This is a genomic window from Candidatus Edwardsbacteria bacterium RifOxyA12_full_54_48 (assembly GCA_001777915.1).
Lineage (GTDB): Bacteria > Edwardsbacteria > AC1 > AC1 > EtOH8 > UBA2226.
The window spans coordinates 227632-285302 of sequence record MFFN01000004.1; the positions used below are offsets into that span (position 1 = coordinate 227632).

Annotated in this window: 46 protein-coding genes (1 of these 46 running past the window's edge); 30 read left to right on the forward strand and 16 right to left on the reverse strand. The window is 55.0% G+C overall.

The window, feature by feature from the left end:
• Positions 1 to 397 precede the first annotated feature (397 nt).
• From A2273_02655 to A2273_02665, 3 genes are all read left to right on the forward strand, one after another.
• On the forward strand, positions 398 to 1447 hold the full coding sequence (locus tag A2273_02655; GenBank protein OGF07389.1) for a type IV pili twitching motility protein PilT: 1050 nt from the start codon (positions 398 to 400) through the stop codon (positions 1445 to 1447).
• A 1-nt stretch (position 1448) separates the two neighbouring features.
• On the forward strand, positions 1449 to 2534 hold the full coding sequence (locus tag A2273_02660) for a type IV pili twitching motility protein PilT (protein OGF07390.1): 1086 nt from the start codon (positions 1449 to 1451) through the stop codon (positions 2532 to 2534).
• Between the two features lie 74 nt (positions 2535 to 2608).
• Positions 2609 to 3793: a hypothetical protein gene (locus A2273_02665; GenBank protein OGF07391.1), complete on the forward strand. Its 1185-nt coding sequence runs from the start codon at positions 2609 to 2611 to the stop codon at positions 3791 to 3793.
• A 32-nt stretch (positions 3794 to 3825) separates the two neighbouring features.
• Here the strand turns inward: A2273_02665 and A2273_02670 are convergent, their stop codons facing one another.
• Positions 3826 to 4557: a hypothetical protein gene (locus tag A2273_02670; GenBank protein OGF07392.1), complete on the reverse strand. Its 732-nt coding sequence runs from the start codon at positions 4555 to 4557 to the stop codon at positions 3826 to 3828.
• Positions 4558 to 4704: 147 nt separating this feature from the next.
• Between A2273_02670 and A2273_02675 the strand changes: the two genes are divergently transcribed.
• From A2273_02675 to A2273_02690, 4 genes are all read left to right on the forward strand, one after another.
• Positions 4705 to 6879, forward strand: a complete 2175-nt coding sequence (locus A2273_02675) for an RNA-binding transcriptional accessory protein (protein OGF07393.1) — start codon at positions 4705 to 4707, stop codon at positions 6877 to 6879.
• Positions 6880 to 6941: 62 nt separating this feature from the next.
• The gene (locus A2273_02680; GenBank protein ID OGF07394.1) at positions 6942 to 7361 is read left to right on the forward strand and encodes a secondary thiamine-phosphate synthase enzyme; all 420 of its coding nucleotides are present in this window, start codon (positions 6942 to 6944) and stop codon (positions 7359 to 7361) included.
• Complete coding sequence (locus tag A2273_02685) at positions 7362 to 7808, forward strand: hypothetical protein (protein OGF07395.1); 447 nt, start codon at positions 7362 to 7364, stop codon at positions 7806 to 7808.
• On the forward strand, positions 7801 to 8337 hold the full coding sequence (locus tag A2273_02690; GenBank protein ID OGF07396.1) for a hypothetical protein: 537 nt from the start codon (positions 7801 to 7803) through the stop codon (positions 8335 to 8337). The genes A2273_02685 and A2273_02690 overlap by 8 nt, the downstream gene beginning before the upstream one ends.
• Before the next feature lie 117 nt (positions 8338 to 8454).
• Here A2273_02690 and A2273_02695 read toward each other — a convergent pair whose 3' ends face one another.
• Positions 8455 to 9174, reverse strand: coding sequence for a hypothetical protein (locus A2273_02695; protein OGF07397.1), 720 nt, complete (start codon positions 9172 to 9174; stop codon positions 8455 to 8457).
• A 155-nt stretch (positions 9175 to 9329) separates the two neighbouring features.
• On the opposite strand from A2273_02695, the gene A2273_02700 reads away from it, so the two are divergent.
• Both A2273_02700 and A2273_02705 read left to right on the forward strand, forming a co-directional pair.
• Positions 9330 to 12791, forward strand: coding sequence for a hypothetical protein (locus tag A2273_02700; GenBank protein ID OGF07398.1), 3462 nt, complete (start codon positions 9330 to 9332; stop codon positions 12789 to 12791).
• Positions 12781 to 14427, forward strand: coding sequence for a formate--tetrahydrofolate ligase (locus A2273_02705; protein ID OGF07399.1), 1647 nt, complete (start codon positions 12781 to 12783; stop codon positions 14425 to 14427). The genes A2273_02700 and A2273_02705 overlap by 11 nt, the downstream gene beginning before the upstream one ends.
• 57 nt (positions 14428 to 14484) lie before the next feature.
• Here the strand turns inward: A2273_02705 and A2273_02710 are convergent, their stop codons facing one another.
• Positions 14485 to 15861, reverse strand: a complete 1377-nt coding sequence (locus tag A2273_02710) for a hypothetical protein (protein ID OGF07400.1) — start codon at positions 15859 to 15861, stop codon at positions 14485 to 14487.
• A 71-nt stretch (positions 15862 to 15932) separates the two neighbouring features.
• Entirely contained in the window at positions 15933 to 16709 is a 777-nt protein-coding gene (locus A2273_02715; protein OGF07401.1) for an inositol monophosphatase, read from the reverse strand.
• A 313-nt stretch (positions 16710 to 17022) separates the two neighbouring features.
• Here A2273_02715 and A2273_02720 point away from each other — a divergent pair, with 313 nt between their 5' ends.
• The 10 genes from A2273_02720 (at position 17023) to A2273_02765 (ending at position 26067) form a co-directional block, all read left to right on the forward strand.
• Positions 17023 to 17802, forward strand: coding sequence for a hypothetical protein (locus A2273_02720; protein ID OGF07402.1), 780 nt, complete (start codon positions 17023 to 17025; stop codon positions 17800 to 17802).
• A complete protein-coding gene (locus A2273_02725; protein OGF07403.1) occupies positions 17792 to 18169 on the forward strand; it encodes a hypothetical protein in 378 nt (125 codons plus the stop codon). The genes A2273_02720 and A2273_02725 overlap by 11 nt, the downstream gene beginning before the upstream one ends.
• On the forward strand, positions 18166 to 19575 hold the full coding sequence (locus A2273_02730) for a hypothetical protein (protein ID OGF07404.1): 1410 nt from the start codon (positions 18166 to 18168) through the stop codon (positions 19573 to 19575). Before A2273_02725 ends, A2273_02730 begins: the two co-directional genes overlap by 4 nt.
• A 550-nt stretch (positions 19576 to 20125) precedes the next feature.
• A complete protein-coding gene (locus A2273_02735; protein OGF08002.1) occupies positions 20126 to 20686 on the forward strand; it encodes a hypothetical protein in 561 nt (186 codons plus the stop codon).
• A gap of 80 nt (positions 20687 to 20766) precedes the next feature.
• Positions 20767 to 21339, forward strand: a complete 573-nt coding sequence (locus tag A2273_02740) for a hypothetical protein (GenBank protein ID OGF07405.1) — start codon at positions 20767 to 20769, stop codon at positions 21337 to 21339.
• A 22-nt stretch (positions 21340 to 21361) separates the two neighbouring features.
• Positions 21362 to 22615, forward strand: a complete 1254-nt coding sequence (locus tag A2273_02745) for a hypothetical protein (GenBank protein ID OGF07406.1) — start codon at positions 21362 to 21364, stop codon at positions 22613 to 22615.
• A gap of 143 nt (positions 22616 to 22758) precedes the next feature.
• Positions 22759 to 22950 carry a PspC domain-containing protein gene (locus A2273_02750; GenBank protein OGF07407.1) on the forward strand — a complete coding sequence of 64 codons (192 nt, stop codon included), beginning with the start codon at positions 22759 to 22761 and terminating at the stop codon, positions 22948 to 22950.
• 12 nt (positions 22951 to 22962) lie between these two features.
• The gene (locus tag A2273_02755; protein OGF07408.1) at positions 22963 to 23364 is read left to right on the forward strand and encodes a hypothetical protein; all 402 of its coding nucleotides are present in this window, start codon (positions 22963 to 22965) and stop codon (positions 23362 to 23364) included.
• A 13-nt stretch (positions 23365 to 23377) separates the two neighbouring features.
• Positions 23378 to 24712 (forward strand): hypothetical protein, encoded by a 1335-nt coding sequence (locus tag A2273_02760; GenBank protein ID OGF07409.1) that lies wholly within the window; start codon positions 23378 to 23380, stop codon positions 24710 to 24712.
• Complete coding sequence (locus A2273_02765) at positions 24709 to 26067, forward strand: hypothetical protein (GenBank protein ID OGF07410.1); 1359 nt, start codon at positions 24709 to 24711, stop codon at positions 26065 to 26067. The genes A2273_02760 and A2273_02765 overlap by 4 nt, the downstream gene beginning before the upstream one ends.
• A gap of 690 nt (positions 26068 to 26757) precedes the next feature.
• On the opposite strand, the gene A2273_02770 is transcribed toward A2273_02765, so the two are convergent.
• The 10 genes from A2273_02770 to A2273_02815 all read right to left on the reverse strand — a co-directional run bounded on the left by A2273_02770 (position 26758) and on the right by A2273_02815 (position 40456).
• Complete coding sequence (locus A2273_02770; GenBank protein OGF07411.1) at positions 26758 to 27225, reverse strand: hypothetical protein; 468 nt, start codon at positions 27223 to 27225, stop codon at positions 26758 to 26760.
• A 6-nt stretch (positions 27226 to 27231) separates the two neighbouring features.
• Entirely contained in the window at positions 27232 to 28584 is a 1353-nt protein-coding gene (locus tag A2273_02775) for a hypothetical protein (GenBank protein ID OGF07412.1), read from the reverse strand.
• A 140-nt stretch (positions 28585 to 28724) separates the two neighbouring features.
• On the reverse strand, positions 28725 to 29690 hold the full coding sequence (locus A2273_02780; protein OGF07413.1) for a quinolinate synthase: 966 nt from the start codon (positions 29688 to 29690) through the stop codon (positions 28725 to 28727).
• Positions 29690 to 30757 (reverse strand): tetraacyldisaccharide 4'-kinase, encoded by a 1068-nt coding sequence (locus A2273_02785; protein ID OGF07414.1) that lies wholly within the window; start codon positions 30755 to 30757, stop codon positions 29690 to 29692. The genes A2273_02780 and A2273_02785 overlap by 1 nt, the downstream gene beginning before the upstream one ends.
• Positions 30758 to 30866: 109 nt before the next feature.
• Positions 30867 to 31097 carry a hypothetical protein gene (locus tag A2273_02790; protein OGF08003.1) on the reverse strand — a complete coding sequence of 77 codons (231 nt, stop codon included), beginning with the start codon at positions 31095 to 31097 and terminating at the stop codon, positions 30867 to 30869.
• 2 nt (positions 31098 to 31099) lie between these two features.
• Positions 31100 to 31927, reverse strand: coding sequence for a HAMP domain-containing protein (locus A2273_02795; protein ID OGF07415.1), 828 nt, complete (start codon positions 31925 to 31927; stop codon positions 31100 to 31102).
• 52 nt (positions 31928 to 31979) lie between these two features.
• Entirely contained in the window at positions 31980 to 33248 is a 1269-nt protein-coding gene (locus tag A2273_02800; GenBank protein OGF07416.1) for a hypothetical protein, read from the reverse strand.
• Entirely contained in the window at positions 33248 to 34156 is a 909-nt protein-coding gene (locus A2273_02805) for a hypothetical protein (protein ID OGF08004.1), read from the reverse strand. The genes A2273_02800 and A2273_02805 overlap by 1 nt, the downstream gene beginning before the upstream one ends.
• A 251-nt stretch (positions 34157 to 34407) precedes the next feature.
• A complete protein-coding gene (locus tag A2273_02810) occupies positions 34408 to 38160 on the reverse strand; it encodes a hypothetical protein (GenBank protein OGF07417.1) in 3753 nt (1250 codons plus the stop codon).
• Between the two features lie 418 nt (positions 38161 to 38578).
• A complete protein-coding gene (locus A2273_02815) occupies positions 38579 to 40456 on the reverse strand; it encodes a hypothetical protein (protein ID OGF07418.1) in 1878 nt (625 codons plus the stop codon).
• A 264-nt stretch (positions 40457 to 40720) separates the two neighbouring features.
• On the opposite strand from A2273_02815, the gene A2273_02820 reads away from it, so the two are divergent.
• From A2273_02820 to A2273_02870, 11 genes are all read left to right on the forward strand, one after another.
• Positions 40721 to 41722, forward strand: coding sequence for a hypothetical protein (locus tag A2273_02820; protein OGF07419.1), 1002 nt, complete (start codon positions 40721 to 40723; stop codon positions 41720 to 41722).
• Between the two features lie 7 nt (positions 41723 to 41729).
• On the forward strand, positions 41730 to 43976 hold the full coding sequence (locus A2273_02825; protein OGF07420.1) for a hypothetical protein: 2247 nt from the start codon (positions 41730 to 41732) through the stop codon (positions 43974 to 43976).
• A gap of 29 nt (positions 43977 to 44005) precedes the next feature.
• Entirely contained in the window at positions 44006 to 44431 is a 426-nt protein-coding gene (locus A2273_02830) for an rRNA maturation RNase YbeY (protein ID OGF07421.1), read from the forward strand.
• A 268-nt stretch (positions 44432 to 44699) separates the two neighbouring features.
• On the forward strand, positions 44700 to 46046 hold the full coding sequence (locus A2273_02835) for a hypothetical protein (GenBank protein ID OGF07422.1): 1347 nt from the start codon (positions 44700 to 44702) through the stop codon (positions 46044 to 46046).
• Between the two features lie 164 nt (positions 46047 to 46210).
• On the forward strand, positions 46211 to 47296 hold the full coding sequence (locus A2273_02840; GenBank protein OGF07423.1) for a hypothetical protein: 1086 nt from the start codon (positions 46211 to 46213) through the stop codon (positions 47294 to 47296).
• 16 nt (positions 47297 to 47312) lie between these two features.
• Complete coding sequence (locus tag A2273_02845; protein OGF07424.1) at positions 47313 to 47957, forward strand: hypothetical protein; 645 nt, start codon at positions 47313 to 47315, stop codon at positions 47955 to 47957.
• A 121-nt stretch (positions 47958 to 48078) separates the two neighbouring features.
• On the forward strand, positions 48079 to 50367 hold the full coding sequence (locus A2273_02850) for a glycosyl transferase family 1 (GenBank protein OGF07425.1): 2289 nt from the start codon (positions 48079 to 48081) through the stop codon (positions 50365 to 50367).
• A complete protein-coding gene (locus A2273_02855; protein OGF07426.1) occupies positions 50364 to 51848 on the forward strand; it encodes a glycosidase in 1485 nt (494 codons plus the stop codon). Before A2273_02850 ends, A2273_02855 begins: the two co-directional genes overlap by 4 nt.
• Positions 51849 to 51887: 39 nt before the next feature.
• On the forward strand, positions 51888 to 52736 hold the full coding sequence (locus A2273_02860) for a hypothetical protein (GenBank protein OGF07427.1): 849 nt from the start codon (positions 51888 to 51890) through the stop codon (positions 52734 to 52736).
• A gap of 27 nt (positions 52737 to 52763) precedes the next feature.
• Positions 52764 to 53144 (forward strand): glyoxalase, encoded by a 381-nt coding sequence (locus A2273_02865; protein OGF07428.1) that lies wholly within the window; start codon positions 52764 to 52766, stop codon positions 53142 to 53144.
• A 117-nt stretch (positions 53145 to 53261) separates the two neighbouring features.
• Positions 53262 to 54017, forward strand: coding sequence for a DNA repair protein RecO (locus A2273_02870; GenBank protein ID OGF07429.1), 756 nt, complete (start codon positions 53262 to 53264; stop codon positions 54015 to 54017).
• A 194-nt stretch (positions 54018 to 54211) separates the two neighbouring features.
• Here the strand turns inward: A2273_02870 and A2273_02875 are convergent, their stop codons facing one another.
• On the reverse strand, positions 54212 to 55738 hold the full coding sequence (locus A2273_02875) for a peptidase M3A and M3B thimet/oligopeptidase F (protein OGF07430.1): 1527 nt from the start codon (positions 55736 to 55738) through the stop codon (positions 54212 to 54214).
• Positions 55739 to 55799: 61 nt separating this feature from the next.
• Positions 55800 to 57671, reverse strand: partial view of a hypothetical protein gene (locus A2273_02880; GenBank protein ID OGF07431.1) — the 3' portion only. It continues 1170 nt past the right edge of the window; 1872 of the gene's 3042 nt are visible here — the last part of the coding sequence; its start codon lies beyond the right edge, outside the window; the stop codon is at positions 55800 to 55802.

The window sequence follows — 57671 nt, forward strand, 5'->3', positions numbered from 1 at the left end:
GGGCTGTTGTTCATCGCATCAGGGCACCATGGTGTCCACGGTGGAAAACACTGAACTTCTGGGGGTTCTGCGCCGGCAGTTTTAATGACAGTCCCGCGACGGCGCATCCGCCGCCGAATGATTCAAATGGCCGGGCTGCTGGCGGAGATTCCCTCCACCGGCACCATGTAAGCCCTATAATATGACAGAAGCCCGCCGCCAGCTTTACCGGAACCCATGACTTCAGGGGGGCACCACACCAAAAGAAAAAAGCCGGGCGGTAGCCCGCCGTCCCCTCGATAAAGCCGTTCATCGAGTCGGAAAAATCATATCGAGATGAACGGCCACTCGGGTATCGGCGGGATAATCAAGTAACGATATTTTATTTATGGAAGCACCGAATCCACAATTACCGCAGATGGATCAGCTCATGGAGGAGCTGGTATTACGGGAGGCCTCCGACCTGCATATCCGGGTCGGGGAGCCGCCTATTTATCGCATCGGCGGAAGGCTGGTGCGCAGTGAATTCCCGGTGCTGGGCGAGAACGACACCCGGACCCTGCTGTTCAGCATCATGAATGTCGAGCAGCAGAAAAGATTCGACCAGGAGCTGGAACTGGATTTCGCCTTCGGCCTGCCCGGGGTGGCCCGCTTCCGGGTGAACTCCTTCCGCCAGCGGGGCTACGCCGGCGCGGTGATGCGGGTGATCCCGCTGAAGATAAAGACCATCGAGGAGTGGGGCCTGCCGGTCATCATGAAGGACCTGGCCCTGATGCCCCGCGGCCTGGTGCTGGTTACCGGCCCCACCGGATCGGGCAAATCCACCAGTCTGGCCGCCATGGTGGAGCACATCAACCAGCGGCGCCAGGCCCATATCATCACCCTGGAGGACCCCATCGAGTTCCTGTACAAGGACAGCCAGTCGGTGATCGAACAGCGGGAGGTGGGGTCCGACACCCCCAGCTTCGCCTCCGGCCTGAGCCACGTGATGCGCCAGAATCCCGACGTGATCCTGGTGGGCGAGATGCGCAACTACGAGACCATGTCGCTGTCCATCGCCGCGGCCGAGACCGGCCACCTGGTGCTGGCCACTCTCCACACCACCGACGCCGCCCAGACGGTGGACCGCATCATCAACACCTATCCCCCGGAGTCCCAGGCCCAGGCCCGGGTCCAGCTGGCCACCGTGCTTCAGGCGGTGATATCCCAGGCCCTGCTTCCGGCGGTGGGCAAGAGCAAGCTGGCCGGGGCTTTCGAGATCATGCTCTGCACCCCGGCGGTCCGCAGCGTCATCCGCGACGGCAAGACCCCCCAGATATATTCCCTGATCCAGACCGGCGCCAAGTTCGGCATGCAGAGCCTGGACCAGGCCCTCAAGGATCTGGTGCGCAGCGGCACCGTCACGCTGGACGACGCCCTGGCCAAGTCGTCCAACCCCCAGGAACTGGAACAGTCGATAGGCAGGTGATATGCAGCTTCCCGAACTTTTATATATGATATACCAGAAGGGCGCCTCCGACCTGATTTTGAAGGTGGGGAACAAGCCCATGATGCGGCTGCAGGGAAGCCTGGTGCCGCTGGAGCTCCCCCCCCTCAATCCCGAGGACACCAAGCGTTTTGCGGTGGAGATCATGACCAAGGAGCAGCTGGAGCGTTTCCGCCGGGACAAGGAGCTGGACCTCTCCTGCTCCATCGCCAGCCTCTGCCGTTTCAGGGCCTCGGCCTTCATTCAGCGCGGGGAGTTCGGCCTGGTGTTCCGGCTGATCCCCAACAATATCCCCACCATGGATGAACTGGGCCTGCCCATCATCTCCAAGAACCTGGCCATGCGCCCCCGGGGCCTGGTGCTGGTGACCGGGCCGGCCGGCTGCGGGAAATCCACCACCATCGCCTCGATGATCAATACCCGCAACGCCAACCAGGAATGCCATATCATCACCGTCGAGGATCCCATAGAATTCGTCTATCAGGATGTCAAGGCCGAGATCAACCAACGGGAGGTGGGCAAGGACACCCTGTCATTCACCAACGCCCTTAAGAGCGTGCTGCGCCAGGATCCCGACGTGATCGTGGTGGGGGAGATGCGGGATCTGGAGACCATCTCCCTGGCCATCACCGCGGCCGAGACCGGACACCTGGTGCTCTCCACCCTGCACACCACCGACGCCATGCAGACCATCGACCGGATAGTGGACGTCTTCCCGCCCCACCAGCAGACCCAGGTCCGGATGCAGCTTTCGGGCAACCTGCTGGGCATCATCTCCCAGGTGCTGCTGAAGCGGGCCGACGGCAACGGGCGGGTGATGGCCTACGAGATCATGATGGTCAACAGCGCCATCCGGAACCTGATCCGGGAGGCCAAGACCTCCCAGATACCATCGGCCATCCAGATGGGCATGAAGCAGGGGATGACCACCCTCAACCATTCCCTGGCCGACCTGGTGCGGCGCAAGATCGTCACTCCGGAAGAGGCCTTCAGCCACACCGATAACCAGGAAGACCTGAAAGCCATCCTGGCCCGGCCGGGGCCGGCGGCGCCGGCCCCCGCAAAGTAACAATAAGAACGCATCCATATTTTCGCAAGGCTGGTGAAGTTATCAGCCTTGCGTTTTGGCTTAAAGGGTAGGAAATGAAAGCTTCCCGCTACAACCACATCGTCTGGCGCCGCAACCTGCCGCAGCTGCTGTACAATTCCTGGCACCACCGGTTTTTGGAATTGGACAACTCCCAGTCGGCGGTCTACGGAGGGCTGTCTCTGCCCCTGACCTATAACCTGATCAACCAGAAGGATCCGTCGGTAGCCAAACTGATGGCCGGGCTGGCCAAAATGGAATTCCTGATAGATGATAACCGCGACGAGCTGAAACAGATCGAGCTGCTGAGCCAGCTGCACCGTTTCGACCGCAGCCGGCTGGAGCTGTGGATATGCCCCACCACCCGCTGCGACCAGAACTGCCCCGGCTGTCCCCATCAGGACAGCCGTTCCGACCTGTCGGCCTTAGGCCTGGAGAAGATATTCCGGCTGATCTCCGGGCGGACGCCGGGCCTGAAGCAGCTGGGCATCAACTGGTGGGGCGGCCAGCCGGCCCTGGCCTGGAAGATGGTGCTGGAGTTCGATAAAAAACTGGACTTGCTGGCGCGGCAATTTGGCTTCGAATATTCCTACCGCACCATCGGCAGCGGCGGCGGCCCGGCCAATCGATTGACCGCCCTTTCCCGGGAGAACGAATTATATCTGAATATCGAATCGGTCGATCTTGACAACCTGCCTGCAGCCCCGACTGTTCTGCTGGGGGACATCGCCGGCATCTCAAAAAGAAAGGATCAACTTCCCCGGGGATCACGGATCAGATTCATAAAAAATATCCCCGGGGGGGAACTCTGCCGGAATGTCAACCAATTGTGCCACAGCGCGCCAAATCTGGAGGACGAGGAGGTGGGGGAGATCAACCGCCTGCTGGAAGCCGGCTTCACGGTTGAGAACCTGCCCCGCCCAAAACTGGTGTCCTGCCAGGCAACCGACCCCCAAAGCTTCATAATCGACGCCGCCGGGAACAGCTATAAATGCTGGGAGGATCTAGGCGTTCCGGAGAAAATGCTGGCGGAGAATACCGATGATCCGCTGGCCCCCCAGAATTTCCGCTGGCTGGACTGGGACCCTTACCACGAGGCCCACTGCCGGCTGTGTAATATACTGCCCTGGTGCCTGGGCGGCTGCCGGGCCAGGCCGCCGGATGCCGACTGCAGCCAGTGGCACTATGCCCTTAGAGAGATGCTGTCCCTGGCCGCGGCGGCCAATCAGAAGGGGGCCTGAAAATTTTCAGGCCCCCTTCTTTCATCCCCCGGTCATTTCCCCTTGTCCATCAAAGCCAGGTAGGTCTTCACCCGGATGTTATTGGGATCGATCTCCAGGCACTTATCCCACTGCTGGCGGGCCAGCTCCTTCTGGTCGTCCTTCAGATAGGCCACCCCCAGCAGGATCATGGCCTCGATGTAATTGGGGTTGGAGGACAGGATGATCTCTATCTCGTCTATGGTCTTGTGAAAATTGTTCAGGCTCAGATAGCTCTTGGCCAGCCGGAGCCGGATGTCGGGGTAATGGGGATTGATGCTCAGGGCCTTGCCGAATTCCTCCACCGCCTCGTAATGATAACCGATATCGCTGTAGGTGATCCCCAGCTTGGTGTGGGTCTCGGCCAGCCGGTTGCGGATGCTGAGGGTCAGCCCGTCCTTGATATCCTCGGCCTCCGAGGCCTTGTTGAAGTATTTGACCGCCTCCTCATAGCGCCCCAGTTCGTTCAGGCTGATGGCCAGGTTCAGGTAGGCCTCCACATAGCGGGGATTGAGCTCGATGGCGGCATGAAAGGACTTGACCGCCTCCTCGAACTGTCCGTTGAAATGGTAGGACATTCCCAGCTGGTTGTGGAGGTCCGGAAACTTGGGCGAAAGTTTTATCGCCCGCTTCAATTCCTGGCTGGCCTCTCCATAGCGGCCCTTGGAGAAGAGTTCCAGGCCTGACTTGTAGTGTTGTTCGGTTTCGAATTCCATTTTCACCTCTTCGGGATGGTTTATCGTCAAAGGCTCCGGATGCAGATAATGTCATAAATGTAACCCAAAAACCTGAAATTATCAAGAAGTATTTTCAATCGCTGATGTTTTCCTTGGTGAAATCGGCGCCAAAATGGATTATAATCATAAGATGGCAAATATAATACGAAAGGCGCTATGCTTAACGAACTTCAGATAACCCGGGTTATTACCAGCGAACTGGGGCTTCAGGTTTTCCAGGTAAGCAACACCCTGGAACTATTTAACCAGGGGGCCACCGTCCCCTTCATCGCCCGCTACCGCAAGGAAAGGACCGGGCTGCTGGACGAGGTCCAGATCCGCAATATCCGAGACCGCTTCGATTACATCAAGGAACTGGAGGAGCGCCGGGACGCCATCCTCAAAAGCATCGAAGAGCAGGGCAAGCTCAGCGAAGGGCTAAAAGCCAAGATCGAGGCCTGCCTGGTAAAACAGGAGCTGGAGGATCTTTACCTGCCCTACAAGCCCAAACGGAAGACCAAGGGCATGGCGGCCAAGGAAAAAGGACTGGAGCCGCTGGCCGTGGAGCTGTGGCTGCAGGGAGAAAGCATCGTCCCGGAAAAACTGGCCCAAAAGTATATCAATCCCGAATTGGGCATCAGCAATATAAAGGAAGCTCTGGAGGGAGCCAAATATATCATCTCCGAGCTGATAGCCGACGATGCCGAGGTCCGCAAATTCATCCGGGAGATCACCCTGGCCAGGGGCATCCTGACCTCGCGGGTAAAAGAGGACTTCCGAGAGCAGAAGACCAAATTCAACCAATACTATGATTTCAAGGAGCCGCTTAAAAGCATCCCCTCCCACCGCTTTCTGGCCATCATCCGCGGCGAGAACGAGGAGGTGCTGACGGCAGGCCTGGAGGCCCCGGCCGTTGAGATAGATGAATATCTGCTGAAAAAGTTCCTGCGGAATGGCTCCTATGCCCAGGCGGTCTTTTTGACCGAGGTCATCGGCTTCGCCTACCGGGTCTATTTGAGCAGTTCGATTGAAGTGGAACTGCGTTCGGAGATCAAGGAGAAATCGGACATCGAGGCCATAAAAGTGTTCGCCGAGAACCTGCGGAATCTTCTGCTGGCCCCGCCGGCCGGCTCCAGGGCCATAATGGGAATAGACCCCGGACTGCGCACCGGATGTAAGATAGCGGTGTTGGATGATACCGGGAAATTTTTAGAATACGCCACCGTCTTTCCCCATGGCTCCGCCCGCCAAAGACAGGAAGCGGGAGCAACGCTGGCCGCCCTGGCCCAAAAGTATAAGATGGAACTGGCGGCCATCGGCAACGGCACCGCCTCCCGCGAGACCGATGCCTTCGTTCGGGAGATGATCCAAGGGAACCAGGAGGTCAAGCTCCAGCCGGTGGTGGTCAGCGAGTCCGGAGCCTCGGTATATTCGGCCTCGGATCTCGCCCGGGAGGAATTTCCCGACCTGGATGTCTCGGTGCGGGGAGCCATCTCCATCGCCAGAAGATTGCAGGACCCGCTGGCCGAGCTGGTGAAGATCGATCCCAAATCCATCGGGGTGGGGCAGTACCAGCACGACGTCAACCAGCCCAAGCTCAGGCAGGCCCTGCACGAAACGGTGGAGTCCTGCGTCAACTTCGTTGGCGTGGACCTGAACACCGCCTCATATTCCCTGCTGGCATACGTCTCCGGCCTGAGCCAGGCCATGGCCAAGAACATCGTCAAATACCGGGATGATAACGGCGCCTTCAAGAACCGCAAAACGCTGCTGAAGGTGCCCCGGCTGGGGCCAAAAGCTTTCGAGCAGGCGGCCGGCTTTCTGCGCATCAGAGGCGGCGCCGATCCTCTGGACAACTCGGCGGTTCATCCCGAAAGCTATTCCATAGTCAAACAGATGGCCCAGGATATCAAGGTCAAAGTGGACCAGTTGGTGGGCAATGCCTTATTTGCGGAAAAAATTGATTTGAAGAAATACATGACCGATACGGTCGGCCTGCCCACTTTGACCGACATCCTGTCGGAGCTCAAGAAACCGGGCCGCGACCCCCGCCAAAAGTTCGAACTGGCCAACTTTATGGATGGCGTCACCGCGATCAGCCACCTGAAGCCCGGTATGATGCTGGAGGGCGTGGTCACCAATGTGGCCAATTTCGGAGCCTTTATTGATATCGGCGTGCACCAGGACGGCCTGGTGCACATCTCCCAGCTGGCCAACAAATATGTCCGGGACCCCAAGGAGGTGGTCAAGGTGGGCCAGAAGGTCAAGGTCAAGGTGCTGGAGGTGGAACTGGAGCGCAAGCGCATCGCCCTTTCCATGAAAGAGGGAAACCAGGATAACCCTGCCCACTAAATACACCAAAATAACAGATTTATGTTTTCGTGTGTTTCGTGGGTATAAAAAGGAGTTTGTTTATGCTATCATACCGGAAAGAGCTTTGGTTCAACGTCCCCTCCCGCCGGGGGTTTGTCAACATCACCGGGCAGGTGGAGGAATGCCTAAAGGAAAGCGGGATCAAGGAGGGCCTGTGCCTGGTCAATGCCATGCACATCACCGCCAGTGTTTTTATAAATGATGACGAGGGCGGCCTGCACCAGGACTATGAGAGTTGGCTGGAGACCCTGGCCCCCCATGAGCCGACCTCCCGGTATCTGCATAATCGGACCGGCGAGGACAACGGCGACGCCCATCTCAAAAGGCAGGTCATGGGCCGGGAGGTAACGGTGGCCGTCACCAAGGGCCAGCTGGATTTCGGCCCCTGGGAGCAGATATTTTACGGCGAGTTTGATGGAAGAAGAAGCAAAAGAGTGCTGGTAAAAATAATTGGAGAATAAATGAAATTCTATGTTGCTGCATATGTCCGTGAAAAAAGACGTGTGAAAGATATCTGCCGGTCATTGGAGTTATTGGGGCATAAAATAACCGTTGATTGGACAAAGGACGAAGCACCCAAACTGAAAGACCGTTCCATATTTTCCAAAGACGTCAGGCGCGTCGCCGTACGTGACATGAAGGGCGTGCTGGATTGTGATATATTTATCATTTTGTCCGATCCGGTCCATGGACGAGCTAAATACGTGGAATTAGGTGCCGCTATCGCCTCCTTTGAAAAAAACAGGCGTCCTTTGATATATGCTTTGGGCAAGACATCCGACCAGACGGTTTTTTATTATCATCCAGTCGTAAAAAGAGTGAAAACCCTTGATGATATAATTTGTAACATCAGACAAAGCAAAGAAAAAACAAGGTCAACAAAACAAAGCGAGGTAAGTCATGAGTAGATTCGAATTGGCCATATCCCTCTGTCTTTTCATTGCGGCAGCAGGATTATATGCCCAAAAGCGGGAATTACCGCGCCTGCAGGCCGTCCCCAAGGTTGATCTCAACCGCTACCTGGGCACCTGGTACGAGATCGCCACCATCCCCCAGCGTTTTCAGAAGGGCTGCACCGCCGTCTCGGCCACCTACACCCTGCGCCCGGACGGCAAGATCAGCGTGCTCAACGAATGCTGCAAGGATTCCCTCAACGGGAGATACAAGGCCGCCAAGGGCAAGGCCTGGGTGACAGACACGCTGACCAATGCCAAACTCAAGGTCCAATTCTTCTGGCCCTTCTCCGGAGCCTACTGGATAATCGAACTGGACAGCAACTACCAATATGCGGTGGTGGGCCATCCCAACCGGAATTACCTGTGGATACTGTCCCGCAGCCGGAAAATGGCCGATGTCCTGTACAACGACCTGATGGAGAGGATAAAGAACCACGGCTACCAACTGGCAGGGATCGTCAAAACACCCCAGCCGGAGTGAGAGAACATTAAAAAAAGAGCAGACATGATCGCCTGCTCTTTTTTTATTTTACCAGGGACCTCCGGTCACCCTGAGAATTGCCGCCGGCTTGTCAAATCGAATGGGTGGCAGGCTCTCCTATTCCCTATGCACCCGGCCCACTCCGCTCACATTCTTTGTCACCACCTTGGGGCTTCCCTGATAACCGACATCACCGCTGCCGGCAATGTTGACGGTCAATTCCTGGCTGGCATTCACCCGGCAGTCGCCGGCCCCGCTGATCCTTACGGAAGCCTTCCGGCTGGCCAGATCACTGGCGGAGATATCTCCCGCACCGTCTATTGAGATATCAAAATTTTCGGCAGTCCCTTTAAGCTTTATATCCCCGGCTCCATTGATTGTTGCGGCAACATCCCCGGCCTCCAGCTCCAGTTCGACATCCCCCGCCCCGTTAACCATCAAACTGAAATTCCCGGTTTTGATCCGGTTCTGGCCAGCCACATCGGCCGCTCCGTTGATGCACAGCTCCTTCAGCTCCGGCAGGGTGAGGTGGATCTTGCGGGCTTTGCTTTTGAATAGGCCTATTCGTATCCGGGGCTTTCTGTCGGACACCACCAGCAGGCCGTCCTTAACTTCAGTCAGGATGTTTTCCAGCACCTCCGGCTCGGCCTCTATCCGCAGGCTGTATTCCTTGTCCTGGGTTATGTACAGGTCATAAGCGCCGTTAACCTGTATCTTATCAAAGCCGGAGACATCCCTGCTCTGGCTGATAGTCTGGCCGGCATGGGCCATGGCCGAAATCAATGCCAGACAGACGACGATCAGCCCGGCGGCCGGCTTGAAATTTAACCCCTTCATTTTACGCTCCTTATAAATATTTATGGGTTGATATCCGTTAGATATTACGAGATACACCTTTTTAAGTTTCATTTTGTTGAGCAACCTCTTATTTGACTTTGAACAAAATCAAATAATAAATTGAAAAAAACCGGACAAAGTGCTATCATAATCGCATGATTGCAAAGGATCTCCCCATATTCGAATTTCACATCTCCCGCCGTTGCCGCAAAAGATACGGCTTCGAGGAGGCCATCTACGGCCTGCACGGCAATGTGATACTGGATGATTTCCCGGCGATACAGCGCCTGGCCGACCGGATGAACCTGGTCCGGGATGCCGCCAATAACCCCCACCTGGCGGTCAAGGCCGCCGAGATAAACATCATCGCCCTGATCGAGGAGATCCTTCATCTGGTGACCGCCGGTTACCGGCGGCAGTTCAATCCCAAAATATTCGAATCGGCCTTGAAAAATCTTTCTGCCGTCCTGGATCCGGCCCAAACGGAAAAATGCCTTGAAAATTTCACCGCCTCCTTTCCTCCCCTTAAGGTCATGGACAACCAGCTGACCTCCGCCGAATATCTTAGGGGCAGCAGCGATGGTTATCCCCACCGGGCGGTGGCCCTGGAGGAACTGCTGTTCCTGTTCCTGGCCAACGACAATCCCGCCTACCGCCATTATTCCGAGCTGTTCGATGACGCCCCCCTGCGCCAAAGCACCAGATACCTGGACGGCATATCCGGGCTGAGGGATTATTTCAAGACCCAGCCCAAATTCGGGCCGCATGATCTGGATCTGTTCGAACTGCTGAAAGCTCCGGCCCAGGCCAGTCCTTACTCGCTGGCCGGACAACTGGAATACATCAAGAAGTATTGGGGTAAAATCCTCCCGGCCGAAATATTCGAAAAAATTTCCGCCCGGATCATCCGGGCCCTGGATGTATTGAAGGAAGCCGAAAGGTTCCGGGGATTCGCCCCCGGGATGGAGCCGTTGCCGGATTATAAAAGGATGTTCGCCGGGCCGGACGGTTCGCCCGATTACGAGCCGGAGAAATACTCGCCCGACCTGGACTGGATGCCCAACCTGGTAATGATGGCCAAGAACACCTACGTCTGGCTGGATCAGCTGTCCAAAAAATATCGGTCTGATATCCGGCACCTGGACCAGGTGCCGGACCAGGAACTGCAACTGCTGTCCGAAAGCGGCTTCACCGGGCTGTGGCTGATAGGGGTCTGGGAGCGCAGCCCGGCCTCCCAGAGGATCAAACAGATCTGCGGAAACCCCGAGGCGGTCTCCTCGGCCTATTCCCTGTATGATTACCGGATATCGGAAGACCTGGGCGGCGACGGCGCCTATTATAATTTAAAGGACCGGGCCATGAGGCACGGCATCCGGATGGCGGTGGACATGGTGCCCAACCATACCGGTATTTTCTCCAAATGGATGGTGGAGCATCCCGAATGGTTCGTCCAGCTGGAAACATCGCCCTATCCCGCCTACTCCTTCAACGGGCCGGACCTCTCCGGCCATCCCGATATCGGCATCTATATCGAGGACGGCTATTACAGCAAGCGGGATGCCGCGGTGGTGTTCAAGAGGGTCGACCGACGGAGCGGCCGGGTGCGCTATATCTATCACGGCAACGACGGCACCCACATGCCCTGGAACGACACCGCCCAGCTGAATTTCCTGCTGCCCGACCTGCGGGAGGCGGTGATCGGCGAGATATTGAGGGTGGCCCGCTATTCCTCGGTGATACGTTTTGACGCCGCCATGACCCTGGCCAAGAAACACTATCAGAGATTGTGGTTCCCCCAGCCCGGCAGCGGCGGTGACATCCCCTCCCGCTCCTGGCAGGGGATGAGCAAGGAGGAATTCGACCGGGCCTTTCCGGCCGAGTTCTGGCGGGAGGTGGTGGAAAGGGTGGCCAAAGAAGCCCCCGATACCCTGCTGCTGGCCGAGGCTTTCTGGCTGATGGAGGGGTATTTCGTGCGCACCCTGGGCATGCACCGGGTCTATAACAGCGCCTTCATGAACATGCTCAAGCGGGAGGAGAACGCCAACTACGGTACGGTGATACGGAATCTGCTGGAGTTCGATCCCCAGATCCTCAAGCGCTTCGTCAATTTCATGAACAATCCCGACGAGGAGCCGGCCGCGGCCCAGTTCGGCAAGGGCGACAAGTATTTCGGGGTCTGCGCCATGATGTCCACCCTGCCGGGCCTGCCCATGTTCGGCCACGGCCAGATCGAGGGCTATGCCGAGAAATACGGCATGGAATACCGCCGGGCCTACTGGGACGAGAGCCCGGACCGGGACCTGATGGACCGCCACCGCCGCCAGATATTCCCCCTGCTGAAAAAGCGCTACCTCTTCAGCCAGGTGGACAATTTCGTGCTTTACGATGTGGCCTCCTCCGGCGGGCATGCCCAGCACGATGTCTTCGCTTATTCCAACTCATCCGGCGGAGAGCAGGCCCTGGTCATCTATAACAACCGCTACCAGAGGTCGGAGGGCTGGGTGAACTGGTCGGTTCCCTATAAAAGATCCGATGCCCCTGACCTGGCCCGGACCAAGCTGGCCGAAAAGTTCGGCCTGGCCGGCGATGGCTGGATGGTCTTCCGCGACTTGCTGTCGGGGCTGGAATATATCCGCCCGGCCAGGCAGGTCTGGGACAGCGGGCTTTATGTGCAATTGAACGGATTCGAGTGCCACGTCTTCACAAATTTTTATCACCAGAACGACCCGGACGGGGAATACGCCAGACTGGCCGCCAGCCTCAAAGGCCAGGGGATGCCCAGCATCGAACGAGCCCTGTGGGAGCAGCGGATGGAGGGGTTGTTGGAATCGTTTGAGGCATTGCTTCTTCCCCTGCGGAGCCCGGCCGGACTGGCCCAGGCCCTGGAAAACGGCCCGGCCAAGCTGGACCTGGTCCGGCGGACCGGGGAGTCACTGCAAAAGCTGATCCCGGAAGCATCAAGAATTTTCGGCTTACCCGCGGCATCGCTGCCGGCCCGGGAAAATCTCATCCCGGATATTTTTGAACGTTTCCGCTGTTCAACCTTGGCTTCGAAAACAGGGGGCCGTCGGCTTTCCGCTTTGCTCGCAGCAACCGGCAAGGGCGGATTTGATATGCTGGATTGGTCCGTCTTTTACGCCTTCCTGGTCTTCCAGCATATCAATCGAATGATACCGCAGCCCCAGGCCCGGGAACTGCTGTGGAATCGCCTGGAGAATGCCCTGGAAAACGGCTGTCTGCCCGGCGGAAAGGCCTACAATATCCGCCTGCTGGTGGAGGTCCTATCGGATGGGGACTGGAGCTGGCCGATAATCTTGGAAGAAAAAGCTGCACTGAGGAGATTTTTAGAAAGGCCCAAAGTTTTTCAGTACCTGGGATGCAATTGGCATCAGAACGTTTTCTGGTTCAATAAGGAGAATTTCCTTTACTTGGTTTTCTGTCTGGCCATGGCCGGCCTGATTTTCGCGCCTGACGGCACCAAGAACATTGGCTCCCGGCGGACTTTGGTTTTGACATACCGCACGGCGTTAAAAATTATCAAGCTGGCCCGATCATCGGGATACGATTATCACCGCCTGATAGAATTATTGGAAGGAGGAACGGAAGATGCCCCCTGATCTTCTGCCCATCAAACAGGTGGCTGCCGGGTTCGGCATTGCCGAGACGGAGCTTTACCTTTACGGCCCCTTCAAGGCCAAGCTAGAGCCTTCGCTGGCCCGGCGCCTGCCGCAATGCTCGACCTGCGGCCGGCAGGTTCTGGTCACCGCCACCACCCCCACCCCGGCCGGCGAGGGCAAGACCACCACCGCCATCGGCCTGTCGATGGCGCTGAACAAGACCGGCCACAAATCCATCGTCACCCTGCGGGAGCCTTCGTTGGGTCCGGTGTTCGGCATGAAGGGCGGAGCCACCGGCGGCGGGGCCTCTCGGGTGCTGCCCAGCGACGAGATAGACCTCCATTTTACCGGAGACATCCACGCCGTCACCACCGCCAACAACCTGCTGGCGGCCATGATCGACAACCACATCCAGCACGGCAACCAGCTGGGTATTGATACCCGGCGCATCGCCTGGCGCCGGGTGATAGACATGAACGACCGGGCCTTGCGGGAGATCGTCATCGGCCTGGGAGGCCGCCAGAACGGCTTTGCCCGGGAGGACGCCTTCAACATCTCGGTGGCCTCGGAGGTGATGGCGGTGCTGTGCCTGGCGGAGGATTTTGCCGACCTGAAAGCCAGGCTGGCCCGGATGGTGGTGGGCTACACCTCCCGCAGCAAACCCGTCACCGCCGCCGACCTGCGGGCGGTGGGCTCCATGGCCCTGCTGTTGAAGGACGCCATCAAGCCCAATCTGGTGCAGACCTCGGAGGGCACCCCGGCCATCATTCATGGCGGTCCCTTTGCCAATATCGCCCACGGCACCAATTCCCTCCAGGCCATCAGGCTGGCCCAGTCCCTGGCGGAGATAACCGTTACCGAGGCCGGTTTCGCCTCGGAACTGGGCGGCGAAAAATTCATGGATTTCGTCTGCCAGGTGGGAAAATTCAATGTGGATGCGGTGGTGCTGGTGACCACCCTGAGGGCCCTGAAATATCACGGCGGTGCGGCCAAGGAGAACCTGGCCGAGAAGAACCTAGAGGCCCTGATCAAGGGGTTTGACAACCTGGACAAACATATCCAGAACATGCAGTCCTTCGGGATCCCTCTGGTGGTAGCCCTGAATTACTTCCCGGACAATGATCCCGAGGAGCTGGAGCTTACCCTGAAGCACGTCCGGTCCAAAAACGCCAAGGCGGTCATCAGCGATCCCTACAACAAGGGCAGCCAGGGATGCCTGGAGCTGGCCCGCGAGGTGGATGCCGCCTCCCGGACCGGGGCCGTGGTAAAACCGATCTACCAGACCGAATGGGCCATCGGCCGCAAGATTGAGACCATCGCCACCAGGATGTACGGCGCCGCCCGGATCAATTATACCCGGCAGGCCCGCAAGGATATCGATCTTTTGAACAAACTGGGATATGGCAGCCTGCACGTGATAATCGCCAAGACCCCCTCCTCTCTGTCCGACGATCCCAGGGCCATCGGCCGGCCGTTGAATTTCGACGTGGACGTGGACCGGGTCTTTCTGTCGGCCGGCGCCGGTTTCGTGGTGGCGGTCTGCGGCGAGATCATGCTGATGCCCGGCCTGCCGGCCGAACCGGCCGCCCAGAGCATCGATATAGACCAGGATGGGAATATAACCGGATTATTTTAACCAATGCGGCTAAACAAAGAGGGCCACCCTTTGGGTGGCCCTCTTTATCTTTTGCTATCAGATCCCGAAATGCGGCCCGACGGCGAAGATCCATCCGGAGTGGTCGGCCGGGGGAGTGCTGAACACCTCTTTTTCGGTATGGGTCTTCCACTCGCCCATCCGGCTGTAGAGGTAACCGGCCTGGGCCTGCAGCCAGACGATGCCGAAAAGTCTTAGCTTGCCCCTGACCAGAGGCATTCCCATAAAGCCTTCCGATTTCAATGCCAGCTCCCTTTCCGAGTCCAGCAGAACGGTCTGCTCCCAACCTAGGTCGGAGCTGGCGCTTCGGGCCAGGTTGATCTCGGCATCGACCCCGCCCAGCAGGGCCCCCAGGCTGATGTCGGCCCTCCGGCCCCTCAGCAGCACATACTCCAGGGTCACCCCGCCCAGGCTGTATTTATAATCGTAGTATCTCTGGGTATCGCTTAGGGAAGACCTGGCTTTCAGATCCTGTCCCCAGCCGGCATAGCCGATCCGGAAGCGGTTGAACTGCATATATCCCTGGCCGCCCCAGCAGTAGCTCTCCTGGCGAAGCTCGGGAAATCCCGCCGGCGACACATACGGCTGCAAACGTCCCGCCGAGCGGTCCGGCCAGAAGGCAAGCGGCCCGCCGCCCATCTCAAAATGAAAATCCTTTTGGTATCCGAGCCGTTGGTGTCTCCAGTTCAAAATATCATCGTCCGGCCAATCATTTATCAGTATCTGCTTCGCATTGATGCTTATATTCCCGATGCCGGTGGAAAGTTGGAACACGCCCTCACCCGATCCTATCGAAATATCTGCCCGGCGGCCATATCCCCGATCGTCCCTGCCGGATATTTTGCCCAGCCCGGTCTGGGCGTCAATCCGAACGCCAGCACTGTCAGGCAGTTCCAAATTGATATTACCCACTCCGGTGGTCAGCCGGCATTGGCCGGGCATTGATGCTTTTTGCTGCCACCGACCCTGGATGTTTCCGGCCCCGGTCTCGGCATCCAGCTTGCCGCTTAAGTTTCTGGCGTAGATGTCACCAGCCCCGATATCTATCAGCACCCCTCCGGAGATATCGTAGGCCGCCACATCGCCCGCCCCGCTGGAGATATCGGCCGCGGCCCAGCTCGGCAGGCCGATGGTCAGGTCCAGCCTTTTGCGGTTCCAGTTCTGATGCTTATCGGTAAAGATCCTGACGGTATTGCCGGATCTCTCCACCTCCGGCAGGATGTCGCCCTGGGCATTGATGGTGATCGCCCCGCCATGGTTGCCGGTGATCTGGATATTTCCCGCCTTGATGTCGATCTTCAGCACATCCCCGGGGGCGAATTCCATCTCCCGTTGCAGTTCCAGGGCCCGGGCCGGGAAATATACCATCAGTGCCGATAAAATGCCGCCCGCCAGGAATTTGAGATTATAAAACATGGTTCCTCCTTGATTCCTTTTGCAAAACTACGAAGCATAGGACAATTTGTTTCGCTAATGTAGAATTATTTTTATCTGTTCTCCAAGACCTTGAGCATCTGCTTATGTATCTTCCCGTTGGAGGCCAGGCACTCCGGGTAATAGAGGCTGTAGCGGCCCCCGGTAAAGTCGGTGATCCTCCCTCCGGCCTCGGTGATCATCAGAGAGGCGGCCGCCGCGTCCCAGGGCTTGAGTTTTATCTCCCAGAACCCGTCGAACCGCCCGCAGGCCAGGTAGGCCAGGTCGATGGCCGCCGAGCCGGGCCGCCGCACCGCCTGGGCCCGCTTGATGAACTTTTGGAAATTTGCCAGGTTATTCTCCGGGCTGGTGTGGACATCGTAGGGAAATCCGGTGGCTAAAAGACTTTTTACCAGCTCCTTTTCCGCCGAGACTTTTATCCGCTTACCGTTCAAAAATGCTCCCCGCCCCTTGGCCGCGGTGAACATTTCGTTCAGATTGGGATTATAGACGGCCCCCGCTTTCACCTGACCCTTTTCTTCGAAAGCGATGGATACGCACCATACCGGAAATCCGTGGGCGTAATTGGTGGTGCCGTCCAGCGGGTCAATTATCCAACGCCGTTTGGAAGAGGTTCTCTGGTCCCGGCTTTCCTCGGTCATGATGTCATCGCCGGGAAAAGCTTTTCTAATAATGGAGATGATCAGGGCCTCGGAGGCCCGGTCGGCCCCGGTGACCAGGTCGATGGGGCTTTTGTACTTCACCGATAGTTTTCCCCGGGACATCTTCATCAGCAGGGCTCCGGCCTGCATCGCCGCCGCCACGGCGGTTTGTAATTCTTTTTCATACATGGGTATTATTACTCCAACAACTATATGCAGCAATAAGTCATTCCTGCGAAGGCAGGAATCCAGGCCCGGATGCCATTCGGAATTTATCTCTCAATTGATGTGGGAATGGCATGACAATATGGTCTAGTGATCTATTTAGCGCCTAACTAATAGTATAATCCAAAGGCTTTAGGATTTCAAATAAAATCATACGACCTCACCCCACCCCTCTCCAAAGGCATTTGGAGAGGGGGTTTACAAAAATATTGATTGACTTTGAAAACCCCATCGCTTATTCTTATGAAAATTCATTTTAAAACGAATGCTTGACACAATGATCTCCTGGCATACCTATCTAATGGTCCTGCCGCTGGTGTTCTTCGCCGGGCTGGTCGATTCCATCGCCGGAGGCGGCGGCCTGATCTCGCTTCCGGCTTATATGGCCGCCGGCCTGCCGCCCCATTTCGTTCTGGGCAACAACAAGTTCTCCTCAAGTTTCGGCACGTTGGTGGCCACCCTGCGCTATTACCACGGAGGATTGATAGATCTGAAGGTGGCCCTCTTAAGCGCCGGCTTCGCCCTGGCCGGCTCATTTCTGGGCACCCGGGCGGTTTTGCTGATCGACCCCGGTTTCTTGCGGTATGTGCTGATCGTGCTGGTCCCGGTGGTCACCATCTTCACTTGGCTGAACAAGGATCTGGGCGTCCATAATAATTCGCATCAGACCGAGGCAAAGACCAAATTCATTCTGGCGGCCCTGGCCTCTACCGTGATCGGCTTTTATGACGGTTTCTTCGGGCCGGGCACCGGGGCCTTTTTGATTCTCTTTTATACTTTGATGCTCAAGTACGATTTCGTCACCGCCAATGCCAACACCAAGGTGGTCAACCTGGCCTCCAATGTGGCCGCGGTGATAACCTTCATGGCCCACGGCAAGGTGCTCTACGCCCTGGGCATCCCGGCGGCGGCCTGCGGCATCGCCGGTAACCTGCTGGGCGCCAGAATGGTGATGACCAAAGGGGCCCGGATCATCCGGCCGATATTCATCTTGGTTCTGCTGTTGCTGTTGGCCAAGATCGTTTATGACATGATCGCGGGGCAATATCATGGATAGCGCAGAGTTCAACAAACTGGTGGAGCAGGCGGTGGACGACCTGCCGCAGGACTTCCAGGACAAGCTGGAGAATATTGCCATCACGGTGGAGAACTATCCCTCCCCGGCGGTGCTGAGATCGCTGGAGGAACGGACCGGGAAACATTCCCTGCTGGGGGTGTATATCGGCATTCCCTACAACAAGCGCCCGGCCTATCATATTTCGGGCAAACTGCCGGACCGGATAGAACTGTACCAGAAGAACATCGAGTCCATCTGCCGCACACCGCAGGAGATAGTGGAGCAGATCAAGGAGACCATCATCCACGAGGTGGGGCACTATTTCGGCCTGAGCGAAGATGACCTGGAAAGATTACAGGACCTATGAATAAAATTATTTATGTAATGATAATTTGGGCATCTCTTACGGCCAGCACCCATGCTGGCGATTACAAATGTTCCGTTGTTGGTAATGCCAGTGGCTATGGCTTGGTAATCGCCAAGGGCCGTAATGATGGTATAAACAGATTATATGCAACGGGGGGGGTCCCAGCAGAATTTACCTGGAATGGAAGTGGTTGGAACAGAGTATTGTTTTCAAGCACTATTGCAAGTGCATACTCTATTGCTGCGGGCGACGGGAGGAATGATGGGGTTATTAGGATTTACACTGGCGGTGGTAGCAGCAGGTTACGTGAATGGAGCTTTAACGGTAGTACTTGGGATAGCATATTGATAGATGACCGTACTGGTTCTGATATAAGAAGCGTTTGTTTAGGGGATATAAAAAACGATGATTCCATAAGAGTAGTTGCCGGTGGTAATGACAGCACGACCATAGCTTATACCTACCAAAATGGGAGTGGAACTTGGAAAAAGGACACCGTGGGTATTAAAAGGGGTATAGTTCAGGACATTGTTATTGGAAACGGCCGCAACGATGATACAAACAGGGTATACTCTAGCGGAGATATTTTTTGGGTTGAATATACCTATAGAAGCAAATGGGACACAACCTACCACTCACAAATGATTCCTACAACGGGATCTTTATTGTCGCCAGTAAAAAATGATGGCTTAATTCAATTATATATATCTGAGGACGGAGGGATAAGAGATCTCCTGTGGTCAGGCGCACAATGGTTAAATGTTGATTCTGCTGCTTATGGTAGATATCCGTTTTCGGGTGATGGCCGCAATGACGGCAAACAAAGGTTATATGGTTTGAGTAGCAGTATGGTGGTAAATGATTCGATTTACAGCGATATCCGCGTTTTGGAATGGAGTTATGTTGACAGTATTTGGGTGAAAAATGTATTGGATACCATTGCCTTAAATTACGGTGTCAATTTTGACATGGCAGCCGGAGTAGTGGGCGATGCCCGGAATGATGGCAAAAATCGGGTATATGCTTTAAGCGAACTTGGTGTGATATATGAATGGGAGTGGGATGATTCGTTGAACGGTGTAGCGGCGGAGCCAGTTACAAGTGATAGAGTTTTCAGTTTACAGTTAAACCAAAATTATCCTAATCCCTTTAATCAGTCTACAGTTATCAGTTATCAGGCAACAGTGGACGGGCCGGTAAAACTTGCGGTTTACAACATCGCCGGGCAATTGGTAAAAACATTAATAAATGATCCCTCTCCTAATGCTTTAGGGGAGGGTGGGGTGGGGTCAATAACCTGGGACGGCCGGGACTACCAGGGCAAACCGGTCACAAATGGGCTTTATTTCTACTGCCTGGAGGCCGGGGGAACCCGCCGGACAAAGAAAATGATCCTGCTGAAATGACAGATATTGTTTGTTGCCGCCGCACTGCCCTCGCAGTGCGGTTTTTTGTTAACAAAAAATATTTTTACTTTTTATGTAACATATCCCCCCGATCCTGCGTAGTCTCCCATGAACCAAGAAAAATACTAAATTTCCAAATAAAAGGAGACGGCCATGAAAGGGATAGTTGATATCAAGAGCGTAGATTGGGGCGGGTTGATCCCCATCGGCACACTGATTGCCCTGTTTGTAATATCCATAATTTAATGATACCCAACCCCATAAACTACCTCCAGAAAAGAAGCCGGAAAATTTCCGGCTTTTTAGCTATAGGGTCACCCTTCAGCCTGCTTTATGAGCGAACTTGTCACACTGAGAAAAGCTTTTCACCCGCCAAGTTGAAGTGTGACAGAATTTAAGATTTGGATTCCCGATCAAGCCGGGAATGACATAAAAGATATAACTATCAATAATAATGGACTTTCGTCTTACCATGCCCTCAAAAGCCGCCGCGATCCCGGGAGTCATTTTGGATTTGACACCGGTCAAATCCAAATGCTATACTCACCCCATGGCTTCCAAAAACCAAGACCAGATACTGATAGACCGCTGTCTGGCCGGCGACAGCCGGGCCTTCAACGATCTGATCAACCGCTATAAACGGCAGGTGTTCTCCCTCATCTTCCGCCTGGTCCACAACCAGAACGATGCCGAGGACATCGCCCAGGAGACCTTTATCAAGGCCTACAAAAGCTTCGCCGGCTACGATTCTTCATATCCCTTTCTTACCTGGCTGTTCAAGATCGCCCACAATTCGGCCATTGATTTCCTCAGGGCCCAAAAGCCGGAATCGCTCTCCATCCACGACGAGGAAAACCCGGTAGATATCGAAGACACCCAGATATCCCTAGAGGAAAGGATCGAAGCCGCCTCCCAACAGGAACTGATAGACCGGGTACTGGACACCCTGCCGCCCCTCTACCGCGAGGTCCTGGTCTTAAGGCATCAGCAGGAGCTTTCCTACGAGGAGATCGCCGAGTCACTGGATATACCGGTGGGCACGGTCAAGATCAGGCTTTTCCGGGCCAGGGATATCATGAAGCAAAAGCTGGTCAAGCTTGGATATGGTTAATATCTTGTCCTGCAATATGTAATCATAATGAAACATTTGCCACCGAACCCACGTATTATTACCAGAACGGAGAAAAGATCATGGAATGCCAAGAGATAAAAAATAAGCTGCAGGAGTTGGTAGATAACTCCCTTGAAATTCAGGAGGTTACAGCAATAAAGAACCACCTGAGATCCTGTTGTTCCTGCACTGCCGACTATCGTCTGCTCAATCTGGTGGCCCAGTCGGTCAAAGCCCTGCCACTGCCCCAGCTCAGCCCTGAGTTCAACGCTAACATCTTTAATGCTTTGGGGTTGGAATATAAGATACCGCGCCTCAGCCCGGTGCTCAAATGGGCCACCGGGGCTGTGGTATCGCTAAGCTCCCTGTGGCTGGTGATATTCGGCCTGGGGTTGACCTTCGGCCTGAACAAGCTGGATCCTTTCAAAATATTTTCCCTGGCCAAGGACTTAATCAAGGCCCCGCCCAACCTGCAGGTGATCCTGGTCAAGGCCGGGCTGCGGCTGGCCGATATGATCGACCTGCTGGGCCAGGTGGCCGCCACCCTGCTCAAGGGATCCAACCTGCTGGTCCAGCTGGCCATCGCCAGCATCGCGGCCTTTGCCATCATCGCCGTCACCTCCAAAAGAATTTATATAAATTCAAAAATATAGCACACAATAAAGGAGCACGATCATGTACAAAATTAACAGGCATTCTGCCAAATCCGGCTGGCTAATCCTGCTGCCGATGATCGCCCTGCTGCTGGCGGCGACCCCCGGACTGGCCGAGGAGACGGTGGTGGGCACCAAGCTGCTGGACAAGAAGACCACCATCAAGATCCAGGGTATCGGCGATTCCGATTCCCAGGGTACATACAAATTAAAGATCGGCGACAAAGAGGTCGAGATAGACTCCAAGGATGCCAAGGTGGGCGACATCTATGTCGGCCCGGCCGACACCATCAACGACGACGTGGTCACCAAGGGCGGCTCCATCACGGTGGACGGCATGGTCAACGGCGACTGCGTGACCTTCGGCGGCGGGGTGACGGTCAACGGCACGGTGATGCACGACGTGGCCACCTTCGGCGGGGCCACGGTGGTGGCCGGAACGGTCAAGGGGGACGTGGCCACCTTTGGCGGCACCGTCTCCATCGACGGCACGGTGGGCGGCGAGGTGGCGGCCTTCGGCGGGATGGTCAATCTGGGGCCCGAGTCCTCGGTGGGCGGGGATATCTCCACCGTGGGCGGCACGGTGGACAAGGCCGAAGGGGCCCGGGTGGCCGGTGAGATCAAGAACGTGGATCTAGGGATGCTCAACCAGTTCATTCCCAGCATGGTCGGCTCGGCCCACTTTGCCCACAAAAAACCGGCTGCCGGACGGGCCATAAAATTCTTTATCGTCTTTTTCATGCTGGCCGGACTGGGCATCCTGATAACCCTGCTGGGCGTGTTCTTTGCCAAACCCATCGAACGCATCGTCCACATCATCGAGGTCGATTTCTGGAAGTCGGCCGGCATCGGATTCCTGGTGCAGATCTCCCTGGCCCCGGCCCTGGTGTTCATGGCGGTCTCCATCCTGGGCATCCCCCTGATACCGCTGGCCGTCCTGCTGGTGGTGGCCGGGATCCTGATGAGCATCGCCAGCTTCGGGGTGATCATCAACCAGAAATTCCTGCATGCCGTCAACAAGCCTCCCATGAACACCCTGCCGGCGGTGGTGCTGGGATTCGTGCTGCTGCACTCCCTGTTCCTGCTGGGCAGCCTGATCAACATCGCCGGCAGCCCGCTGACCGCCCTGGGCGTGATATTCATCATCATCAACTTCATAGTCCTGTGGTGCGGGGTCACCGTGGGCCTGGGCGCGGTATGGACCACCCGGCTGGGCACCAGGGACCAGGCTCCGCCCAGACCGCCCACAGCGCCGAAGATAGCTGCGGCCGAGTAGCAATAAATAATTGGACATAGAACGGCCTTGGGGGTCAACGACCCCCAAGGCCATTTTATAAATTCCCGATAAAACCATAAACACCCTTGAAGTTTCATCCTTTGGGGTTTATAATTGTATGATCAATGGTTAGGAGGAGAATCATGGCTAAAAGAATTTACCGGTCCACCAGGGACCGGATGCTAGGCGGCGTCTGCGGCGGCATCGGGGAATATTTTGACGTCGATCCCACCATCGTCCGGCTGGTGGCGGTGGTGTTCGCCCTGTCCGGGGCCGGGATCCTGGCCTATATCATTGCCTGGATCATCATCCCCGACCAGCCGGTGGTAATGTAGGGGGGCCTTTATATGCCCAAACGATTATACCGTTCCGGAAGGGACCGGGTGATAGCCGGGATCTGCGGAGGCTTGGCCGATTATTTTGACATCGACCCCCTGCTGATCCGCATTATCTTTATGATCCTGGCCCTGGCCGGCGGGCTGGGGATCATTATTTATCTGGCGGCCTGGCTGATAGTCCCCGGCCAGAGCCTTTCGGCCGGCCAACGCGAAACTCCGCCAACTCCCGAGGAAAGGAATCCGAATATGCGGCGAAATCCATCCGGGGCGGTGTTCGGGATATTGGTCATCATCCTGGGCATCGGCCTTTTGTTGAATAATTACGGCCTGTTTTATTTTAAATTAAGCCTGATCTGGCCGCTGATCCTGATCGCCATCGGCGTCAGGCTGCTGATCAGGGATAAAAGATAAAGGAATGCAACTAATGAGAAAATTAATTCTGGCGGCATCCTGCCTGGCCCTGGTGGTCTCCGGGGCCGGGGCCGTTGACACCCTGGCGGTCCATCAGGACAGCCTGGCCAACGGCCTGAAAATACTGACCGTGGAGAAGCCCGGCCTGCCACTGGTCAGCTTCCAGGTGTGGTACCGGGTGGGCTCCCGCAACGAGCGTCCCGGCATCACCGGGATCTCCCACCTGCTGGAGCACATGATGTTCAAGGGGACCGACAAGATCGGTCCCGAGGAGTTCTCCAGGATCGTCCAGAAATACGGCGGTCACAGCAATGCTTTCACCAGCCAGGACTACACCGCCTATTACGAGAATATCTCCACCGAGTTCCTTTCGGTGGCCATGGAACTGGAGTCGGACCGGATGGCCAACCTGAAGCTGGATCCCAGGGAGTTCGAACCGGAGCGCAATGTGGTCAAGGAGGAGCGCCGACTCAGGGAAAACTCGCCCTATGGGCGGCTGTTCGAGGAAATGAATGCCGCCGCCTATACCGCCCATCCCTACGGCTGGCCGGTGCTGGGCTGGATGACCGACATTGAAGCCATCACCCCTCAGGACCTTCGCGACTATTATCGGATCTATTATGCCCCCAACAACGCCGCCTGTGTGATAGTGGGCGCCGTCAACCGCAAAGAAGCGGTAGCCCTGGTGGATAAATATTTCGGCGGCATCCCCCGCAACAAAACATCGCCGCCCAGGGTCACCACCATAGAACCTCCCCAGATGGGTGAACGCCGGGTCAAGGTGCTGAAGGACACCCGGATGCCGCTGGTGGCCATGGGATATCACACGCCGGAAATAGGCCAGCCCGACACCTACGCTCTGGAGCTGCTTTCCAATATCCTCAGCAACGGCGAAAGCTCCCGGCTCTACCGCAGCCTGGTCTACGATAAACAGCTGGCCCTGTTCGCCGGCGGATATAACGATACCCAGACCGACCCCACCCTGTTCATCTTCTATTCCGCGCCGCTGAAGGGCCACAATACCGAAGAACTGGAGCAGGCCATAACCGAAGAGCTGGAGAAGATCAAGCGGGATGGCGTCTCCCCGCGGGAACTGCAAAAAAGCAAAAACCAGCTGGAAGCGGATTTTATCTTCCAGCAGCAACGGAACAACGGCCTGGCCGTCCAGATCGGCTCGGCCCAGACCCGGCTCTCCTGGCGCTACCTGAACAGCTACCTTAAGAATATCCGGGCGGTAAGCAACCAGGACATCATCTCCGCGGCCAATAAATATTTCATCGACCAGAACCGGACCGTGGCCACCCTGATCCCGACCGGCGGCCCCCAGAACAAAGGAGAGGCCCAATGAGAAAGATGTTTTTTGCCGTCGCATTGTTTTTGGCCGCAGCCGGAATGGTTTCAGCCCAGAATATCTGGACCCCTCCCCAGCCCAAAAGGATCGTTCTCAAAAACGGATTGACGATACTGCTGTTGGAGAACCACCAGTTGCCGGTAATATCGGCGGAGGTTATGGTCAAGGCCGGCAGCGTTACTGATCCTGCCGGATATGCCGGCCTGGCTAATTTCACAATCGAGATGCTGGCCAAGGGCACTGACTCCCGCAGTGCGCTGGATATCGCCGATAATTTCGATTTTGTGGGCGCCCAGTTCGCAGTCAAATGCGACTATGACGCGGCATTCATCTCCTTGACCACCCTGGCGAAGGATTTTAACCGGACCGTGCCGGTTTTATTCGAGCTGCTGACCAAACCGGCTTTTGACTCCCTGGAGACCGGGCGGCTGAAGGCCGAATTGCTCTCGGCCATCGAGGCCAAGGGGGACCGTCCCAACACCCAGTCAGCCGAAGCCTTTAACCTGATGCTGTTCAAAGATCACCCCTACGCCCATCCCGGGATGGGCGACGCCGAAAGCGTCTCCCGCATCTCCCGGCAGGACCTGGCCGGATACCATCAGAAATACTACGCTCCCAATAACTGCATTATCTCGCTGGTGGGGGATTTTAAAAGCTCCCAGATCAAAAGAATACTGGAGCAAAATCTGGGAAACTGGGCCGCCCGGAACATGCCCCAATCGATCCTTCCGGAGATACCGCCCATCGGGCAGCCCCGGGCTTTGCTGATAAACCGCCAGATCAACCAAGCCTACATCAATCTGGGATTTCTGGGGCCCAAAAGGAGCGATCCCGATTATCAGGCCATCCGGGTGATGAATTACATCCTGGGCGGAGGCGGCTTCGTATCCCGGCTGGTCAAAAATATCCGGATGGCCCAGGGCCTGGCCTATGATGTGGATTCGTATTACGATCCCCGCAGCGATTTCGGACCCTATATACTTTCCGTGCAGACCAAATGCGCCTCGGCTGACACCGCCATCAAGAGCTTGATAGCTGAGATGCGGCTGATCCAGAGCCAGCCGGTCAGCGAAGAGGAGCTGAAAGAAGCCCAGGACTACATCCGGGGCAGCTATCCCTTCCGCTTCGAAACCAGCGGCCAGACCGCCCGGCAGTTCCTGTACCTGGAACTTTACGATCTGGGGGCGGATTATTTCCGGCAGGATATGCAGAAGACGCTTCAGGTGACCCAGGCCGACGTAATGGCCGCCGCCAAAAAATACCTGAAACCGGACAATTTCCTGCTGGCGATGGTCACCGACACCAGCCAGACAAAATTGAACATCCCCGGCTTGAAGATAGAAAAACAATAGGTTGCCCGATAATAAAGAAGCCCCTCCTTGCGGAGGGGCTTTTGGTAGTGATTTTTATGCTATCGTTCAAAGGAGCATTTGTCTGAGTATAACCATCTTTTTGGTTCTGCTAAACAAGCTGGCCTTCAGCTGGTAAAAATAAATATCTTTGGATACTATGCGCCCCATATCATCGCGGTCGTTCCAAGTTATTGACCCTTTTCCCGCTTTCTCTTTGAAGAGAAAGCTCCAAAGAGAACTGTCGCTGCACCGCTGCCCGGAAGTTTATGATATTCAGCTGCCTGAATGTCTTGACCACGAAACAAGGCACCCGCATGCAAAACATTCTTAACGGCAGCTTATGCCAGTCAGCAGCGCTGATGCGACCCGGACCTCTCCCTGCCTGCCGGCCTCCCTCCCCTCGAGGGGAGGGAAGGGGTGGGGTTGGTGCCCCGCCTTTAAGTGGAGCGGCTAAGGCTTCAGCCCCGATAAAGCAGTCATTGCGTCATTTGCATCCTGCTTGTTCTGGTTCAATGAATGCCGGGGCATAGGCCTTACCACCCGCGGAACTGGGCGGCAAAGACTTCTTTGGTTACTTTCTTAGTCATAAGAAAGTAACGGTTAAAACCTGTTTTATATAAAACTTAGTAAAGATTTTACCAGTAAATAAAAAGCCCCTCCGAAACGGAGGGGCTTTTTGGTTTTAAAAAATCACTCTTCCCGGGGCTCCGAGGAGAGCTCGTCCAGGCTCAGCTCCCGGCTGTTGGATGGTTTGAAGACATTCCCCATCAGCGGGTCGGATCCCTGATCGCCGCTCAGGTCGTCCAGTTTGAACACCCGCCCTCCGGTGCCGATCTTGGAGGCCACTTCGGAATTGACATCTCCGCCCATGGCCTCGGATGACAGCTCATCCAGGTTGAATTCCCGGGCGCCCACCCCTATCTTGGCCGCCGGGTCGGCATATTCCGGTTTGGGCTTGGGGGCCGGTTTTTCGACCACCGCCTCTTCCTTGACCGGAACCGGGGCCTGCCCTCCGGCCGATACTTTCCCGTAATGGGCGATGTCGATGGCCGCATCCGTCTTGGGAATGGCGGTCTTGCTGGGCAGGATGGGATCTATCCGGGAGGGCTGCCTCTGTTCGGCCAGGATCTTCTCTATTTTATGCAGGGCTTCATCCATCTAAAACTACCTCCGGGCCCGGTAGGAAGCCAGTTTTCTCCGGGCCTCCTCATGGGTGGGCTGCAGGTTGAGCACCTTCTCCCAGGCCTTGATGGCCAGTTCGAATTTCTCCAGCTCCTCGTAGGCCACCCCCAGGTTGAAATAGGCCAGGGAGTAGTCCTCACGCTTGGCGATGGCCTGGTTGAACAGCTCCACCGCCTGCTGATAGTCCTTCTTGATGCGGTACAGGCAGCCCAGGTTGTTGTAGGCCTCCGGGGCCTCGGGGGACAGGTCTATGGCCTTCTTGAAGGCCTCCACCGCCTCCTCCTTTTTTCCCAGGTCGCTCAGGGTCAGCCCCAGATTATTATAGGCCTCGGCAAAATCCGGCCGGATGTCCAGGACCCTGTGAAATTCCGCCTCGGCCGCCGCCAGCTCCCGGCGGTGAAAAAGCATCACCCCCCGGTCGTTATGCTCGTTGGCCTTCTGGCGCCTCCGCTCGTTGCTGATGTCCCGCTGTTCGTTGCGCTGGCCCTCCAAAAGCTCCTGCATGGTCTGTTGCAGTTTGATCAACTGCTTCTCCATCTCCTCCAGCCGGGACTGCCGGGCGGCATCGGCCTCGCTCAGGGATTTCAGGTATTCGCCCGACCGGTCCATCATCTTGGCCAGACCCTCGTTCAGGCTGTCGGCGTTCAGCCCCTGGCCCAGGGCCTCCACCATCCTCTCCTGCTTCTGGGATATCTCGGCCAGCAGTTCTGTTTCCCGGCTGCCCTGGGCGGCCCGGTTCTGCTGGTCCTCCAGTATCAGCTCCAGGATGTCGCCGAATTTGTTCTGGTTCAGCACCAGGGCCTCCTTGATATCAGAGGTGCTCTGCAGCATCGGAGCCAGATTATCCTTAAGCCCGCCCTGGGCGGCCCGATTCTGCTGGTCCTCCAGTATCAATTCCAGGATGTCGGTGAACTTGGCCTGGTTCTGATCCAACGATGATCTCAAGTCGGCCAAGCTGTTCTGCACCGGACCCAGGTCCACCCCCCCGACCGAGGACATTTTCTCCTTCAAACCGTGAAGCAGTTCGTTGGTGGCCTCGGCTTTTTTAAGCACATGCAGCTGGGAGGCGGCGGTGTTCTCCCGGGCCTCCTTGGTCTCGGCCAGGATGGATTTGAGGACCGCCAGTTGCTCCTCGCTGCCCGCCGACTGGATCTTGCTGTCAATGGTAGGCAGGGAGCATTTGCCGGCCGAGCTGTCGAAGATCTCGCACTGCGCCTCCAGGCAGTCCTTGAGTTCCGCCTGGGGGGTTTCCTTCTCCTCGGTTATCTTTCCCTCGGAGTCGTATTTTATTTCCCTGATGGTTGTGTGGACCGACAGAAAGGGGCATTTATTCATTGTAAACTCCTAATATTCAATCAGTGAAAGATATCACAAACCAATGGTTTCGTCAAGCGGGATTTTTGGAAGAGGACCTCACCCTTCCACTTCGATTGAAAAACAGTTTGTCTTCTCAGTGCAGGCTCTCTCCTAATGCTTTAGGAGAGAGGCAGGGGAGAGGTCTGTTTTGTTATTTCCAGCATCCGCTCCAGCGCCAGCCTGGCCTTTTCGGCCACTTCGGCCGGGACCGTTATCTCATATTTCTGATTCTCCAGGGCCCAGGCCGCCTTGGCCAGGGTGATCATCTTCATGTTCCGGCACACCGCATTGGCCGCCAGGGGATATATGCCCTTTTGGGGATTGGCGGCAGCTAATTGATCGATCAACCCTTGTTCGGTTCCGACCACCCACTCTTCGATCTCCGGATGCTCCTTCACCGCCTGCACCATCCCAGAGGTGGAGGCCGCCATATCGGCCTGCTCGATCACCTCCGGCGGACACTCCGGGTGGACCATGACGGTGGCCCCGGGATGCTCCTCCCTGGCATTGATGACATCCTGCACAGTGAAGCGATTATGCACGTAGCAATGCCCCGGCCACAGGATCAGCTTCCGTCCGGTCTTTTTGGCGGCGTAAGCCCCCAGATTTTTATCCGGCACGAACAGGATCTCCCGGTCCGCCGGCAGCGAATTGATTATTTCCACCGCATTGGACGAGGTGCAGCAGATGTCGCTCTCGGCCTTGACCGCCGCCGTGCTGTTGACGTAGGTGACCACTATCGGGTTGTTGTGTTTTTCCCTGGCCTGGCGCAGGGCCTCCGGCGTGACCATATCGGCCATGGGGCAGCCGGCGACCCGGTCCGGCAGCAGGACGGTTTTTTCGGGGTTGAGCAGCTTGGCGCTCTCGGCCATGAAGTGCACCCCGCAGAAGACGATGGTTTTGGCCTTGACCTTGACCGCCGCCTGGGCCAGGGCCAGGGAGTCGCCGATGAAATCAGCCAGCCTCTGGACCGGCAGCACTTGGTAGTTGTGTACCAGAAAGACCGCGTCCCGCTCCTCTTTAAGTCGGGATATTATCTTATACAGCTCGTCGTCGGATGATCTCTGATATTCTTCCAGGGTCATCACCTTATAGCCTCTTTAATTGTTTCGATCAATTTTTCTTTTCCGGATTCGGGATGGAAAGCAATTTCGATCTCCAGCGCCAACAACGGCTTCCCCGGGTTCCAGCCCACCGGCAGTTTCACCGCGTCCTTCTCGGTGGTTATTACTGCATCGCAGTCGCCGGCCGAACGGGAGATCCTTTCCAGGTCGGACCGATCATAGGAATGATGGTCTCCGAAGATGATGTGATCCGAGATCTCGTATCCCAGGGCCTTGATGCTGTTCTGGAATGAACCCGGCCGGGCGATGCCAGAGAACAAAAGCAGTTTATTGTCATTTGCCGGTTTGATAGCCCCACTCATCGGTTGATCACTCAACGGTTTTAATCTGACGGCCCGGTGATCGCAGTAAAGGACCGGCTGGCTTAGATGATATTTTTTCACCAGCCTTTCGATGGATTGACAGCCGCCGTGGTCGCCGCTTCTGGTGGCGATGATTATATCGGCCCGTTTCAGGGCCGGGGCCGGCTCCCGCAGCCGGCCGGCCGGCAGCAGCCAGCCGTTGCCCAGCGGCCGTTTGCCGTCCAGCAGCACGATATCCAGATTTCTGGATAATTTCCAGTGCTGGAAGCCGTCATCCATGATGACCACATCGGCCCCGGCTGCTGCCGCCATCTCCGCGGCCCGCGCTCGATTCTTTCCCACCAAGACGATGGCCCTGCCCAGCAGTTTTTGGGCCATCAAAAACGGCTCGTCGCCCGACTCGGCGGGGGCGGCCAGGATCTTCTGCCAGTCGCTGATAACGGTTATTTCCGAACCTTTGCCATCCGCCCTTTTGTAACCCCTGGATAATATGGCCGGTTTAAATCCCGCCGTCGATAGTTCCCCGGCCAGCATGATGCAGAAGGGGCTCTTGCCGGTGCCCCCGGCGCTTAGGTTTCCCACGCAGATCACCGGAAGCCGGCTTTTTTGGGTTTTAAAAAGCCCTGACCGGTAGCCCGCCCTCCGCAATTGATAGATCAGAAAATACAGGATCGAAAAGGGCCAGAGAAAAATTACGGCTGCTATGTCGGCTGATGCTGGCTTCATAATGCCATTAGGATAACCCATCCGGGATGAAATTACAACAATTTTTATGCAAAAATGCCGCCCCGGAGAGGGCGGCATTTTCAACCTTATTTATGTAAAACCGAGAGCTTCAGGCCAGCTTGGCCACCAGCTGCGACAGCTCCTGGGCCTTGTCCTTCTCAATCACCAGGGAGCCGGAGATATAAAGCCACTTCGACAGTTCGGCCAAATGCTCTTTCTGCAGCTGCTCGTAGTCCAGCCCCTGCAGATGGTATTTGGTCTGCCTGGCCAGGAACATCTTGGCGGCCGGCCCCAGATAGGCGGTGGAGATGCTCAAAACTCTCTGGGCGAGATCGGTCATGTTCATTTCCCCTGCTCCGTTTTATTTTCCGATTCACTTTTCTCCATCATCACGATCTTCAGGCTGGCCACCATCCGGCCGAAGGAATCCGCCAGGTCGCCGATCTCGTCGTTCCGCCTGACGTCCATCTTCACCTCCATGTCGCCCATGCTGATCCGGTTGGCGATCCGGTTGAGGCGGTTGACATCCTTGATGATGGTCCCCGAGAACAGCAGGATGATGAACCCGGCGAACAGCACCGCGATGCCGATGATCAGGTAGATGGTGTTCCCGATGAATCTCTGCTTGGCGATCACATCCTTGCTGGTCATGTCCACCCCCACCAGCCCCACCGAATTGCCCAGCGAGTCCCGGATGGGTGCATACCCCGAAAGGAAAGTCCCCCATTGGTCGGTGACGTATTCGTTGTCGGCGCTGGGTCTTTCGAAACCGGCCAGCATCTCGTCGTTGGTCTCCTCGTAGAGCTCGCCTATCTTGGCGGGCTCCTCGTCATCGGGATCCACCACGAACACGGCACCTTCCCCGGTCTTCCGCATGGTGTAGATATAGGTGATGTGGTCGTTGGCCTCCTGGACCTTGAGCAGGGCCTGGCCGATGGCCTGAAAGGCCGGGGTTCCCTCGTCGCCCGGTTTGATGCCAGCGTGGATATCGCCGTTGAGGTTCACCGCAACGGCCGAGGCCACCGACATCAACTCGGTTCTCATCTGTTCCTTGAGGGCTTTCTTGGTCTCATTGAAGGTGTACAAGAACGCCATTCCCGATATCAGCAAAATAAGCACCACAAAGCTCAGAGTCAGTTTGGTTTTAAGGCTGTGAAAAAATCTTGACATTTTCCCCTCGATTAAAAGTGATGTATTATTGTATGACTTATTGAAAACAATTTCAAGCTTTTTTTATCGTTCGGATGATAATTTTTGCCGCCTTTTCCGATGCCCCCCTTTTTTCCTCCACCATCTTCATGGCCCGGCCTCCAATATGGCCGATCGATCCACGGTCGGAGGATAATTTTCCCAGAATCCCTCTCAGCTCCCCGGCATCGGATACCTGCAGGGCCCCTTGGGCCGCCAGCAAGCCTTGGGCGCTCTCCCGGGCGTTGGACATATGGGGTCCGAAGATCACCGGCAGGCCCAGGGCCGCCGGCTCCAGCGGGTTGTGCCCGCCCACCGGCACCAGGCTGCCCCCGACGAAGGCGATATCGCCGGCGGCGTAGGCGTCTATCAATTCGCCCATGCTGTCCAGCAGCAGGACCGCCCTTGACCTTTCCGATCCGCTGATCTTGCTGCGTTGGGAAAACGGGATGTTCTTATTGGACAGTATCTGCTCCACCGCCGAAAACCTTTCCGGGTGCCGGGGGGCTATTATCAGCTTCATCCCGCCGGACAGTCCGGCCCAGGCATTCAGGATGATCTCCTCCTCGCCCTCCCGGGTGCTGCCCGCCACCAGTATCAGATCCTCCGGTGAAAATCCCAGGTCCGTCCTGAGTTTCATTTTTTGTTCCCGGCTGACCGGCCGCCGGATGGCGTCGTACTTGATGTTCCCGGCATTGATTATTTTCCCCGGAGCAACCCCCAATGACCGGTATCTTTCCGCATCCTCCGGGCTCTGGCAGGCAATGCATCCCACCCGGTTCAGCAGGGGCCGGAACAGGAATCCGAAGAAACGGTACCAGGGCAGCGACCGGTCCGACAGCCGGGCGTTGACGATGAACACCGGTATCCTCCGGGCATTACAAAGCCACATCAGGTTGGGCCACAGTTCGGTCTCCATCAGCACCAGGGCCGAGGGTTTTACCCTGCCCAGCGACAGGGCGATCGAAAACAGAAAATCCAACGGCAGGAAGAAAGTGGCCGATCCCGGATTGATCCTGGCCGCCCGGTCCTGCCCGGTCTGGGTCATGGTGGAGATGACCGTTCTATATTCCGGAGCCTCTCCACCCAAGGCTTCGATCAGGGGCGGGATCAGGGCCGCCTCGCCCATGGAAGAAGCATGGAGCCAGATGGGATTCCCCTGAGCCTTGGGGACCAGCCCGCATCTCTGGCGCCACTTCTTATTGCCCGAAAAGGTACCGACCAACAGCAAATATGGCCAACCCAAAAGGAAGGCCATCGTCAAAACGATATTATATAAAATGATCCCCAGCAAAAGATCCATTACCAGTTTTTCAACGCCTCCTTAAGTTCATTCACCGAGACCGCGGCCACTCCAAATTTGGAGACCTCCACCCCGGCCGCATGGTTGGCCAGAACCGCCGCCTCCAGAAAACTGGCTCCGGCTGCCAGGGCCAGGGTCAGCACCGCGATCACCGTGTCCCCGGCCCCGGAGACATCGTAGACCTCCTTGGCCATGGTGGGTATGTGTTCTGACTTGTTCCCTGCGGTCACCAGATACATCCCCCGGTCGCCGGCGGTGATCAGCACCGCCTTGGTCTTGAGCCCGGCCATCAGCTTTTTGCCGGCTTTCAGCATGTCCTGGGGGCCGGCTATCTTCATCCCCAGGGCCCGTTCGGTCTCCAGCACATTGGGCTTGAACAGGGTCACCCCCTTGAAATCCAGGAAATGATTGAATTTGGGATCCACCGTGACGATCTTTTTATGCCTGCGGCACAGCTCCAGAGCGGCTTTGAGCACTCTGTCGGTGATCAGCCCCTTGTTGTAATCCTCGATCAGCACCGCATCGGCCGCGGGGATAAGTTTTTTCAGCCGGGCGATGACCCTGGCCTCGGAGGCCGGCGACAGGTCCTGGCGGTGCTCCCGGTCCACCCGCACCACCTGCTGGTGATGGGCCACTATCCTGGTCTTGATGGTGGTGTGGCGGGAGGGATCCTCCACCAATCCGCTTTTTGATATTTTCCTTTTCTGAAACTCTTTCAAGATGGTCTGGCGGGGACGGTCCCGGCCGATCACCCCCACCGGAACCACTTTGGCCCCCAGGCTGGCGATGTTCCAGGCCACGTTGGCCGCGCCGCCCAGCAGGTATTTCTCCTCGCTGACCTCCACCACCGGCACCGGGGCCTCCGGCGATATCCGGCTGACCTGTCCGAACAGGTATTCGTCCAGCATCAGGTCGCCCAGCACCAGGATGGTTTTTTGCTTGAAGCTGTTGATCAGGGCGTCGGATCGCTTTTTATCTAATTTGAGCTGCATGGTTGGTCTATATCAATTATCCAGTGTTGATCGTAAGTGTCACTATCTTAAAACACTTGGCGGATAATGTCAATGAATATTTTTGCAGACCATTGCTAAATGATCAATACCTTAAAATCAAAGAGGCGGCTTTCCCGCCGCCTCTTTTAAAAAGAAAATTGGCAACCTTACTTTATCATCACCATCTTCTTGGTAGCACTATGTTCACCCGCTTCCAACCGATAAAAATACACACCCGTTGCAGCCTTCTGGCCTTTATCGTCCTTTGAATCCCAATTGACATTATAGTAACCCGGCATTTGGCTTTCATTTACTAAGCTTTTTACTTTCTGCCCCAAAGTGTTGTAAATATTGAGCTTTACCATGGCCTCTTTTGGCAGGGCATAATTTATCGTTGCATTAAATGCTGACGGATTCGGAAAACTCTGCCCCAACATAAACGATACCGGCAAAACAGAGCTTATCCGCCTTCCGGCAAGTTGCGGCCCGCCATCTATCCCCAAGTCGAAATACATCTTGAAACGCTGTATCCTGTCGTTATGGGTGTCTATGACATATACATACTTGCCATCAGGGCTTACGGCCAATCCCTGGGGCAGTTTGAATTCCCCGGCTTCTTTTCCCTGGGCGCCAAAAGTAAGCAGTTTATTGCCCCAGGCATCCAATTGGACAATCCGGTTATTGTATACATCGGCAATATACAGGTTGTTGTTGCAGTCAAAACAGATGTCCCATGGCTCCCTTAAATTCAATCCCGCACCCAAACTGTCTACCATGTTCCCCAAGGTATCAAATATCGCGATTCTGTTATTTTTGGAATCGGAAACATAGATCAAGTAACTGTCTTCATTTTGCCGAATGGCTATTCCGGCAGGTTGTTTAAGAATGTTTGCACCAAACTGCCGGACAAATGCCCCGGCTTTATTGAATACCTGCACCCGGTTATTCAAATGATCAGTCACATAGATATAATTATCCTTGATGACAATGCCGGTAGGCTGATTAAATTCCCCGGCCTTGTTTCCATGTTGGCCGATGGCGCTGATATAATTTCCCTGCCCGTCATACTTTTTGATCTTTGACTGATAGCAATCCGTCACCCAAATATTGCCTGACTCGTCCACCGCTATGCCCTTGGGATGATTAAAGCCCAAGGTATCGGTGCAGGTATATTTATACCCAAAACATAGAAGTGAATCGCCATCAGGCGAAAATTTCCATATTTTGTCATCCTGGGTATCGGTAGCATAGATATTGCCGAAAGCATCAACGGTACCGTCTACCGGCAGGCTGTTGAATACGGCAAAATCAGCTGTGATGGCTTCCCGCGGCAGAACATCATTGGCAACATAGACATAAATCGTTTCCGCTTTACAATTTCCAGCACGGTCATATCCGGTTTGCCTTAAAAGGTAGCTGCCATCATTTACTGTCGTTGTATTCCAATAATCCAAAACTTGAGGTATCTTATAATGAATCGGCTCAACCCCGCCCGCTAACATTGTCCAAGTTTCGGAATTAGATTTCTTATAATCCAATATCCAGCGGGAAAAGTTCAGATCATTTGCATGTCCGACAATGCTTATTGTCCCGCTTACATAACTCATATTTACCGGGCTGGATATTCCAACAAACGGCTTTGTTCTATCTAAAACAATTGATCCATACCAGCCTGGGGTAAAGCTTATATTTTCTGCGTTGTCCTTTAATTGCCCATATACCCTCTTTACACCATCCTCTGTTGATAAAACATATGGAATAACAGATGAAATACCAGTTTTCCAACCATCATAGATATCATCTGGTATTATGCCTTCATCTGAATCAAGCCTAGGATCCACTGCAGTGTCTGGAAGCTGAATTACAAATCGCACTGGCTCAAGAATAACGTTATCCAAAGCCATGGGATTCGGAATATATGACTTTAAAACTGTTGGATCATCCGGAGGTGGTGGCGGAGGAATTTCTATTTGATTTACCATATATGTAATCTCAAGTCTGCTTAACGGCCGCAAAGGATCGACATTTAACGTAAAAGTATCACTAGATGATTTCCATAATGCACCAGGTATGGAAGCAAGCGATTTATCTACGAATGTTTTAGCCGAAGGACTGGCTGAATCGGCATAAATAACATCCACCCTCTTAGAGGCTACTATCACATTATGACAAAATATATCATCTTTTAAACGCATAAGTTTTCCGCGATACTTTTCAATAATCGAATCCGGAACAACCTGCATAGCATAAGATCCTGTTTGCACGGGTCCGGGTCCGGTATTTTCACCCAAAAGATGCAGATAACCATCTTCATAAACCGCGTTATTTAACTGCCACCCAGCAATGCTGCTGCAATCGCCATTTCTTATCAAATTCACATAACCGGATGCATTCCCAAAAGGCGATTCATCGAACCTCATTTTTGAAAGGCCTGAGAATTCATCGGTTCCAAACATCCTAACCGTTATACACGTATCATTTGTATATAATTGCCCATCATTTATTATAACCCCGCCATTTGCCGGCGCCGTATCCTCATAATATGTTTTAGCAAATAATTTCGGCGTATAATATTTCCCGTTAATCTTGAATTGTATCTCAAATTCGTTGCCGTTATTTTCCTGGGAATTGTACAGATACTGCACCAGTTTATCTGAATATGGCTGCCATCCAGTAGAGACATATTCCCAATGTCCCAATGGTGCGGATAAAAGCATTGTATCCGGGACAATATTGTATTCCCAATATTTTTGAATAATCTCTACGGAATCCTTTGAATACGGCGTGTTCAAGTTGGTATTAACGCCGACAAACCTGAAATTGGTATAATTCGGCATCCCGAATTGGCAGCTATAGGGTATTATTTTTAACAGCTTGCCCCTCCCGGGCAAAAGCTTTAATGTGAAATTCTGATTTGCCCCACTTGTTAAAACACTCGTAACTGGTTGATTATTGATGACGTCCAGCAAATAATAATCTGTAGCATACAATGGCGTATAATTTATACTAACATTAATTTCAACCGTGTCCTCCGGCTGACAATATCTGTTTACAAACATAACATATTTTTCGGATGTCAAATCATCATCAAAAGTCGCAACTTCAAAATAATTATATTCCGCATAAGCCGGATCGTTAGCAGAAACGGCCTTAATATAAGATGTAGCCGGAATATTGGCTGGTCCATATCGTGTATTTACACTAAATGCATTGCTGCATTCCAAATTCAATAATATAGGCCCAACAACTTTTAATGTATCGTTAAGCTCTTTGACCCAATCGTAAATGCAATAATCTGCTGTTAGCGGATCACCCTCATCCCAGCTTCGCGGCACCCGGTTTTCATCTACCAAACCGCTATAATAATTATCACCCGAACCGCTAAAATAAGAGAAATACTTTATTCCTTTTGCCCCCCTCGATAATGCCAACCATGCCTGGCAATGGAGCTCTTCCTTTGTGGGCCACCTAATCTGAACGGGACCATTAAAATAGTCTTTTTGCTCAACAGATTGAATTATTGCAGTCCAGTTGGCCTTGATTTTACCCTTGGTATATGGATTTACAAAATAATGATAACAGCTATCATTCATACGAACAACATTGCTCAAACAATCCTGGAAACTTAAAAAATCTGTGCTATTAATAGAATACTCTTGTGGTGTTTCCGGTCTATAAGGGTAAAAGTTATGATCATAAACCCCAAGCTCTTCAATTTTATCAAGAAAAAAGTTCATGGATATTTTTATATATGACTCAAAACCATCTACTGGCATTATAAATATACTATTAGGCATTTTAAGATTATCACGCCAATAAATACATGCATAATTTAATGCCGTCAGCATCCTTTCCCATTGCACAGGGCTGCTGCTTTGTACGTTCGCACCATCCGCACTCCATTCATGTCCCATAAGCATGCTGCCAATAACGGGCCGTCCTTCAAAAGAATATTTTATATCATCCAAACAATTTCTTATTGATTCCTCCCAACCGGGTGGCAATCCATTCTGCCAACTCACCACCAATGGCCAAACCCAAACGCCTGTGCTTGGTGCATATCTTACGGTTGCCTTAATACCCCCATTTGTAGCATCACAAATGTTCCTTACCGTTATAGTCTCGGAACTTGCAGACAAGTTTTTCAACATAAGTCCTTGAATTTCGTTAACTCCCAGATTAAGTAACGATGTTCTTTCTTGATCCCAATTTGGCGTTTGTGGCGGGGAATAAGCCCAAGGACAGATAGAAAAACAACTATCTTGGGCAAAACCAAGTTTGCATACAATGGAAAGCAAGAGCATAAACAATAATTTCTTAGTCATTGCTGAAACACCTCTACTTTACTAATATTATTTTCTTGTTAATATAGCCCGTGGAATATTTAAGATTACAAAAATATACACCGGAACTTATTGCATTGCCCGCATTGTCCCTGCCATCCCAGGATATTTTATGCCGCCCGGCAGTCTTATATGAGTTTACCAACGTTCTTACCCTCTGCCCCAGCATATTATAGATAGTCAATTCTATAAAAGCCTGTTCGGCCAATGAAAATTCAACTTCGGTTCTTCCCTTGGAAGGATTGGGAAAGACATTCATAAACAATTTGAGATTTCTTTTTTCATCTTCAGGATATCCCAAAACACCACCTGGAGTACCGTCTGAATATATCCGCTGGGCAATGATATCCGGATAAGTAAGATATAATGACCCCGGATACCCGCCATGCCAGGTGCAAACCGCACCACCCAAGCCGTCGTTTGTTATTTGAGGGTATGATTCGCCTGCCACTTGCAGTATGCAAACAGCAACTCCTGTCGTGTTCCACAAAAGATCACCATCTATACCAACTTTTTGAATATATTGATCTGCATAAAACGGACTGCTACGTTTTTCATCCCACACAACAAATAAATTATCGAAATCGTCAGAAGTTGCATCAAAATGTCCACCGGATGTGTCACCGTGTAGAAGAACACCAGTCCCCCATTTTATATTACCTAAACTATCGACGCGTTGGGCATTATATACGTTTGTAACCCCCCCCCCAAAAAGAAGTGAATTTATATAACCACTATAACCACCTTGTAAATCAACACCATTGCTATCCCATATTTTATTTCCCTGACTATCTATAGATTGAGCATAAGTGTTTGAATCGGTTCGGTCATTCCATTTTATAATAGCGCCTCCAAAATTATTTTCGCATAATTTAGCCAAACGTTGCATGCCCGCTTTCACACATATTAGTTCGCCATTTACCGACCATTTGCTATTTCCCAAAGAGTCTACCATTTGGACATAAACATCCTCACCGGTTGTGCTATTATTGCGATAATCATCCTCCCAGGTTATAACCGCTCCTCCATTGCCATTACTGCACATATGAGGCCAAAACTGTATGCTGTCCGCCGTACACACCGGCACTCCATCTATTTGCCAAACAGGATTCCCGGCGCTGTCTATCCCTTGGGCATATATATTATCGCTGGTTGCGGCATCCCTGCCGTCCACATAGGCAATGATCGCCCCACCATGCCCGTCACTGCATATGTCCACATACCCGCTCATCTGATTGCAAACCAGCACACCGTTCTCCGACCACAATCTGTTGCCCAAACTATCCAGCCGCTGGGCAAAGACACGTGTATAAAACAATCCATCCCTATCATCTTCCCAGGCAATTATGGCCCCGCCTTTGCCATCAGAAATCATGGCCGGGTATGTGGAATTCCAATTGGCAAGACTGCAAACCGGAACACCCTGGCTTTGCCAGACGAAATGCCCCGCGCTGTCGACCCGTTGGGCGTAAATATCCCAAGTGGTGTGATTCACAGAATCGGCCCCGCGATATTGTTCACTCCAGCATATTATCGCCCCGCTGTTCCCATCGCTCACTATCTTGGGCAACCAGGCCCAGCTAGTGTCACAAACCACTATACCGTTGGGCTGCCAGCCTGGGGTTTTGGAGACCGTTCGACCAATAGCCACAGAACGCTGTGAATCTATGATAGTGGACCACAATTCGGGTTTGGGCCGGGTATCGCCACGTTCGTTTGCCCATTCTCCCGGCGTCAGACCCCGATCGCTCTTATTATTACCGACCTCATCGGGGTTGCGCTGTTCGTAGTCAAATAAACGGCGGGCAGGCTGGGCATAGGTTACTGCACAAAATATGAGCAGTAACAATCCAAATAATATATATTTTCTCATGGTATTCCTTTTCACTATTCAGCAACCACTATTCTATGCTATCAAATACGATAGTGGTTGTCAAGAACATTTTAGAATATTTTTACCTTGCTTTTCCCTTGCGCAAACGGTTGCGGTATGTTATATTAATTAGCCGGGAAGGCCGGCAGGATAGTGATGTTTTGAGCAGCGGAGATACCTGCCGGTTGCTGTCCGGGATGTCCGGCCCAAAGCAGGGCAATGTGCTATCGAAGGCAACCATTCATAAATGCAGAACATACGAGCATGACCAGAGAAACATCGGAAATAACCGAGCGCATCTCCCTGGCGGGGATAGACGCCGCCAACCTGCTGGGGGCCGGTGACGCCAACCTGAAGCTGATCCAGCATTCCTTCAGATCCAGGCTTACCGCCCGGGGCGACGAGGTCATCATCACCGGCCAGCCCCGGGAGTTGGAGATGCTGACCAGTTTGATCCTGCGTTTGCGGGAGAAGGTGGAATCCGGCGCGGTCCTCACCGAGCGGGACATCGGCTATGCCATAGACGACCTCCGGCAGCAGCCGGCCGCCGGTCCCTCCCGGGAGAGGCCGGCCGGGCTCTCGGCCCTGAAAAAACTGATCAAGGCCAAATCGCCGGGCCAGGAAAGCTATCTGGAGGCCATGCAGGGCAGCGACCTGGTGATCGCCATCGGTCCGGCCGGCACCGGCAAGACCTATTTGGCGGTGGCCGCCGCGGTGGCGGCCCTCAACGAGCGGCAGGTGGAGCGGGTGGTCCTGTGCCGGCCGGCGGTGGAGGCCGGTGAATCGCTGGGCTTCCTGCCGGGCGACCTCAAGGAGAAGATCGACCCCTACATGCGGCCGCTGTACGACGCCCTGTACGACATGATGTCCCCGGAGAAGGTCAACCGCTTTCTGGCCAACGATATCATCGAGATCGTGCCCCTGGCCTACATGCGGGGCCGGACCCTGAACAACTCCTTCGTGATCCTAGACGAGGCCCAGAACGCCACCAAGACCCAGATGAAGATGTTCCTGACCCGGCTGGGCTTCAACTCCCGGGCCGTCATCACCGGGGACATCACCCAGATAGACCTGGCCCGCAGCGACAGCTCCGGGCTGATCGAGGCCCGCAACATCCTGCAGGGGGTGGAGGGCATCAGCTTCGCCACCCTGGGAGAGCGGGACGTGGTGCGGCACCGGCTGGTGCATCATATCATCCAGGCCTACCAGAAACATTCCGGCAACGGGCCGAACGATCCCGGGGACCAAGGAGGCCCGGCCGACTGACCGGATTATGTTCAAGATATCATTAAATAAAATAACATCCCTGGCCCGGAACCTGTGGCCCTTGAACCCCCAATCCAGAAAATTCCAGCTCTTCTGGATAAAACGGGTGGCCCTGGCCGGCGTTCTGCTGCTGGTGATCGCCAACCTGTTCTCCCCGGCCCGCCACGACGAGATCAAGCTCAAGGTCGGGGCCACCTCCCCGCGGGACATCCAGGCCCCGTTCGATTTCCAGCTGGTAAAGGATCCCGCCCTGCTCCAGGCCCAGCAGGACAGCGCCGCCTCCCAGGTTCTGGCCATCGTCTACCGCAACCCCGAGTTCGATCGGAAACTCTACAGCGATGTGGAGCTTTTCCTGATCAACCTTTCCAATCTCCGTCAGGAGGACGAGTATCTATCCACTAAATTAGCGACCATTCAGTCCTGGAAGCTGAACCTGAGCCGCGGCACCGCCGATCTGCTGCTGACCGTGCCCGGTCTGTACTCCTTCCAGCAGGGGCTTAAGGACATGGCCCATTCCCTGCTGGAGCCGGGGGTGCTGCCCTTAAGCGACGGCCAGGCGAAAATGCTGGGACCCGAAGTGGTGCTGCGGCAGGGACAGGATCTGCAGAGGGTCCCGACCTCCCGGCTGTTCACCATGGAATCCCTACCCCTGCTGATCAAGGCCAAGAGCCAGGCGGCCTTCCCCAATTCAGAGCCCATGGCCAAGGTCCTGGCCGAGGTGGCGACAAAATTGCTGATGCCCAATTTGACGGTGGACACCAGCGAGGTGGGATCGGCCCGGGCCAGGGCCAGGGAATCGGTATCCAAATACACCGGCCAGGTGAGCAAGGGCGAAAAGATAGTTGCCGCCTACCAGAAGGTGGACCAGACAACGGCCCAGAAGCTCCATTCGCTGCAGCTCAAGCTGGATGAGATCACCACCGTCTCCCGGCGCAGCGGCTGGAACTATGTGCTGACCCTGCTTTCCCGGCTGCTGGCCCTGGGCTTCTTCCTGGGCATCCTGACCTTTTATCTGATAAACTTCCGCCCGGAAGTTTTCCGCAACTTTCACTCGCTGCTGATCCTGGCCACCATCATCCTGCTGAGCGTATTGTCCGGCTGGCTGGTGCTGTCCCGCCCCGATTTCCCGCCCTACCTGCTCCCGGCGGCCCTGGGCCCGATGCTTACCAGCCTGATGTTCGACATTCCGCTGGGGGCGGTGATGGCCGTCACCGCCAGCCTGCTGTTCGGGGTGGTCACCGAACTGAGCCTGCCCATCACGGTGGTGGCCCTGGCCTCCGGCTCGGTGGCCTCCTTCCTGGTCAAGGGCCTGCGCAGCCGCTTCCAGTTCATCATCACCAGTTTCTTTGCCATCACCCTGGCCAGCGGCCTGGCCATCGCCGCCATGGAATACCTGAAGCTGTCGCCCTTCCAGCAGATCCAGCGCTCCCTGCTGATGGCCCCGGCCAGCGCCTTTCTGTCGATCGTGCTGACCCTGCTGCTGCTGCCGGTGCTGGAGGCGGTCTTCAACACCACCACCGATTACAGCCTGCTGGAGATGGCCGACCCCGACCAGCCCCTTTTAAAGCGCCTGTCCATCGAGGCCACCGGAACCTTCCAGCACAGCCTGCTGGTGGGCAACCTGGCCGAGGTGGGGGCCAAGGCCATCGGGGCCAACAGCCTTCAGGCCCGGATCATGGGCTATTACCACGATATCGGAAAACTGGCCAAGCCGGACTATTTCATCGAGAACCAGGGCGGGGCGGCCAACCGCCACGACAGCCTGGCCCCCAAGATGAGCTTTCTGGTGGTGGCCTCCCATGTCAAGGAGGGGATGGAGCTGGCCAAGAAACACCGCCTGCCGCAGGTCATCAAGGATGCCATCGTCCAGCACCACGGCACCACCCTGGCCAAGTATTTCTACCACAAGGCCAATCTTTCCTCCGAGGGCAAACTACTGGAGGGGGATTTCCGCTATCCGGGCCCCAAGCCCCAGTCCAAGGAGATCGGCCTGGTGATGCTGGCCGACGTGGTGGAGGCCTCGGTCAGATCTTTGAAGGACCGCGACCCCAAGCGGGTCCGCCGGATGGTCAAGGCCACCATCGCCGACAAGGCCAACGAGCTGGAGCTGGACGAGTCCAATCTGACCCTCCATGACCTGCACCTGGCCGGGGAGGCCTTCCTGCCGGTGCTGCTGGCCCTGTTCCATCCCCGGATAGAATACCCCGGGGCCAAGAACGGCCCAGAACAAAAAAACAATCACCCCCAGGGTTAACCAGATAAATTTAATTGCCGGTTATCATGATGACCGTTTTCATCGAATGCCTGGACCATTCCTCCCCCGTCAAGGAGGCCGGATTGAAGCGCTGCATCTGCCGGATCCTGGCGGCCGAGGGCTATGCCGATTACGATCTGACATTGATCCTGGCCGACAGCGCCTGCCTGCGGCGGCTCAATAAGAAATATCGCAGCATCGACCGGGTCACCGACGTCATCTCCTTCGCCATGCTGGAAGGCGACGCCCCGCCGGTGGCCGACGCCGACCTGGGGGACATCTATATCTCCCTGCCCCGCACCAGGAGGCAGGCCCGGGAATACCGGGTCAGCTTCGAGGAGGAGCTTAAACGGCTGGTGGTCCACGGGCTGCTGCATTTGATCGGTTATGATCACATCAAGCCCGGCCAGGCAAAAAAGATGCGGAAGAAGGAAGAACTGTACATTGGGTTTTAGACCTCTCCCTGCCTAACGGCTTCCACTTCGGTTGGCAATAATAAATGCCTTGCTCAGTGCAGGCTCTCCCCGCTGCGGGGAGGGTGTGGGTGAGGTCCGGGAATGACAACCATTGCGGATTGCTTCACTTCGAAAGCAGCGGAAGGTGCCGCCCTCAGTGCAGGCTCTTGTCAGGCAAGGATGTATTTTCGCAATGACTATCTGGAATAAATCGAAAGCTTTGGTGCCTTGGTGGCAAAATATTTAACCCAACACAAGGAGTCCTTTTTTGGATAGCAATCTATGGTTTGAGGTCCTTTTCATCGCCCTGCTTATTTTGCTCAACGGCTTCTTCTCCGCCGCCGAGATCGCCCTGATCTCGGTCCGCAAATCCCGCCTTAAAGAACTGGCCCAGAACGGCAGCCGCAAGGCCGGCATCATCCTGAACATTCTGGAGGACCCCTCCCGCCTGTTCGCCACCATTCAGATCGGCGTCACCTTCGTGGGCTTTCTGGCCGCCGCCATCGCCGCAGTCAGCACTTACAAGATCCTGGCCGACTGGATCTCCCGTTTTCCCGTCTGGTTCATCAGCTCCAACAGCCAGCCCATCGCCGTGGCCCTGGTGACGGTGATCGTCTCCCTGGTGACCTTGATCTTCGGCGAGCTGGCCCCCAAGAACATCGCCCTCAAGCATGCCGAGGCCATCGCCCTGATGGTGGCCGATCCCCTGAACCTGATGGCCCAGGGCGCCAAGCCGCTGATCTGGCTGCTGGCCAAATCCAGCGACCTGGTGCTGGCGCTGTTCGGCATCAAGAAGGTCCATAACAACCAGCTGGTGACCGAGGACGAGATCCGCTCCCTGCTGCGGGCCGGGCACGAGCAGGGGCTGCTGGACCGCTCCGAGACCGAGATGATCCACGGCATCTTCGAGCTGGGCGAGACCACCGCCAAGGAGATCATGGTGCCCCGGATAGACATGGTCAGCGCCGAGGACAACCTGACCCTGGGAAAGGTTTTGCGCCTGATGGACCAGTCGGGCCACTCCCGGATCCCGGTGTTCCACGATACGGTGGACAACATCGTGGGCTTCGTGCACGACGAGGACGTCAACCGGGCGCTGAAGGACAAGGAGCGCTCCGCCCCCATCACCGACATCATCCGGCCGGCCCATTTCGTGCCCGACTCCAAGAAACTGGACAGCCTGCTGGAGGACTTCAAGGCCTGGAAGACCCACGGCGCCATCGTGGTGGACGAGTACGGCGGCACCGCCGGGATGGTGACCCTGGACGACGTGGTGGAGGAGATCGTGGGCGATATCCGGGACGAGTTCGACACCGAGGCCCCGCATTACAAGAGGATCGACGACCGCAACTGCCGGATAGACGCCCGGATGGACATCGAGGAACTGAACGAGGCCCTGGGCACCAGCTTCCCCACCGAGGGCTACGAGACCTTCGGGGGGTTCATCTACGACATCGCCGGGAAGGTTCCCACGGTGGGCGACAAGCTGCGCTGGCCGCTGGCCGACCCGGCCTGGGAGTTCGTGGTGGAGAACGTCAGCCGGAGAAGGATCATCTCAGTGCGGGCCAAGCGGCTGGGCAAGGTGTCGGCCAAGGCAGTAGCGCCTAAGGAATAACGGACCCCACCCTTCCCTCCCCTAAAGCATTAGGAGAGGGAATTCTTTCACCACTTCGCCAGTAATATAACGGTCAATCTCCATGCGGGCTCTGAGCAGGACATCATACACGGCAAGCCGAATAGGTGACGCAGAATAAAAAATATCTAATTTATATCTTCACTATGCCAAAATTCATTCCCGGCCTAAAATTATCAGAGCTGTTCTTTAAAGAGGCCGTAAAACCTTTAATAAAATCGGGATTCCCCGGGCTCGAATATTCCGCCGGGCTTATCGATCATGGTTCTGAAGTGCTGGGCTTCGATACGGAACTTTCGACCGATCACCATTGGGGTCCGAGGGTTTTGCTTTTTATTTCCCCAAAAGACATCGGGCTGAAAAAACAGATTTTTGACTTTCTCGGCAGGAATCTGCCCCCGTCCTTTCGGGGATACTCAACACATTTCGGCGATCCCGACCAAGCCGGTGTTAGGCTCCTGGCCGCAGCAAAAGCGGGACAGCCCATAAGCCATCGCGTGGAAATCCACACCATCGGATCATTTTTCAAAAACTATCTTTTAATCGAGCCTAAAAATGCTCTTACTGCTTCCGGGTGGCTGACATTGTCCGAACAAAAGCTCCGAACCATCCGGAGCGGCAAAATATTTCACGACCAACTGGGCTTGAAACAAATCCAAAACAAGCTGCATTATTTCCCCAGGGATATCTGGCTCTACATGCTGTCGTCGGAATGGACCAAGATAAGCCAGGAAGAGCCCTTTGTCGGGCGCTGCGGCGATGTAAATGACGAGATGGGATCTAGGATTTTGGCTGCACGGCTGGTGCAATCCATCATGAAACTCTGTTTTTTGATGGAAAAGGAATACGCCCCATACAGCAAGTGGTATGGCACGGCCTTTTCCCGTTTAAAGTGTGCCAAAAAACTTTCTCCGGTTCTGCATAAGGTCCTAGCCTCGGAATATTGGAAGGAACGCGAAAAACATCTTTCGCTGGCATATAAGATCGTTGCCCAAATGCACAACAGCCTCAAATTGACCAGGCCTATGGCCGCGGACGTTTCGCGGTTTTATAACCGGCCATATTTGGTGATCCGCGCGGGCATTTTTGCCAGTGAACTTAAGAAGAGGATCAAAGACCCTGTCGTTAAAAGGATCCCGGCCGATATCGGCTCGGTGAACCAGTTCACAAATACCGTCGATCTTCTGGAAAATAATGAACTATTGAAGCGGATGAATATCCTGTACCGATAAATTTTATACCGTTTCTATGAAAAAGAAAACTCAAATAATGCTCATCCCTGGCGAGAATAACTTCAAGAACCAAAAGGATTATCTTCGCTTCTTAAAGACCCGGCCGGTCTCCATTGAGAAGCGGATACGCTGGAGCGAAGAATATCTGAATAAAAGATTGGGCCGGGATTTCGAGATCATCCGGCCCGTCATGCCGCTAAAAGAGAATGCAAAGTATGTTGATTGGAAGGTACATTTTGAAAGATTTATCCCTTTTTTAAGGAATAATCTAATCCTGATAGGCACCTCCCTGGGCGGCATCTTTCTGGCCAAATATCTGTCGGAAAATAAATTTCCCCAAAAGGTATTGTCGGCCTATTTGATCTGCCCGCCCTTCGACAACACCCTGCCCGAAGACGACCTGGTCGGTGGTTTTAAGCTAAAACCCGATCTTTCTTTGATCGAGAAGAATACCAGGAACCTTTATCTGCTTTTTTCCCGGGACGATGATGTCGTTCCGGTATCCCATGCCGCCAAATACGCCGCAAAATTGAAAAAGGCAACCATCATAATCTTCGATAGTAAGAACGGACATTTCAAAGTGTCTGAGTTCCCGGAGATCGTAAAAATGATACGAGGTGACATAAAAGGTTTGTCCCACTTAGATGCCTTCCTTGTCTAACAAGCCGAATGTGAGAAAAACCCTCGATCCCCATCGTTCCATGAGATAACAAACCCGACTGCTGAGCCGATCAGCCAAAGGCCATGGGGGTGAACCTGGCCCACCCGGAAAGAAGTTTTTAATGTCCAAATCATCCGATATCCACAAGATCGCCTTCCTGGGCGATTACCTGCCGCGAAAGTGCGGCATCGCAACCTTCACCACCGACCTGCGCACCTCGGTGGCGGCGGAATTCCCCGCCACCCAGTGCCTGGTGGTCCCGGTCAATGACGTCGAGGGCGGCTACGATTATCCGCCGGAGGTCCGGTTCGAGATCGCGGAGCAGGACCTGCCGTCCTACCTGCGGGCGGCCGACTTTCTCAACATCACCAACGTGGACGTCCTCTGCGTGCAGCACGAGTTCGGCATCTACGGCGGAGCGGCCGGCAGCCACCTGCTGGCCCTGCTGCACAAGCTGCGGATGCCAGTCGTCACCACGCTTCACACCATCCTGCGCGAACCCAACCCCGAACAGCGGCGGGTGATGCGCGAGTTGATCCGGCTTTCCACCCGGCTGGTGGTGATGTCGGAAAAGGGCCGGGAGTTCCTGCGGGATGTCTACCAGGCGCCGGCCGACAAGATAGACCTTGTTCCCCACGGCATCCCCGAGATGCCCTTCGCCGATCCCAATTATTTCAAGGATGAGTTCGGGGTGGCCGGCAAGCAGGTCTTGCTCACCTTCGGGCTGCTTTCGCCCAACAAGGGCATCGAGTACGCCCTGCGGGCCCTGCCGGCCATCATCGCCGAGTTTCCCAACACGGTCTACATCGTGGTGGGCCAGACCCACCCCAACCTGCTGCGCGCAGAGGGCGAGTCCTACCGGTTGAGCCTGGAGCGGATGGCCAAGGAACTGGGGGTCCAGAAGCACGTGGTGTTCTTCAACCGCTTCGTCGAGCTGGAGGAGCTGACCCGGTTCATCGGGGCCACCGACATCTACCTCACCCCCTACCTGACCGAATCGCAGATAACCTCGGGCACCCTGGCCTACGCCTTCGGGGCCGGCAACGCGGTGGTGTCCACCCCCTACTGGCACGCCCAGGAACTGCTGACCGAGGAGCGCGGCAAACTGGTGCCATTCCGCGACCCGGAGGCCATCGCCGGGGCCGTCATCGGCCTGCTGCACGACGCGCCGCTGCGCCACTCGATGCGCAAGAACGCCTACCAGCTGGGGCGGGGCATGGTATGGAGCCGGGTGGCCCATCTTTACGTGGACTCCTTCCGCCGGGCCGGCCAGGAGCACAGCTTCGTGGGGCGAAAATCCTCGCCCATCAGGACCCTTGACGAGCAGCCCGACCAGCTGCCGGCTCTTAAGCTGGACCACCTGTACCGCCTGAGCGACTCGACCGGGATATTCCAGCATGCCAGCTTCACGGTCCCCAATTTCGCCGAGGGCTACTGCACCGACGACAATGCCCGGGCCCTGCTGCTGACCCTGATGCTCCAGCAGGCGGGGCACAGCACCCCGCGCAGCAACGAGCTGGCCGCCACCTATTCCGCCTTTTTGAACCACGCCTTCGTCCGCAAGACCCGCCGCTTCCGCAATTTCATGAGCTTCGACCGCCGCTGGCTGGAGGATGTCGGCTCGGAGGACTGCCACGGCCACGCCCTGTGGGCCCTGGGTCTCTGCATGGGCCATGCCGGCCACGGCAGTTTCCACATGCTGGCGGCCGAGCTGTTCGAACAGGCCCTGCCGGTCGCCCCCGGGCTGACCTCGCCCCGGGCCTGGGCCTTCGCCCTGATCGGAATAGATGAATACCTGCGGCGCTTGAGCGGCGACCGGCGGGCCGGCCAGATCCGGGAATCTCTGACCGCCAAGCTGATGCAGCGCTTCGCCGACGCCTCAAGCCAGGACTGGCAATGGTTCGAGGACGTGGTCTCCTACACCAACGCCAAGCTGCCGCACGCGCTTATCCTCAGCGGCCGCAGTATGAACAACTCCCAGATGCTGGAGACCGGCCTTAAAGCGCTGCGCTGGCTGGTCAGGGTCCAGACCTCCGATACCGGCTCCTTCCGGCCGGTCGGCTCAAACGGATTCTTCCCCAAGGGGCAGGCCCGGGCCCTGTTCGACCAGCAGCCGATAGAAGCCCAGGCCACGGTATCGGCCTGCATCGAGGCCTATTCGGCCACCGGCGACATGTACTGGGCGGCCGAGGCCCGCCGGGCCTTCGAATGGTTCCTGGGACGGAACGATCTGGGACTGGCCCTGTACGATTCCACCACCGGGGGCTGCCGCGACGGCCTGCACGTCGACCGGGTCAGCCAGAACCAGGGGGCCGAATCCACCCTGGCCTTCCTGCTGGCCCTGGCTGAGATGCAGACCCTCCAGAGCGCCCTCACCAGTTTCAACGGGTCGCCGGATGAACAGCGATGAATAAATTGATCTCCCCCGCCATAGCGCCTCCGGTCCTGCAGGCCAAACGCATCGGACCGGTGATCTCCCCGGACCGCTCCCGGGTGTTGCTGCGGCCCTTCTATCCCGTCAGGAAAAGCATTGCCCGGAGGATCGTGAACGGGATCATGACCCTTAGTGACGAAGCGGCGGCCCGATTGCTGGCATCGGTGTTGAGCGAGTTCAAAGACCGGCATACCAACGTTGAGCAGACCTTCCTCAACCGCTTCAGGCAGGTGCAGGCGTATCTGAAGGATAGGAAGGAGACCCCGCCGGAGAAACAGCTGCTGATCGGGGCCTACTTCTCGCATGAATATTCCCCGGAGTCGGCCGCCCTGTTCAATCCGTCCATCGTGCCTCATCCCGATCAGACCAAGCTTCCGGCGGGCTCGCTCCGTTTTGTGTTGAGCCTGCGGGCCACCGGCGAGGGGCACATCTCATCCATCACCTTCCGCACCGGCACCGTCAGCGCCAAACACAGCATCAAGCTCACGCCGCCGGTTCCCTTTGTGACGGAGCCGGAGCCCCTGACCAACGCGGTATACCAGAAGGATCTCTTTGCCCGCAAGCTCCAGGAGGCGGGCCTGCACAGCAACTTCTGCCGGCGGGTGGTGGACCAGCTGCCCGGGGAATTCGTCCTGGACGACCTGCGCCGGATGCTGAAAGCGGAGCGGCGGAAAATGACCCCGGTCGACGCCCTGGCCGACCGGGCCTCCCAGGGCATCCTGCTGCTGGCCGAATCCAACTACCAGGTGCGGTTCGATCCCTCCAGCCATCTGGCCCAGCGGATCCTGTTCCCCTCGGTGCCCAGCCAGAGCAACGGCATCGAGGACGCCCGGTTCGTCATGTTCCGGGACGACGACGGCAGCATCACCTACTACGCCACCTACACCGCCTACGACGGCAAGATCACCCTGCCCCAGCTGCTGGAGACCGCCGACTTTATCCATTTCAAGTTCCTGACCCTCAACGGCCCGGCCGTCCAGAACAAGGGCATGGCCCTGTTCCCCCGCAAGATCGACGGGCGTTACGCCATGCTGTCGCGCCAGGACGACCAGAACATTTTATTGATGTACTCCGACAACATCCACTTTTGGCAGACTCCCAGGATGCTGCTGCAGCCGGCCCAGCCCTGGGAGATGGTCAAGATCGGCACCTGCGGCTCCCCCATAGAGACCGAGGCCGGCTGGCTGGTGCTGAGCCACGGGGTCGGGCCAATGCGGAAGTACTGCCTGGGGGCCTTCCTGCTGGATCTTAAGGACCCCTCGCGGGTGATCGGCCGCCTGCGCCAGCCGCTGTTGTCGCCCAACCAGGACGAGCGCGAAGGCTATGTGCCCAATGTGGTATACACCTGCGGCTCTTTGCTGCACGGCCGGGAGCTGGTGATACCTTACGCCATGAGCGACTATGCCACCAACTTTGCCACCGTGCCGATAGACGACCTGCTGGCGGGGATAGAATGACCCCACCCTGCCCTCCCCTAACGCATTAGGAGAGGGAGAATGATAATATCAAGACCATTAAAAAACTCACTAAATTCAATTATGTTATTTTTATCAACACAAGACCATATCGAGGTATTAAAAAATCTTATTGCGCTGGGTAGACCAAAAATGTTTATGGTTTCGCCCATAAAATACAGTAATGAATATACTTCATTAATGGTATCATTTTTATTACACAACATTTCCGCTAGCGAATCGTTATTAACATTATATAATACATATTCAAATCAATGGTTTCCGACAAATATTGGTTATATTATTGTTAGAACCATGTTTGAAACAGACATAACCGCACATTATATTACAAAAGATCCTACTAAACGCTCTTTGCAATATATCCAATACGGGGCAATTATTGATAAAAAACAACTAGCTATGTGTATTAACCTTTGTAATAGTACAAATAATTCTACAAAAGAATACATGCAGTTAATGTTCAAAGAACGGTACAAAAATAAGGAAGAAGAAATTAATAACCAGTATAATAAGATAAAGAATAATTACACACATAATAATAAGAACGGAAAAAAGACGTTATATAAAAATTGGTCCGGGAAAAGCATACATAATATGGCAATTGAGGTTGATCATAAAGAAGTTTATGAGACGTTATATACGGAACTATCATCATTCACACATGTAGATGTTAAGCTTGCTACTCGCTTTTTACGTGTGGATTTAAAAGGTCCTTATTGGTCTAACAAAGCTTCTGAAAATGATCTTGGATCTGTTTTCCAATATGCAGATATTTTCTTAACTTGCTTTCTAAAATTATTTGGTAAAGAAATGACCATTTGGGATGAAGAAGAAGTTGATAACTGTTGGAATATAAAAAAACGCAGCTAATTTAATTATGCAGAAAATGAAATATTTATGAAATTCTGCTGGGTAACCATAAACGTCAAGGACATGGAACGGTCCCTGTCCTTTTACCGGGACCTTCTGGGCCTGGAGATAAAACGCAAGATGACCCCCAGCCCCGATATGGAGATAATATTTTTAGGCTCTGGGGAAACCCAGGTGGAGCTTATCTGCAACAAAAAAGCCGGCGCTATTGTCGCCGGCAAAGATATCTCCCTGGGCTTCGAAGTGGATTCCTTGGACAAATTCAGCGAGATATTAAAGAGCAAGAACATTCCCATCCACTCCGGGCCTTTCCAACCCAACCCGCACATCAAATTCTTATACATCCTCGACCCGGATGGAACGAAGATCCAGCTGGTGGAAAATATTCCAGCCGCTGGCCCTAAATAAAAGAAGAACTGTCGCTGATGCGTTCCGGACCGCGCCACTTTGCTCCTTCCCGCATCGGGAAGGGGTAGGGGTTAGGTCGGTACCCGCCATTACTTGAATTAATTCTTATATACCTTCATGATCGAACGCACCGAAGCCATAATATTAAAGACCCAGAATTTTTCCGAGACCAGCCGCATCGTCAGCGCCTTCACCCGGCAGTTCGGCCGGATGAAGTTCATGGCCAAGGGCGCCCGCAAGCCAAAAAGCAGGTTCGGGGCTTCCTTCCAGCCCGGCGGGGTCTCCCAGATCGTCTTCTACCGCAGCCGCCACTCCGAGCTGCACACCGTCTCCGAGACCGACGTGGTCTGGGACCCCTCGGCCCTGGCCGAGGACGGCCGGATGAACCCGGCGGCGGTGGCCCTGGAGATGGGCTACAAACTCACCGCCTTGGAGTCGCCCAATATGGCCTTCTACAAGAATCTTTCGGGATTTTTGCGGTCACTGCCATCCTCCGGGGAAAGCCCCAGCCAACTGCTGGGCTTTTTTCTGTCGGCCCTCAACAACCTGGGACACTCCCCCCGGCTGGATTCCTGCGTCAAATGCCGCCGGGAGCTTAAAAGCGGCGGGCCGGTCTTCTCGGTGACCGAGGGCGGATTCCTCTGCCCCCGCTGCCATGCCCCGGAGGGGGAATGCATTATCCTGAAACCGACCCAATCCGCGGCCCTGTATCACTGGCACTCCACCGGAGAACTGTGCCAGATCGCCCCCCGCGACAGCAAAGGGCTGATCGAGACCCTGACCGCCTTCGTCAACCACCACATATCGGGCCGGACCAAGCTGATCTGCGTAAAATATTTGGACCCCACCCCTGCTCCTCCCCTAACGCATTAGGAGAGGGGTATATTGTATTTCCCTTCCCGCATCGGGAAGGGGCAGGGGTTAGGTGTCATTCCCGTGTAAACGGGAATCCAGGAACCCGACCGACAAAAATAACGTAGGGGATGGTTTCAAACCCTCCCCTACGTTAAAACGACCCCGGTACGACCTCACCCTACCCTCTCCAAATAAATTTGGAGAGGGATTTTTTATTCCGCCAGGTATTTAAGCGAGAATTCCTCCCCGCTGATGCGCTTGTACAATTCGGGATAGGTGTAGGTCCCGGAAGGTTTGATCACCTCTTCCATCAGAAACTTCCCGAACTTTTTACCCTGGCCCATGATGTCATCCGTTTTGTGGCGCTGCTTGAACACCTCCCTCAGCATGTCGCAGCTTAGGTCGCCCATGAAATAATTGTGCAGGTAGATGGGATGGGTGGTGTGATGGATCCGGAATCCCCAGGGCGGCTCCCCGGCGAAAGGCTCCTCGCCCAGTATCTGCCGGTATGTCTTCCAGTACAGCTGGTGAACATCGTCGATGGTCTTGATGTTCTCCCGATACAGGGCCTGGTCGAACAGGATGGCCGGAACGGCCTCCAGCCGGGTGGCCCGCTCCCAGCGCTTGAGATTGCCAAAGTTCTCCGCCGCCCCGGCCTGGTCCTCTCCGAAGAACTGTCCGTAGAACGATCGGTCATATAAAAAATCCTGGAACAGGTTGGCGAACCCCTCGGAGATGATGCCGCTGACCCCCAGGTTCAACAGCACCTCCCGGGGCTTAAGCAGGAAAGAATGCAGGGCGTGGCCGGTCTCGTGCAGCAGCACGCCGTATTCGTGATAGCGGTTCTCCACGTTGGCCAGTATCCGGGAGTCCTTGGCCGTCTGGATGGGGAAATTATAGCCCCACTCCGACTTGTTGCGGCGGGGGAAGATGTCGTAGGTGATGTTGTATTTGGTGATGTCCCAGCCGAAGTTCAAAAAGAAATCCCGGACCACATCGTAACCGGCCGACATGTCCACCCGGTGGTTGAGCTCCGGGGCCAGTTGGGCGCTGATATAGGCTTCGTCCCACGGTTTTACTTCCGTGTCGCCGATGAATTTTTCGCCGAATTCCGCCTTGATCTTTTTCATGGCCGGCAGCAGTTTGGCAGTCTGTTCCGGCCAGCCGTCGAACATGCTGGCGTCCAGCTCCTGCTGTTCCAGCTGGTAGGCCGCGAAGTTCTTGGCCCCGTAGAGCCGGGCATATTCTTTTCTCAATCCGATCAGTTCGGCGAATCCGGCCTGGAACAGCGGCTGGTTCACCTGGGCCCGGGCCAGGTAGGCTTTCTTTCTTTTCTCCCGGTCCGGCTGGCTCCGCAGGATCTGGGCGATCTCGGTGGAGCGGATCTCCCGGCCATCCAAATTGGAGCGGTGGGTATTGAGCACCTGGGACAGCTGGGTGGCCAGTTTCTGGATCTCCAGTTCCAGCTGGTTCATCTGGTCGGACAGGTGGTAGGGCTTGAAGGCCTTGTACAGGATCTCTTTCCGGCGCTTGTCCTGCGGCTCCAGGTCCATTGCCTGGTGATCCAGAATGGCCTGGTAGTTTTTCTGGTCCTTGAATACCTTGACCATCCTCTGGTAGGCCTTCTGCGAGCCGAAATCGTATCCGGTGGTGTACTGGACCCATTCCAGGCGGTAGTACTGGGCCGACAGCTTTTCCAGCTTGCGGCCGATGGCGCTAAGTTTTTTTATTTGGGACATTGGGGCTCCTATTTTATTTTTCAAACCTATGCATTGATTATACAAGGCTGGGCGGTAAATGTCAAAACATAAACCCCAAAACCAGCCTTGCCTTCCGCGGCAGAACATAGGCCGAGCTTTCCGGGTAGCGCAGTGAGTTGTAGGGATCGTTGACGTAGTCATTGTAGGCGGCCGCATAGGTGAGGTAGAGTTCCTTGTCGTCTATCACCCCGTCGCCGTTCAGGTCCCGCCATTTGCTGTAATCGGGATTGGGATACATCATGGTATGGCCGGAGCTGTCGATGCCACCCGGCAGGCTGTCCAAAACGGTCTTCCCGGCAAAATCATCGTAGGAGGGCGGCGTGCCGTAGGCATCGGTCAGGCCGGTCTGGGGAAAGATCCCGGTGGTGTTCTTGCGGTTGAACAGATTCAATACCTCCAATCCCAGGGTCAGGTTCACCCCGGATAGTTTGAATATCTTCTCCGCCTTCAGGTCGGTGTTGAAGGTCCAGGGCAGCCGTTCGTGATTGATGTCTCCCACGATGTTGCCGTAGAAATATCCCAGCACGGTGTAGGGAAACCCGCTGTTGGCGTTATTGAACAGGCCTATGGATATATCGGACAAAGGCTGCCCACCAAAAAACCACGGACCGAAATCGCTGCCGGATCCCCAGCCCAGGTTCAGGACAAACTTGTGCCGCTGGTCCCAGTTGAGGAAATAAGTATTGATATATTTTGGGTTCAGCAATGGGTCTTCTAGATTGTCAACCCCACCGTATATGTACTCGTGAACAATATTTGGTGCATCAGTGTTATACTTTGTCATCTGAAAAGAATAATTGGCTAAAATCGAATATTCCTTTCCCAAGGGTTTCAACTCATAAGTCAGCTCCAAGCCGCGAATATTGGCTTGTCTATTATTTTTAAATCCACTGTAACTCAATCCAGTTGTAGTATCTTGGATATATGCGGTATCTATCAGATCATAAACATCCTTATAATACATACTTAGGTCAAGCTCTGAGCTCTGCCCGAATCGTCGTGATAAACCGGCATCATAGGCTATGGTGTAGGGCGCCATTAGCTCCGGTTCGCCCAATACAGTGGTGCCCCGGGCAATGTTGGCGGTTAAATTTTTGTACAGATAATCCCACGACGGCTGCTGTACATACCGGCCGAAGTTCACCCGGAAGGAAGCGGACCCTGAGATCTTGTGCAGAAACCCCAGCCGCAGGCTGTACATGGTGGTGTCCCGGGCTTCTATGTATGAGGCGGTATCGGTCAGGTTGAAGTTATTGGCCTTTTTCCCGGCATTGGGCATGAACCGGTCCAGCCTGACTCCGGCGGTAAGCACCAGGTCGCTCAGCTCCAGTTTTTCCTGAAGATAAATAGCCAGGTTGGCCGGATCGAAATCGTAATAGTCCTTGAACGGCACCGGATCCCAGGGCAGTGAATTCTCCTTGAGGTATACCCGGTATTTCTTGAGATCGATGCCCCCCTCCAGGTTGTTCTTTTCGTTCACCTGGTGATTCAATTTAAAGTTGAACCCGTTATAACTGTCGGCCGTCCTCCGCCACAGCCTGGCCAGGCCGTAGCCTACAAAGTATCCCGGGACGCCATAGGGATTGTTGATATTTTTGACATAGCCCTGTCCGGCATAGGCATCGTAGATGCTGTCGCCGTTGGCATCGGCGTCGGACAGGAAGGTGTAATCCTGCCACCAGCTGCGCTCCTTCTCGGCGGCGGTGTCCAGCACCCCGGCCTGGGTCCTGGCGCTGAAGCGGCTGAGGCCCAGCGAATATGAGGTCTTTAGAGAGAGGTCCTGCCTGAACCTCAGGCCCAGCATCCACTCCTTCTTCAATTCGGCGTAGTAGTTATCCAGGTTGTATTTGAAATATGTGCTGTATTGTAATTCCTGCTCCCTGTTGGCAAACCAGGTGAGGCTGGCCTTGGC

What these genes read in the sequence shown, in the direction of transcription:
- A2273_02655 (OGF07389.1), top strand. Translation starts at nt 398, where the DNA reads ATGGATCAGCTCATGGAGGAGCTGGTATTACGGGAGGCCTCCGACCTG.
- A2273_02660 (OGF07390.1), top strand. Translation starts at nt 1,449, where the DNA reads ATGCAGCTTCCCGAACTTTTATATATGATATACCAGAAGGGCGCCTCC.
- A2273_02665 (OGF07391.1), top strand. Translation starts at nt 2,609, where the DNA reads ATGAAAGCTTCCCGCTACAACCACATCGTCTGGCGCCGCAACCTGCCG.
- A2273_02675 (OGF07393.1), top strand. Translation starts at nt 4,705, where the DNA reads ATGCTTAACGAACTTCAGATAACCCGGGTTATTACCAGCGAACTGGGG.
- A2273_02680 (OGF07394.1), top strand. Translation starts at nt 6,942, where the DNA reads ATGCTATCATACCGGAAAGAGCTTTGGTTCAACGTCCCCTCCCGCCGG.
- A2273_02685 (OGF07395.1), top strand. Translation starts at nt 7,362, where the DNA reads ATGAAATTCTATGTTGCTGCATATGTCCGTGAAAAAAGACGTGTGAAA.
- A2273_02690 (OGF07396.1), top strand. Translation starts at nt 7,801, where the DNA reads ATGAGTAGATTCGAATTGGCCATATCCCTCTGTCTTTTCATTGCGGCA.
- A2273_02695 (OGF07397.1), bottom strand. Translation starts at nt 9,174, where the DNA reads ATGAAGGGGTTAAATTTCAAGCCGGCCGCCGGGCTGATCGTCGTCTGT.
- A2273_02700 (OGF07398.1), top strand. Translation starts at nt 9,330, where the DNA reads ATGATTGCAAAGGATCTCCCCATATTCGAATTTCACATCTCCCGCCGT.
- A2273_02705 (OGF07399.1), top strand. Translation starts at nt 12,781, where the DNA reads ATGCCCCCTGATCTTCTGCCCATCAAACAGGTGGCTGCCGGGTTCGGC.
- A2273_02710 (OGF07400.1), bottom strand. Translation starts at nt 15,861, where the DNA reads ATGTTTTATAATCTCAAATTCCTGGCGGGCGGCATTTTATCGGCACTG.
- A2273_02715 (OGF07401.1), bottom strand. Translation starts at nt 16,709, where the DNA reads ATGTATGAAAAAGAATTACAAACCGCCGTGGCGGCGGCGATGCAGGCC.
- A2273_02720 (OGF07402.1), top strand. Translation starts at nt 17,023, where the DNA reads ATGATCTCCTGGCATACCTATCTAATGGTCCTGCCGCTGGTGTTCTTC.
- A2273_02730 (OGF07404.1), top strand. Translation starts at nt 18,166, where the DNA reads ATGAATAAAATTATTTATGTAATGATAATTTGGGCATCTCTTACGGCC.
- A2273_02735 (OGF08002.1), top strand. Translation starts at nt 20,126, where the DNA reads ATGGCTTCCAAAAACCAAGACCAGATACTGATAGACCGCTGTCTGGCC.
- A2273_02740 (OGF07405.1), top strand. Translation starts at nt 20,767, where the DNA reads ATGGAATGCCAAGAGATAAAAAATAAGCTGCAGGAGTTGGTAGATAAC.
- A2273_02745 (OGF07406.1), top strand. Translation starts at nt 21,362, where the DNA reads ATGTACAAAATTAACAGGCATTCTGCCAAATCCGGCTGGCTAATCCTG.
- A2273_02750 (OGF07407.1), top strand. Translation starts at nt 22,759, where the DNA reads ATGGCTAAAAGAATTTACCGGTCCACCAGGGACCGGATGCTAGGCGGC.
- A2273_02755 (OGF07408.1), top strand. Translation starts at nt 22,963, where the DNA reads ATGCCCAAACGATTATACCGTTCCGGAAGGGACCGGGTGATAGCCGGG.
- A2273_02760 (OGF07409.1), top strand. Translation starts at nt 23,378, where the DNA reads ATGAGAAAATTAATTCTGGCGGCATCCTGCCTGGCCCTGGTGGTCTCC.
- A2273_02765 (OGF07410.1), top strand. Translation starts at nt 24,709, where the DNA reads ATGAGAAAGATGTTTTTTGCCGTCGCATTGTTTTTGGCCGCAGCCGGA.
- A2273_02770 (OGF07411.1), bottom strand. Translation starts at nt 27,225, where the DNA reads ATGGATGAAGCCCTGCATAAAATAGAGAAGATCCTGGCCGAACAGAGG.
- A2273_02775 (OGF07412.1), bottom strand. Translation starts at nt 28,584, where the DNA reads ATGAATAAATGCCCCTTTCTGTCGGTCCACACAACCATCAGGGAAATA.
- A2273_02780 (OGF07413.1), bottom strand. Translation starts at nt 29,690, where the DNA reads ATGACCCTGGAAGAATATCAGAGATCATCCGACGACGAGCTGTATAAG.
- A2273_02785 (OGF07414.1), bottom strand. Translation starts at nt 30,757, where the DNA reads ATGAAGCCAGCATCAGCCGACATAGCAGCCGTAATTTTTCTCTGGCCC.
- A2273_02790 (OGF08003.1), bottom strand. Translation starts at nt 31,097, where the DNA reads ATGACCGATCTCGCCCAGAGAGTTTTGAGCATCTCCACCGCCTATCTG.
- A2273_02795 (OGF07415.1), bottom strand. Translation starts at nt 31,927, where the DNA reads ATGTCAAGATTTTTTCACAGCCTTAAAACCAAACTGACTCTGAGCTTT.
- A2273_02800 (OGF07416.1), bottom strand. Translation starts at nt 33,248, where the DNA reads ATGGATCTTTTGCTGGGGATCATTTTATATAATATCGTTTTGACGATG.
- A2273_02805 (OGF08004.1), bottom strand. Translation starts at nt 34,156, where the DNA reads ATGCTGGACGAATACCTGTTCGGACAGGTCAGCCGGATATCGCCGGAG.
- A2273_02810 (OGF07417.1), bottom strand. Translation starts at nt 38,160, where the DNA reads ATGCTTATGGGACATGAATGGAGTGCGGATGGTGCGAACGTACAAAGC.
- A2273_02815 (OGF07418.1), bottom strand. Translation starts at nt 40,456, where the DNA reads ATGAGAAAATATATATTATTTGGATTGTTACTGCTCATATTTTGTGCA.
- A2273_02820 (OGF07419.1), top strand. Translation starts at nt 40,721, where the DNA reads ATGACCAGAGAAACATCGGAAATAACCGAGCGCATCTCCCTGGCGGGG.
- A2273_02825 (OGF07420.1), top strand. Translation starts at nt 41,730, where the DNA reads ATGTTCAAGATATCATTAAATAAAATAACATCCCTGGCCCGGAACCTG.
- A2273_02830 (OGF07421.1), top strand. Translation starts at nt 44,006, where the DNA reads ATGACCGTTTTCATCGAATGCCTGGACCATTCCTCCCCCGTCAAGGAG.
- A2273_02840 (OGF07423.1), top strand. Translation starts at nt 46,211, where the DNA reads ATGCCAAAATTCATTCCCGGCCTAAAATTATCAGAGCTGTTCTTTAAA.
- A2273_02845 (OGF07424.1), top strand. Translation starts at nt 47,313, where the DNA reads ATGAAAAAGAAAACTCAAATAATGCTCATCCCTGGCGAGAATAACTTC.
- A2273_02850 (OGF07425.1), top strand. Translation starts at nt 48,079, where the DNA reads ATGTCCAAATCATCCGATATCCACAAGATCGCCTTCCTGGGCGATTAC.
- A2273_02855 (OGF07426.1), top strand. Translation starts at nt 50,364, where the DNA reads ATGAATAAATTGATCTCCCCCGCCATAGCGCCTCCGGTCCTGCAGGCC.
- A2273_02860 (OGF07427.1), top strand. Translation starts at nt 51,888, where the DNA reads ATGATAATATCAAGACCATTAAAAAACTCACTAAATTCAATTATGTTA.
- A2273_02865 (OGF07428.1), top strand. Translation starts at nt 52,764, where the DNA reads ATGAAATTCTGCTGGGTAACCATAAACGTCAAGGACATGGAACGGTCC.
- A2273_02870 (OGF07429.1), top strand. Translation starts at nt 53,262, where the DNA reads ATGATCGAACGCACCGAAGCCATAATATTAAAGACCCAGAATTTTTCC.
- A2273_02875 (OGF07430.1), bottom strand. Translation starts at nt 55,738, where the DNA reads ATGTCCCAAATAAAAAAACTTAGCGCCATCGGCCGCAAGCTGGAAAAG.